Source organism: Sphingosinicella sp., from assembly GCF_013911755.1.
GTDB lineage: Bacteria > Pseudomonadota > Alphaproteobacteria > Sphingomonadales > Sphingomonadaceae > Sphingosinicella.
Genome location: NZ_JACESP010000013.1, coordinates 1 through 57,671, shown reverse-complemented (window position 1 = coordinate 57,671; position 57,671 = coordinate 1). Strand labels below are relative to the sequence as shown.

Genomic DNA, 57,671 nt, shown 5'->3' with positions numbered 1-57,671 from the left:
CATCACGGGTGAATTCTACCGCCAGTTCGCGGTCACGATCGCCAGCGCGACGATCATCTCTCTCGTGCTGTCGCTCACCCTGTCGCCTGCGCTCGCGACACTGCTGCTGCGGCCGAAGGCTGAGATGGCGCCTGCAACCGGCTGGCGCCGCCGCCTGTGGCTGGCAGGGGCGTGGTTCAACCGCAACTTCGACCGTCTGAGCGAGCGCTACGGCAATCTCACCCGCCGACTCGCCGCAGCACCGAAGCGTGTCTTCGCAGCCTATGGCGCGCTCGTGCTTGCCGCAGGTGCGCTGTTCTGGGCGACTCCGGCCGGGTTCATTCCCGCGCAGGATCAGGGTTATGCGCTCGCGGCGATCCAGCTCCCTCCAGGCAGTTCGATCGAACAGACCGACCGCGTGCTCAAGAAAGCCGTTGCGAAATTGCTTGAAGTGCCCGGCACCGAAGCGGCGGTGATGTTCTCCGGCTTCGACGGCGCCTCGCAGACGCAGGCGTCGAACGCCGCCGCCGCTTACGTCACCTTCAAGCCCTTCGCCGAACGCGCGAAGACCGGCCGCACCGAGGCCGCCATCGAGAACGACATGCGCGCCGCGCTTGCCGATCTCAACGAGGCGTTCGTGTTCGTCGTGCCGCCGCCCGTCATTCAGGGCATCGGCAACGGCGGCGGCTGGCGCATGATGGTTCAGGATCGTCGCGGCGCGGGCTATCAGCCGCTCGAACAGGCAGCGGGCGGCGTGATCGGCGCGGCGCATCAGGCGAAGGAACTCGCCAATGTGCGCACATTGTTCAACACCGCGACGCCGCGCATCTACGCGGACATCGACCGCGCCAAGGCCGACATGCTCGGCGTGCCCGCAACGCGCGTGTTCGAGGCGATGCAGGTCTATCTCGGCTCGGCCTACGTGAACGACTTCAACCTGCTCGGCCGCACGTTCCGCGTCACCGCGCAGGCGGATGCACGCTTCCGCGACGACGCCTCCGACATCGCGCAATTGAAGACGCGCTCGAACGGCGGCGGCATGGTGCCGATCGGCGCCGTCGCCACCTTCGAAGACCGCACCGGGCCCTACCGCGTCACGCGCTACAATCTGTTCCCGGCGGTCGAGATCGACGGCGACACAGCGCCCGGTGCCTCCACCGGCCAGGCGCTTGCGCGGATGGAAACGATCGCGGAGGATCTGCCGCAGGGTTTCGCGGCGGAATGGACCGACCTTGCCTTCCAGCAGAAGGCGGCGGGCAATATCGCGGCGCTGATCTTCGGCCTGTCGGTGGTGTTCGTGTTCCTCGTGCTCGCCGCGCAGTTCGAAAGCCTGATGCTGCCGCTTGCGATCATTCTCATCGTGCCGATGACCTTGCTCGCGGCGATGCTGGGCGTGAACCTGCACGGGCTCGACAACAACATCCTGACGCAGATCGGGCTTATCGTGCTGATCGGGCTTGCCGCGAAGAACGCGATCCTGATCGTGGAATTCGCCAAGCAGGCCGAAGATCGGGGGCTCGCACCCCGCGATGCGGCGGTCGAGGCGGCACGCGCCCGGCTGCGACCGATCCTGATGACGAGCTTCGCCTTCATCCTCGGCGTGCTGCCCCTGATGATGGGATCTGGCCCGGGCTGGGAACTGCGTCAGGCGCTCGGCACCGCCGTGTTCTACGGCATGATCGGCGTCACCGCGTTCGGCCTCGTCTTCACACCCGTGTTCTATGTGGCGAGCCGCAGCCTCGGCGAACGGATGCGCCGCCGCCCGTCCACTGCATTGCAACTCGCCGAATAAGAAAGGCGCAAGCTCATGTTCCGCAATCTGATGATCGCCGCTTCCGCTTTGGCGCTTGCCGCCTGCGCGACCGGCCCCGACTATGCGGCCCCCGAGACGCCGTCATCCGCCGGAGCGTTCGTCGCGGCGACGTCCGCGGTCGATACGCTCGCGCCGGTGAAGGCCGATTGGTGGCGGCTCTACGATGACCCCGTGCTCGACCAGTTGGTCGCCGATGCCATCACCGCGAATACGGACGTGCGCGTTGCCGTCGCGCGGCTGGAGAAAGCGCGCGCAGCGCTCCGCGAGGTCCGCACCGATCGGCTGCCGGACGTGGGCGCCGGCGCCCGCGCCACCTACGGCCGCCTGCCCGAAAGCCAGCGCGGTTCCGGCGCGCCGCGAGAGGATTGGTCCATCGATGCCGGGCTGGATGTCGCCTACGAGGTCGATCTGTTCGGCCGTGTCTCGCGCGGGGTCGAGGCCGCGCGCGGCGATCTCGGCGCCGCCGAGGCCGATCTCGAAGCGGTTCGCATCTCGGTCGTTGCGGAAACGACGCGCGCTTATGCAACTGCTGCCTCTGCGGGCGAGCAGATCGCCGTGGCAGAGCGCATCGTGGAGTTGCTCGATCGCTCGCTCCGCGTCACGGACAGGCGCCGCGCGGCGGGGCTCACCACCAGCCTCGACGTCGCGCGCATTGCCACGCTTCGCAATCAGCGGCAGGCCGAAATCCCCGTGCTCACCTCCGAGCGCAATGCGGCGCTGTTCCGCCTCGCCACGCTCACCGGCCGCGCGCCAGCCGACTTGCCGCCGATCGCGGCCCAGCGGGTCTCCACGCTCCGGCTCGATACGCCGATCCCGGTCGGTGACGGCGCGCAGCTTCTCGCGCGGCGGCCCGATATCCGCGCCGCCGAACGCCGTCTCGCCGCCGCAACCGCGCGCATCGGCGTCTCCACCGCCGACCTCTATCCGCGCATCAGCCTCGGCGCTTCGATCGGCTCGACCGGGCCGAACATCGGCGACGTGTTCGGTGGCGGACCGCTGCGCTGGCTGCTCGGCCCGCTCATCAGCTGGTCGTTCACTGATCACGAACGCGCCCGCGCGCGCGTCGCCGGAGCGGAGGCCGATACGCGCGCTGCGCTCGCGGGCTTCGACGGCACCGTGCTGCGTTCGCTCGAGGAAACCGAAACCGCGGTCTCCGCCTATGCGAGCGCGCTTGATCGGCGCACGGCGCTGAAGGCAGCGCGCGACGCGGCAGGGCAGGCCGCCCGCATCGTCCGCGCGCAGCAGCGGGAAGGGCAGGTGGATAGCCTCGCGCTCATCGATGCGGAGCGCACGTTCGCTGAAACCGAGGCGCAGCTCGCCGCGATCGACGCCGGCATCGCGGACGCTCAGATCAACCTGTTCAAGGCGCTCGGCGGCGGCTGGAGCGCGGGCGGCGCCGCGTACGCGGCTGCCTCGCGGTAAACGCGTTCAGCCTCCGCTCATCAATGGGCGCAAAGGATGCCCAAGCGATGGCGGACGAGATCATGAAGCACGGCGGCATGGGCGTGAGCGCAAAGGATGTTCTGGGCGCGGCGCTCCTTGCCCTCGTGTGCGTATCACCGGCGCACGCCGAGGCGCCGAACCGCATCACCAACATCACCGTCTACGGCGATGAACCCTGCCCTAAGGGCGATGGCGACGAGATCGTCGTTTGCGCGCGTGAGCCCGAGGGCGAGCAATACCGCATCCCCAAGCGCCTCCGCGAAACGAAGAAGAACGACCCGCCCTCGCAGTCGTGGACGGCGCGCGTGCGCACGCTCGACGAGGCGAGCCGTCCCATGATGCCGAACAGCTGCTCGGCGGTCGGTTCCGGCGGGCAGACCGGCTGCACCATGGAAATGCTGCGCCAATGGTTCGCGGAGCGGCAGGCCGCCAAGGCAAGGGCAGCCGACGTTCCCTAAACCGCGAGGCTCGCACGGCGCTTCGCGGCATGTCATACGGCGCGAGCATGTAGAGGAGAGTCGCCGTGGACGCAGAAACATTCGGCCTGTTCCGTGCGGCCATTCGCCGTTTCGTCGACGAGCGCCTGATCCCGGCTGAAGACGCGGTCGAGGAGGCGGATGCCGTTCCCGATGCGATCGTGGACGAGATGCGCGAGATGGGCTTGTTCGGCATTTCCGTGCCGGAGGAATACGGCGGCCTCGGCTGCACCATGTCCGAAGAGGCCGCGCTCATCCGCGAGCTGACACGCGCGTCCGTTGTGTTCCGCTCGGTGATCGGCACCACGCTCGGCATCGGCAGCCAGGGCATCGTCATCGACGGCACCGAGGCGCAGAAGCGCGAATGGCTACCGAAGTTCGCAAGCGGCGCGGCCATCGCCAGCTTCTGTCTCACCGAGCCTGAAGCGGGCTCCGATGCCGCCTCGCTGCGTACCATCGCGGTGCGCGATGGCGACACCTACCGCATCACCGGCACCAAGCGCTTCATCACCAATGCGACGCGCGCGAACGTCTTCACGCTGATGGCGCGCACCGAAGCCGACGTGAAAGGCGCGGCGGGCATCTCCGCCTTCGTTCTGCCCGCCGATACACCCGGCATCACGCTCGGCAAGCCCGACAAGAAGATGGGCCAGAAAGGCTCGGTCACGACCGACGTGATCCTCGACGATGTCGTTGTTCCGGCCGCGAACATCATCGGCGGCGTGCCGGGGCGCGGCTTCAAGACCGCGATGAAGGTGCTGGACCGCGGCCGCATCCACATTGCCGCCGTCGCACTCGGCATGTGCGACCGGCTGATCGAGATGAGCCTCGCCTACGCAATCGAGCGCAAGCAGTTCGGCGAACGCATCGCCGACTTCCAGCTCGTGCAGGCGATGCTCGCGGACATGAAGGTGGACCTCTTGACGACCGAGGCGCTGCTGCAATCGGTCGCCGCCAAGTTCGATGCGGGCGAAGCGGTCAGCCTCGAATGCTCGGCCTTGAAGCTCCACGCTTCCGAAGCCGTCGGCCGCATCGCCGACCGCGCCGTGCAGATCCACGGCGGCGCGGGCTACATGGCCGAATACAAGGTCGAGCGCTTCTATCGCGATGTCCGCCTGCTCCGCATCTACGAGGGCACCTCGCAGATCCAGCAGACGATCATCGCAAAGCAGATGATCCGGCAGGCGGCGAACTGATCGCGAATTCCGGTTCCGTGCCTGCGCCGCGCTGTGTATAGCGCTTCGCGGTGTTCGGGCAGGAGTTAAGGTCATGGTGAAACCGGCGGCCGAAGTGATGCGGGAGGCGATTGTCGCGGCGGTGATCGACGGCGTTTCCGCGCTGCGCACGGCGTCGGGCGGCGTGCCCAACAATCTGCTTCGCGATCTCAGCGCCATTCACCCGAACACGACATTCGACGATCTCCCGCAGGCATTGCAGGCATCGATCCTCGCGAGTGTGCGCGTTGCGTTCACGCGGCTGCAGAAGGAAGGCTATACCGTCTTCAATCCGGATCTTGCGCCGCCGCCGCGCCGTCCGCCGCCAGCCGCGCCGTCCGGTCCGCGCGGTGCGCCGCGACCAAGCCAGCCGCGTCCCGGTCAGCCGCGCCGCCCGAGGCCCCCCGGCAAGCCTTCGCGCTAGGACCGCAAGACCATCGCGAGCCATTCGGCGACGAGCGCGGGTTTCGCCTCGCCCTCGATCTCGACCTCCACGTCGATCGTGAGCAGGAATTTGCCCTCGCCGCGATCCTGGAAGTCGCGCAGGCGCATATGTCCCCGGATGCGCTTTCCCACCGGAACGGGCGTGATCAGCCGCATGTGGTTGAAGCCGTAGTTCAGCGCATACCAGGCGCCGCCTTCACTCTCGCCGAACGCATCGATGAAGCCGATGTCGTGCGACATGGTGATCAGCATCGAGGTCGTCCAGAAACCCGCCGCCACGGTGCCGCCGAACGGCGTGTTCGCCCGCGCCCATGCGGGGTCGAGATGCATCGGGTCGTCGTCGAGCGTGGACGCGGAAAACTGCGTGATCAGCGCCTGCTCCACGTCGAACCAGCGCGAGGTGCCGAGCGGTTGTCCGATTTTTGATTTCATGTCTATTCCCATTACGGCAGGTTCCAGCCGACAAGATTGAGCGAGGCGAGGAAGGCAAGAATGCCCGCCGCGGCGATGGCGATGAGGCTGAAATGCACACGCCGGAAAAGGGCGCGCCGTCCTTCGCCCCACCAGCCGCGCAGCCATGCTGCGACTGCGGCGGCGATCGTCAGCACGGCGACGAGCGCGCCGACATTGCCCGCGATCGCAAGGCCGATAAAGCGCTCCGGCTGTGCTTGGAGCACGTGGTACATGATGCCGTCGTCCGCCGCGTAGAAACCGAGCAGCACCAGCGGCAGGGCGATGACCGTGCCCAGCTGCAACAGCGGTAGCCAGCGGGCGAGGCGCTCGGCGCGCGTGCTCCCCGGCCAGAACAGGCAGAGGATGCCGGTGAAGAGGGTGAGCAGCAGCACCGGCAGCATCATGCCGAGCGTGCGCGGGTTCCAGCTGTCGCTGCACCGCTCCCACGCGTCCACCGACAGCAGCGGCGCCATGCCGGTCGCCTTGCCGTTGCGTGCCGTGAACGCGAACAGCGCTGACGTGTTCGGATCGCCGAGCGCCTGCGGTGCGGCATCCGGGTTGAAGAACACGCCGGGCGCCACCTGCCGATAGCCCGGCACGCCGCGAATGGTGAGCGTGCCGTCCGCGCCTGCCGCCGCCGTGATCACCGCATAGCCCGCGCCCAGAAAGTCGAACGCAGCCTCGACGGTGCTGTAAGACCGGCGCTGCCGGCAATAGGTGCCGGCGAAATCGCTTGCGGGCCGCGTTACCGGCGCTTCTGTCGGGCGGTAGGCGCCGAGGAAGCGCGTCAGCGCGGCCTCGCGGACGAAGGCGGAATTCAGCACCGGCTCGACCGGGTTCGCCGCAAGCCGCGTCTTGCCGACAAGCGCGCGAAGCTGTTCGGTGAGGTCAATCACCGGCGCTTCGCCCACGATCGAGGCGAACACGCCGATGCCGCGCTCGGGCACCAGCACCATCACGGTCTGGAAACCCGGCCAACCGCCGCCATGCTCCACGACATGCGCGCCGTTCCACGTGCCTTCGATGAACACCATGCCGAAGCCGGTCGTCGCCGGATGGTTGGCGACGTGGCGCGTCTGCATCCGCCGGAAGCCCTCCGCCGACAGGATCGAGGGTTTGCCGTTCGCGCCCTCGATCTGCGCGATCATGAAGCGCGCCATGTCGAGCCCCGTGGTGCTGACGCCGCCTGCGGGCGCGATGAACGGGTTCATCGGCACGAAGCCGATCGCCTGCCGCGCGCCGTCCGGGAACGTCGCATAGGGGCGTGCATGTGCGGGCGAGGGCGAGAGCGCGAGGTTGAGATACGAGCGCTCCATGCCGAGCGGCGCGAAGATATGCGCCTTGAAATAGCGGTCGATCGGCTGGCCGGAGACGTCCTCGACGATGAGGCCGAGCACGGCGGTGCCGAAGTTCGAATAGACCGACCATGTGCCCGGTTCGCGTACCAGCTTCGGCATCGCGCGCGCGATCACGTCGGCGCTCACGGGATGGGCGATGGCACGGTCCGTGCCCAGCCCGAACGCCTTGTCCTCGAAACCGCCGCGATGCGTCAGCAGGTGCCGGATGGTGATCGGGCGGCCCTTCCAGTCGGGAAGCTGCACGCGCTTCAGGTAACGGTTGGCGGGGTCGTCGAGCGAGCGGATCAGGCCCTTTTCGTGAAGCTGGGCAATCGCGGTCGCGGTGATCACCTTGGTGGTGGAGCCGATGCGGACCTCGGTCGCCGCCGGGTCCATCGCGCGGCCGGTCGCCGGATCGGCGAGGCCGTATCCCTTGGCGAACGACACCGCGCCGTCTTCCACGACGACGATCTCCGCGCCTGTGAAGCGGTGCGTCTTCAGCGCGGGCTCGAACAGCGCGTCGGCCCAGGCTTCAACAGGTTGGGCTGGTGCTGCGATGGCGGGTGCGGCCAAAAGCGCGGCAAGGCAGGCAAGCCATTTCAGAATGCGCATCGGCACTGGATCCTCACCACGAAGTTTCGATGAATTGATATTCAATGAGTAAATATTCATGCCGTTCGACTGTCAATCGAAATCGCGGGCGCTGACGACGTGGCGGAGAATTCATTGAATTCATGTTCAAACCTGTCTAACTGCCGATGAAGAGCTGGGAGATCGCGATGGAAGGCCGCAGGAAAACGCCAGTGCGCAAGGCTGCGCTGACCCGCAAGGAGCAGGCGGTCGAAACGCGCGCGCGCCTGAAGGAAGCGACGATCCGCGTCCTGGGCCGCATCGGCTACCGGCAGATGCGGATCGCGGACGTCACGCGCGAAGCGGGCGTCGCGGTCGGGCTGTTCTATCATTATTTCCCCGATCTGAAGGCCGTGACGAGCGAGGTGCTCTCCGATTACATGGCCGAGATGACCGCGAAGGCGCGCAAGGTGACGCCGAGCGACGATCTCTTCGAAACGCTGCGCGAGCAATACAAGATCCTGATCGGCCATTTCGAGGAGCAGCCGGGGCTGATGCGCTGCATGTTGCAAGCCTCCGAAGAGATTCCCGAATTCGGCGAGATCTGGAAGGCCTCGAACCGCCAGTGGACGCACAGCTTCGCACGCCGCCTGTCCGAAGCGCTCGGTCCCGAGAAACTCGATCGCAAGACGAGCCTGCTCATGGCCTATTGTCTCGGCTCGATGTCGGACGGCGTCGTCCACGAATATTACGTACAGCGGAATCCCGATCTCGCGGACTGCGTGGAGTCGCGCGATCAACTCGCCGAGGCGCTGGCGACGCTCACCTACCGCGCCGTCTTCCTCGCCAACCCGCCGCGCGAAAAATTGGGCGCGGCGACTGCTATCGCCGTCGCGCCCGTAGGTCAGTAGGGAGAGGTTAGAAGCGCTTAGCCGCGCTGATACCGAACGTGCGCGGGCGATTGACGTTGATGCGCTGGTCGCCGAGCGTCGTATCGACAAAAAGCTCGGCGCGCTTGTCGAACAGGTTGTTCACGAACAGGCTGATGTCGAGGTCGCCGGTCTCGACGCCGATCTTCGCGTTCGCAAGTTCGTAGCTGTGCTGAAGGTCGGGCGCGGGAACGTCGCTCGGGAAGCCGTTGTAGCTGCCGCCGACATGCTGGATGTTCGCCTGCATGTAGCCCGAAAGCACGTCCGACAGCGGGACGCTGTAGCGGCCGAAGATGTCGTAGCTCCACTTCGGCACCGCTGGAATGCGGTCCCCCTTCAGGCCCGCGCCGCCCGCGCTGTCCGCTGCGAGATAGGCGTCGGTGTAAGCGAGCGTCGCCCCGAGTTCGAGGCCGCCGACGGGGCGGAGCGAAAGCTCCACCTCCGCGCCCTTGCTCTTCGCCTTGTCGCCGTTCGTCACGTACGAGAATCCGTCCGGGCGCGTCACCGTCACCTGAATGTCGGTCCAGTCGATGTAGAATAGCGCGGCATTGAACGTCGCCTTGCCGCCAAGGAAGTCGGACTTCACGCCCACTTCGTAGTTCCACAGCGAATCCGAATCGAACGTCGCGGGCGCCGACACGCCGCCGAGCGGGGGGATCGTCGTGTTCGGGCCGCCGACGCGGAAGCCCTGCGCGGCCTGCGCGTAGACGAGTATGTCGGGTGTCGCCTTGTACGAGATGTTGATTTTCGGGTTGATCTTGCTCTCGCTCGATCCGCCGGAATCCGAAGAGAAGCCGCCGGCGATGATGCCGTCCGAAACCTTGCTGAAGCGCTCCTTCACCTTGAAGGCGCGCAGGCCGCCGGTGATCTTCAGCGCCTCGCTCACGTTGACGCTGAGTTCGCCGAACGCGGCGTACTGCTTCGTCACGTTGTTGATGTCGCTGTCGAGGAGCGGCGTCGTCGTCGGGATGCCGAACAGGCCGCCATGCCACGCGAGCTGGTAGAGCGAATTCTTGCGGCGTGAATAATAGAGGCCCGCGATCCATTCGACCGTGCCGCCGCCCGGCGAGGCGAGGCGGATTTCCTGCACGAAATTCTTGTCCGGCACGACGTTGTTCAGCCACACCGGAACCGGCACGCCGAGGAAGGCGGTGACGTCGCGGTTGTCGTTGATCTTGCGGTCGAGATAGCTGGTCGTCGAGACGAGATCCGCCCAGCCGAAATCTTTGTGAAGCGCGAGGCTGTAAACGGTGAGGTCGTCGCTGCGCAGTTCGGCGACGGCGCGCCGCTGGGAGAGGCCGGCGAGCGTCGGATCGATTTCCTGTGTGCCGCCGAAGTCGGAGCGCTGGAGGAGGATGCTCGCGGTCGCGTCGAACGTCTCGCTCGGCGCCATCTTCAGTGAGACGCGCGCGCCCCAGGTCTCGGCATCGTTCACATTGCTCTTGCCGAGCTGCGTGTTGTCCACGAAGCCGCCTTCGTTGCGATAGTAGAACACCGTGCGCATCGCGACCTTGTCGGTGGCGAGCGGCACGTTGATCATGCCGTTGAGCCCAACGCTCTCGTCGCCGTGACGCGTGGCGGAGAGCGATCCGCTCACCGACGCCTCGATGCGGTCGAGCTTCGGCTTCGCCGTGATCATGCGGATGGTGCCGCCCATCGAGCCCGCGCCGTAGAGCGTGCCCTGCGGCCCGCGCAGAACCTCGATGCGCTCGATGTCGTAAAGGCGGAGGTCAGGCTCGTTGTTCGGGAAGCTGACCGGCGTTTCGTCGATATAGATGCCGACCGGCGACTGGTGGTTCTGGTCGACGCCCGTCGAAACGCCGCGCAGCGTGATCTTGTTGCGCCCCGATCCGCGATCCACGAACGACAGGCCGGGCACGCTGCGCGCGTAGTCGGTGAAGCCGTCGAAGCCGCGCTTCTCGATCTGCTCGGCGGTGAGCGCCGAAATGCTGAGCGGTACGTCCTGCAGCGGCTGCGCGCGCTTCTGCGCCGTCACCACGATCTCGTCCGGCACGACCTCATCGGCCATCGCCGCATACGGCGCCACCAGCGCCAGCGTGCTGCTCGCCAGCCACAAACGGGCAAATCCCTTCATGTGTATCCCCTTTTTATGAAATGTTGAATTTCAACTCATTGAGTTTGTATTCAACGAAAAGGCACGAGTCAACGCCGCTTTGCGCAGGGGAAAAGCGGCGTTGTCCGGTATTCAGGGCATATTCAGGGGAGGGCGGCGCGGGGCCGCCCTTGGGGATGCGCCTTATTCGGCGGCTTTTGCCGCGAACTGGTCGTAGGCTTCCACGGCCTGCGCGGCATACATCAGGCTGGGGCCCGCGCCCATGTAGAGCGCCATGCCCATCGTCTCCATCACTTCGTCGCGGGTCGCGCCCTGTCGGACGGCGGCCTGCGCGTGGAAGGCGACGCAGCCGTCGCAGCGGATCGCGACCGCAATGGCGAGCGCGATAAGCTCCTTGGTCTTGGTATCGAGTGCGCCCGCATCGGTCGCAGCCTTCGCCATCGCCGAAAACGCTTTCATCACCTCCGGGCTGCCAAGCCGCACTTCCTTGATCGCGCCCGAAAGTTCGGTCGCCATTTCCGGCCAGTCCTTGTGCATCCTCGTGTCTCCTGTGCTGTCGAGTTTCAGTTGCCGCCGATGAGCGCGAGCAGGCGGTACGCGGCGACGATCCTGTCCGTGCGCGCGCCGACTGCGGCCGCGCCCGCGCCCAGCGCCTCGCGCTCCGCGTCGAGCAGGTCGAGCTGCGGCTTCATGCCGACGCGGACTTCATGCCGAACGCTCGAAAGCGCCCGTTCGGCGGCCTCTGCCTGATCCTCGGCGGCGCTTTCCACGCGGCGCGCGGTGCGCACCTCCTGAAACGCGGCGATAACGGCCTCCTCGATCTGCATTTCCGCGGCGCGCTTCCTCGCTTCGGCAGCGCGCACTTCGCTCGTCGCTTCGGAAATTTTCGCGGAGACACGCCCGCCGCTGAACAGCTCCCAGCGGGCGCGGACGCCGACCGTGGCGCTGTCCGCGCGGTAATTGGGGAAGAACTGGTCGCGCACGGTGCCCGCCTCGGCGAACGCGCCAACTGTGGGCAGGCGCTGCGCGCGCGCGCCGCGGGCGCCCGCTTCGGCGGCACGAAGCGCCGCCTCGGCCTGTGCCAGCATCGGGCTGCGCGCCTTGGCGGCGTCCATCGCCTCGTCGAGTGTCGCGGGGAGCGGCGGATTGCCGGGCAGCGGCTCCAGCCCCGCGGCGTCGAGCCCGGTGAGATTGCGGAAGCGCGCCGCCGCCGAAACCGTCATGCCTTCGGCGCGGGCAAGTCCTGCGCGCGCTTCGGCGAGCCGCGCTGTCGCCTGCGAAACATCGGTGCTCGGGCTCTCGCCTGCCTTGAAGCGCAGTTTCGCCTGTCGCTCGATCTCGGTCGTCTCGTCGACGAGGCGGGCGTGCAGCGCCGCCAGCCGCTCGGCGGCAAGCACGTCGCCATAGGCGCGCGCAACGTTGGCGACGATGCGGCTGCGCGTGTCGGTGCGTCCCGCTTCGCTTGCCGCAAGCCCCGCCTTCGCGCCCGCGATCCCGGCGCTGACGCGCCCCCCGGTAAAGAGCGGCTGCTCGATCGTCGCCTGCGCGGCGCGGGGGCGCACGTTTTCGGCGCCGAGCCCGAAGAAGTCCTTCGGATCGAGCCGGCCGAAACCATAGGTGCCGCTGATCGCCGCCGTGGGCAGGCGTCCGGCCTCGGCCTGGTCGAGCCGCGCCTTTGCCGCGCCGGCCTCGGCATCTGCGGCGGCAATGTCGGGCGCGTGGCGAAGCGCGGCCGTGATCGCCTCATCGAGCGTCACGGCCGCGGCGGGCAGGGGAAGGGCCGCCAGCGCAAGCGCCAGCAAACCCTGCGCGGGCTTCATTTGAACGCGGTGCCCGGCTGGACGCCCAGCGCCTTGAAGACCATCGCTGCCGGGCAGAAGCCGGTGAACGCCGCCTGGATCATGTTGAGCCCGGCGAACGCCGAGAGCCCGATCCACCACGGATGCACGGTCAGCGACAGCGCGATCCCAAGCAACACGACAAAGCCTGCGAACACGAGCACGGCACGATCGAGAGTCATCACGTCACTCCTTCTATCAGCGCGGCAGCCGCAGTTTGCGGATGCCCATCACATGCAGCGCGAGCTTTTCGTAAAACGGCTCGCTCTCACCCTTCCTGACCTTGCGCAGGAAGTATTTCTCGAAGCCGATCTTCGCGAGATGCACCCATTTGCCGCTCGCTGACCAGTTGACGTTGCGCGGGGGAATCTGCGGCTGCGCGACGAACGCCACGCCGCCGTCGCCGAAATCGGCAAGGCACACGGCATTCCACGTTGCCTCGGCGGTCGGTTCCTCTCCGCTCAGGATCGCGGCGAGGTTTTCGGCGATCGCCGTCACCATCGATTCGATCATGAACCCGGTCTTGGGCACGCCCACCGGAACCGGCGTCGGCCCGGTCGGCGGAATAGCGACGCAGACGCCGAGTGCGAAAATCTCGGGGAAGGCGGGGTTGCGCTGATGCTTGTCGACGAGGATGAAACCGCGCGGGTTCGTCAGCCCCTCGATGCCGCTGACGGCGGGAACGCCGCGAAAGGCCGGCAGCATCATCGAATAGCCGAAGGGCAGGGCGTGCGTCTTCAGCACGGCGCCCCCGTCGGCGATCTCCTCAACATGCATCATGCCGGGTTCGACCTTGGCAACGCGCGCGCTGGTGATCCATTTGATGTGACGCTCGCGAAGCGTGCTTTCCAGCAGCGACTTGGTGTCGCCGACGCCATCAAGGCCGAGGTGGCCGATATAGGGCTCTGCGGTCACGAAGGTCATCGGCACGCGGTCGCGGATCTTGCGGCGGCGCAGCTCGGTGTCGAGGATCAGTGCGAACTCATAGGCGGGGCCGTAGCAGGAGGCGCCCTGCACCGCGCCGACGACGATGGGTCCTGGATTTTCGACGAAGCGGTCGAAGGCATCCGCAGCGGCGGAGGCGTGCGCCGTCTGGCAGATCGAAACCGTGTGGCCGGCGTGCGGTCCGAAGCCCTCGATCTCGTCGAAGGCAAGGTCGGGGCCGGTTGCAATTACAAGATAATCGTAAGTGATGCTCTCGCCGTCGTTGAGCTCGACCCGCTTTTCGGCGGCGTGGACGCGCTTTGCGCCAACGGCGGTGAACCCGATCTTCTTGCGTGCGAAGATGGGCGGCAGATGCACCCGGATAGCCTCAGGCTCGCGCCACCGCACGGCGACCCAGGGGTTTGAAGGAATGAAGGAATAGTGCTCGCTATCGGAGATCGTCATGACCTCCGCGCGGCCTTTCACGGCTGCCTGTATCTCATAGGCGGCGATGGTGCCGCCGAGCCCTGCGCCGAGGACCACGATTCGCGGTCTGCTCATGCCATCCTCCTCACCGTGTGAAACCAGTCATTCATTAGCTTGACTGAATATAAGAATTACACGATATATGCAATACGCAAATTGAAAGGTGGAAGGCGATGTTTGGATTCGGCGGAAAGGCGCACAAGGAAATCACGCCGGCGGCGCTCCATGCGATGCTTGAGAGCGGCTCCGCGCTTGTCGTGGACGTTCGGGAGCCGAACGAGTTCGCGGCCGGGCACATCGCGGGCGCCGTCAATCTTCCGCTTTCCCGATTCGCCGTCGCCGACCTTCCAGACGCCGGCGGGCGCGCCGTCGTTCTGCAATGCGCGGGCGGCAAACGGTCGGGCATGGCGCTCGATCGCTGCGCGGCGGCGAAGGCTGCGATCGATACACATCTTGCTGGAGGTCTCGCTGCGTGGGCGGCGGCGGGCTATCCGGTGGTCCGCTGAACGCCGGGAACAGGGAACCTTTTGATGAAGATTTACACCCTGCTTGCTGCCGCCGCGCTCGCGCTGTCCGCATGCGGCGAAAGTCCCGAACCCGCCGAAAAGACTGCCGCACTTCCCGCGGGCGAAACATTGACGCTCGCCTACAGCGAAATCGCGGACATGAAGGCCGTAGGCGCGGAGATCGCGACGCGCGATCAGGCGGAGGCATTGGCGCGTATTCCCGGCACGCTTGTCAGCCTGTCGGTGCGCGCGGGTGACACGGTCAGGAAGGGCCAGCGCATCGGCATGATCGTCGACTCGCGGCTCGGCCATGAAACCGCGGCCTACGGCGCGCAGGCCGCCGCAGCCGAGGCGGAAGCCGCCCGCGCCCGCGCGGAGCTCGCCCGCGTGCAGGATCTTTATGACAACAAGGTCTATGCGAAGGCGCGCCTCGATCAGGCCGTCGCCGCCTCGCGCGCGGCGGACGCGCAGGCTGCCGCCGCGCGGTCGCAGCAGGGGGCAAGCGCCGCCGCAGCCGGGCAGGGCGCCGTGCTCGCGCCCGCCGATGGGCGAGTCCTGCGCGCCGACATTCCCGCAGGCTCGGCGGTCGTGCCCGGCCTGTCGATCGCGACCGTTACCGCCGGTCCGCCCGTCGTCCGCCTGTCGCTTCCCGAATCGCTCGCCGGAAGCGTTCGCATCGGCGCGCGGGTTCTGATCGACGGCGATGACCGGGAGGCGCGCGTCGTGCAGGTCTATCCGGGCGTCTCCGGCGGGCGCGTGCGCGTCGACGCCGCCGCGCCCGGCCTCTCCGCCGCCTTCGTCGGCCAGCGTGTCACGGCGTCCATCGAGGTCGGGCGGCGACAGGCTTTGGTGGTGCCGCGCCGTTTCGTCTCGACGCGCTACGGCATCGATCAGGTCGATGTCGTCACCGCCGACAAACGCCTCAGCGCCGTGCCGGTGCAAACCGCGCCGACATCGGAAGCTGGGTCGGTCGAAATCCTCAGCGGCGTCGCCCCCGGCGACACGCTGTTCGTTCCGGGCAAGCCCTCATGAATCTCGGCATCTCCGGCCGCCTCACGCGCGCGACGATCGCCTCGCCGCTGACGCCGCTGTTCCTGATGGCGGCGATCGCCGTCGGCCTCATCGCGCTGTTCTCGATCCCGCGCGAGGAGGAGCCGCAGATCAGCGTGCCGATGGTCGACATTCAGGTGATGGCGCCCGGCCTCTCCGCCGCCGATGCCGTCGAACTCGTCGGCATCCCGCTCGAGACGATCGTGAAGAGCGTCGACGGCGTCGAGCATGTCTACACGCAGGCCGAAGACGACGGCGTGATGGTAACGGCGCGTTTCCTCGTCGGTTCGGACCCGGAAGACGCCGCCATCCGCATCGAGGAAAAGCTGCGCGCGAACTGGGACAGGAAGCCCGTCGGCATCCCCGATCCCAAGGTCACCGTGCGCGGCATCAACGATGTGCCGATCGTCGTCCTCACCTTATCGCCGAAGCCCGGCGCGGCAGGCCAGTGGACCGACGGCGCGCTCTACGAGGTCGCCGCGAAACTGCGCACCGAGGTCGCCAAGGTCGGCGATGTCGGCCTCACCTTCCTCGTCGGCGGGCGGCCGGAGCAGATCCGCATCGCGCCCGACCCCGCGAAGCTCGCGCGCTACGGCGTGCCGCTCGGCAGCGTGATCGAGGCCGCCGGGCAAGCGAACCGCAGCTTCCCGCTCGGCAGCATCCGTGAGGACGGCAAGGCGGTCGCCGTCACGGCGGGGCAGACGCTGTCCTCGGCGCAGGAGGTGGGCCTGCTCACCGTGCGCTCGGCAAGCGGCGCGCCCGTCTATCTGCGCGATGTCGCTACGGTCACGCAGGGACCGCGCGAGGATCAGGCGCGCGCATGGCGCTGGGCGAAGCGCGAGGGCGACTGGTCGAGCGCGCCCGCCGTCAGCCTCGCCATCGCCAAGCGCGCGGGGGCAAATGCCGTCGTCGTGTCGGACGCCATCGTGGACCGCGTGCAGCGCCTGGAAGGCACACTCATCCCCGATGGCATCGATGTCGCCGTCACGCGCAACTACGGCGAGACGGCGAATGAGAAGGCGAACGAGCTGCTGTTTCACCTCGGCCTCGCCACGCTTTCCATCGTCGCGCTGATCGGTTTCGCGATCGGCTGGCGCGAGGCGGGCGTCACCGCCGTCGTGATCCCCACGACGATCCTCCTCACCATGTTCGCCTCGAACCTGATGGGCTACACGATCAACCGCGTCAGCCTGTTCGCGCTCATCTTCTCGATCGGCATCCTCGTCGATGACGCGATCGTCATGATCGAAAACATCGCGCGGCACTGGGCGATGAAAGACGGCCGCAGCCGCACCGAGGCGGCGATCGAGGCGGTCGCGGAGGTCGGCAACCCCACGGTCGTCGCAACGCTTACCGTCGTCGCCGCGCTGCTCCCGATGCTGTTCGTGTCCGGGCTGATGGGGCCTTACATGGCGCCGATTCCCGTGAACGCATCCGCGGCGATGGTTTTCTCCTTCTTCGTCGCGGTGGTCATCGCGCCGTGGCTGATGATCCGCTTCGCCCGCAAGGCGCTCGATACCGGACATGGCCACGAGGACGGCGGCAGGCTCGGCGCGCTTTATGCGCGTGTCGCGCACCGCGTCATCGACAGCCGTACCTCGGCGCGCAATTTCCTCATCGGCGTTGCGCTCGCCACGCTGCTCGCCTGCTCGATGTTCTACTTCAAGGCGGTGACGGTGAAGCTGCTGCCCTTCGACAACAAGTCGGAGGTGCAGGTCGTCGTCGACATGCCGGAGGGAACCAGCCTCGAAGCGACCTCGCGCACGCTCGAAGATGTCGCCGCCGTGGTGCGCGGCATTCCCGAGGCGACCGCGATGGAGGCCTATGTCGGCACCTCCGCGCCGTTCAATTTCAACGGTCTCGTTCGCCATTATTTCCTGCGCGCGCGGCCTGAAATGGGCGACGTGATGGTAACGCTGCTGCCCAAGGGCGACCGCGACCGCTCAAGCCACGAAATCGCGCTCGATCTGCGCAAACGCCTCGCCGCGCTGAAGCTACCCGCCGGCGGATCGCTCAAGGTCGTCGAAACCCCGCCGGGGCCGCCCGTGCTCGCCACGCTGCTTGCGGAGATTTACGGCCCGGACGCCGAAACCCGCCAGAAGACCGCGGCCGAGGTCGAAAAGATCTTCCGCGCCGTGCCCTACATCGTCGATGTCGACAACAGCTTCGGCGAGCCGCGCCCGCGTCTCCGCCTCCTGCCGGAGCGCGACCGCGTCGATTATTACGGCCTCTCGCAGCGGCAGATCTCCGATACGCTCGGCGCGCTGATGAGCGATACCGTGGTCGGCTACGCGCCGCGCGGCGGCGGCCGCACGCCGCTTCCGATCAGCGTCGCGCTTGAGCAGGCGGACCGCAGCTGGACGGAAACGCTTTCGAGCACGCCCGTCGCGGTCACGCCCGCGGGCGATCTCGTCGAGCTCGGCGCGATCGTCGATGCGCGGCAGGAAGCCGGCAGCCGCGCGATCTTTCGCCGCGACGGACGCTATGCCGACATGGTCACCGCGGAACTCGCCGGGGATTATGAAGCGCCGATCTACGGCATGCTCGCCGTAAACCGCGCCATCGAGGATCATGACTGGGCGGCCCAGGGCCTCGCAATGCCCGTCGTCCGCCTCAATGGCCAGCCCGAGGACGAGTCCGTGCCGACTTTGCTGTGGGACGGCGAATGGGAAATCACCTGGGTGACGTTCCGCGACATGGGTGCGGCGTTCATGGTCGCGCTGCTCGGCATCTACATTCTCGTCGTCGCGCAGTTCCGCAGCTTCCGCCTACCGCTCGTGATCCTCACCCCGGTGCCGCTCACGCTCGTCGGCATCGTGCTCGGGCACATGCTCTTCGGTGCGCCGTTCACTGCGACCTCGATGATCGGCTTCATCGCGCTTGCGGGCATCATCGTGCGCAATTCGATCCTGCTCGTCGATTTCATCCGCCACAGCGCGGCACCTGAAAGGCCTCTGCGTGACGTGCTGATCGAAGCGGGCGCGATCCGGTTCAAGCCGATCGTGCTCACGGCGGCGGCGGCCATGATCGGCGCGGCGGTGATCCTTACCGATCCGATTTTCCAGGGACTTGCCATCTCGCTGCTGTTCGGGCTTGCGTCCTCGACCCTGCTCACCGTGCTCGTCATTCCGGCGATCTACGTGGTGCTGCGGGATGACGGGAGACCCGCGACGACATGATGATGGCCGACACACCCGCAGCGATGCTCGCGGCCTGCGCCGAAGACGCCGCCGCCGTGCTCAAGCTGCTCGCCCATCCGCAGCGGCTGATCGTGCTCTGCCGCCTGTCTGCGGGGGAGGCGTCGGTGAACACGCTCGTCGATCTTACCGGCCAGTCGCAATCGAGCGTGTCGCAGCATCTTGCGAAACTCCGCGAGGGCGGCATGGTCGCAACGCGCCGCGAGGGTACGACGATCTTCTACCGCCTCGCAGACGATGGTGTTCATGCGCTCATCGATATGCTCTGTGACCGCTTCGGCGGCCCGGCGAAGATGGCGAAGGCATGAATCGCGCCGCGCTCTGTTTCGCACTGCTTGTCCCGGCCTGCGCGAGTTTGCCGGAGCCCGCGATGGAGGACCGGACGGAGGACGCGCGCCAACTCGTCGATCGCTTCCAGACCGACCTGCTCACCGCATTGAACGCGGCGCTCGCTGATGGCGGCCCGGTTGCCGCGGTGGAGGTGTGCGCTGAAATTGCACCGGCGATCGCCGCCAGCCTTTCGGATGAAAGCGGCGCGATGGTTCGCAGGACCGCGCTTCGCAACCGCAATCCCGATGCCGTGCCGGATGCCACGGAACGCCGCGTGATGGCGACGTTCATGCCGCCGCTCGACGCGGACGGGAAACCGCGCGAGTGGTCCGGGGCGACAGCGTCGTCGTTCCGCTACATGCGCGCGATCCCGATGAAGCCGATGTGCACGACCTGTCATGGCACGGCCGTCGCGCCTGACATCGCTGCAGCGATCCGCAAGCGCTACCCAAATGATACGGCGACGGGCTTCGCGCCGGGAGACCTTCGCGGCGCCTTCTCGGTGCGCTGGGAGAGGGCTCGCTAAAGCCCTCGCTTACAGGATTTTCGCAAAGGTCGCGGCGGAACCCCGGGCGCGGCGCGGCATCCCGCCGCCCGTCTCGGGCAGGGCGGAAAGACGCGTGAGGAATGCCGTTGCCGGCGCCGCCGCTTCGGGCGCGATGCTGTAGTAGACGAGCTTGGCGGCGCGGCGCGTATTCACCAGCGCGGCCTTGCGCAGGATGGCGAGCTGCTGCGACAGGCCGGGCTGACCGATGCCGGTGAGCGCTTCGAGTTCGCCGACGGAAGTTTCGCCCTTCACCAGCAGCGCGTCGAGCAGGCGCAGCCGCGTCTCATGTCCCAGCGTCCGCATGAGGTCGGCAACGGCGGCGAGATCGGTTTCCGTCAATGCCTCAGCCACGCCCAGCTCCTGGGTCGGGCGCGCTGCGGCAGAACCACAGCGGATCGTCGGCGCGTGCCATCAGCGCTGCCTGGTCCTGATCGGGTGGCAACAGCACGTCGGCGCCCGGCTGCCAGCCCTCCGGCGTCACGATGTGATCGCTGTCAACACGCTGCAGGGCTGCCACGACGCGCAGCATTTCATCCACGGACCGGCCGATCGTCGCAGGGTAAGTGATGATCGCGCGAATGATGCCGTCTGGGTCGATGAAGAACGTCGAGCGCATCGCCGCGGCATCGACCGACCGATCGGAGATCATGCCGTAGGCGCGGCCGATGACGAGCGAAGGATCTTCGACAATCGGAAAATCGATGGTGATGCCGAAGCCGTCGCGAATGGCGCGGATCCAGCCGAAATGCGCGTAAAGGCTGTCCACCGAAATCGCCATCAGCGCGCAGTCGAGCGCCGCGAAACGGTCGGACGCGCGGGCGAGCGCCACGAACTCGCTCGTGCAGACGGGCGTGAAATCGGCCGGATGCGAGAACAGGACCAGCCAGCGTCCGCGAAAGTCGGAAAGGCGGATCACGCCTTTCGTCGTCCGCGCTTCGAAATTGGGGGCAGCATCGCCGATCTGGAGCGGGCCTGCCGGCACGTTCTGTTCGCCCGTCATTGACGCTTCGCGACCTTTCCCTACATAATTACAGGAAAGGTGTAATAAGCATGACCGACGGAGTAAAGCAGGCGGCCGATCCCTTGATGATCGTCTGTCCCGCCTGCGGGGCTGCCAACCGTGTTCCAGCCGCACGTCTCGGGCAGTTGCCGCGTTGTGGCCGTTGCAGGTCTCCGCTTTTCGCCGGCAAGCCGCTTGATCTCGATGCTGCGGCCTTCGACCGCCGGATGAAGGCTGAAAGCCTGCCGCTGCTCGTGGATTTCTGGGCGTCGTGGTGCGGTCCCTGTCGCGCGATGGCGCCCGCATTCGCGGCGGCGGCGCAGGATCTCGAGCCCTACGTCCGGCTCGGCAAGGTCGATACCGAGGCGGAGCAGCAGATCGCCGGGCGCTACGCAATTCGGTCGATCCCGACAATGATCCTGTTCGCGAACGGCCGTGAGGTTGCGCGCACGTCGGGCGCGATGGATCGCAATACGATCGTGGGGTGGACGCGGCAGCAACTGGCGCGCACCTGAAATCGGGTGCCCCCGCGCGCCGGCTGCGCTAAGGGGGTTCATGGATTTCGACGATCTTCTGTTCCGCTATTTCGGCAGTGCCGAGATCGACGCGCTGATGCCGTCTGCACTCGAAGCCGGGCTTGACCGTATGCGCGTCGACTTCGGCCTCGAAACGAACGCCGGGCGGCGCTTCGCGCTCTGGGCGCTGATGCACATGCTGGGCGATGCGCCCGATGTCGATTCGTTCGAGGATGCGGAAGAGCGCGAGGCCGCGCGCCGTTTCATGGATCTCGCCGACAGCGCCGGCAGCGGGGACTGATCTGCTACCCGAACCGGTGAGGGATCACCCATCGCGCCGGATTGTTGCGACCCGCTAAGGCGTTATCCTCCCCGCATGGGGAATGAGCGGAGAGTGGTCGCCGTCAGCACGGCAAGACCAGCGTGGCAGGACGTAAGGGGGCAGCGGACCTTCACCGCGATCGTGCGCAGCCCCGCGCCCGGCGCGCTCTGGTTCGGCGCGGCGGGGCCGGACGGCAACGAGACCGCGGTCCACACGGAAGCCGTCCTCGCTTCGCCCGCGGAGCACTACGTCATGTGGGCGGAACGCTTCGGCGTCGATCGCGCCGCGTGGGACTGGTGCCGCTTCGGCGAGAACATCGTCGTGTCCGGTTTCGATGAAAACACGCTGCGCATCGGCGATATCGTGCGTATCGGCGGCGCGGTGTTCCGCGTCACCTCGCCGCGCATCCCGTGCTTCAAGTTCGCGTGGCGCATGGACCAGCCCGACAGCGTGCTCGGGCCGATGATCGAAAGCGGCCATGTCGGCTTCTATCTCGCGGTTGAAACGCCAGGGCGAGTTGAGGCTGGGGATACCGCCACCGCCGAATGTCCCGATCCGTCGGCGATCACCGTCGGCGATCTCTCCCGCCTGCTCGTCGCGCGCGAAGCCGATCCGCAGGCGCTGCGCGAGCCCCTTGCCAATCCCTGGCTCGGCGGGCAGGCGCGCGGAATGCTCGCGAAGCGCATCGCGGGACTGGAGGACATGGCGCGCCTCAAGACCGGCCGCTGGAGCGGCTGGCGCCCGTTCCGCGTCATGAAACGGCGCGACGAGGCGCAGGACATCGCATCTTTCGCGCTCACCCCGCTCGACGGCATTCCGCTGGCGCCGCCGCTCGCCGGACAGTTCCTCACCGTCCGTCTCGGCGACAGCGATGGTGCCCCGGTCCGCAGCTGGACGCTTTCCGATCACGCCGATACGCCGGAGCATTACCGCCTCACCGTGAAGCGCCTCGCGGACGGGGCGGGCTCGGCGCTCCTCCACGACATCGGCGCGCGCGGCGGCACGGTCTGGGCGCGGCCCCCGGCGGGGCGTTTCACGCTCAAGCGCGACGGCTTCATGCGTGTCGTGCTGATCAGCGCGGGGATCGGCGTCACGCCCATGCTTGCGATGCTGAAGGCGCACCGGGAAAGGCGAGACAGCCCCCCGCCGCTCGTCTGGATTCACCAGACACGGAGTGGCGAAACGCACGCGTTCGCGTCGGCGGGCAAGGATGCCGCGCTGTGCCACGTCTTCTACTCCGCGCCGCGCGAAGATGATGCGGGCCACGAACCAGGGCGGCTCACGCCGGAGCGGCTGCGCGAAATCCTCGCGCCTGCCTATAAGACCGCCCCCTTCGGCCGGGAAATCGAGCTCGAAGGCATTTTCAGCGACATCTACATCTGCGGCCCCGCACCGTTCGAAGCGATGGCGCGCGATACGCTCGCCGCGATGGGTGTCCCGCCCGGGCAGGTTCGCTCGGAATCGTTTATGCCCGGTGCGGCAGACGCCGCTCCCGCCATCGCCACGGCGCGGGTGGACTTCGGCGGCACCGTCGCGGAATGGACGCAGGCCGCGAACCCGAGCCTGCTCGAACTCGCCGAAGCCGCCGGTCTCGCGCCCGCGTTCGGCTGCCGCTCGGGAAGCTGCGGCGCGTGCGAAAGCACGCTCGTGTCGGGCAGCGTCGAGCATTCGCCGACTCCCGCCATGCCGCTCGCGGCGGACCGCATCCTGCTCTGCTGCGCGCGTCCTGCCTCCGACGTGGCGATTGCTTTTGACTAAACCGCCACCCCGATTTCGTCGTCGCCACCCGCTGCGACCTTTGCAGCGCGGCGCAAGATACAGGAACCTGCACCCATGACGCTGATCATCGAGAACGTGACCGTCTTCGACGGAGAGGCCGTGCTCGGCGAGGGCATGTCGATCGTCGTTGAAGGCAACACGATCCGCGAAGTCTCCGACACGCCCGTGACGGGATCGGAGGCGCAGCGCCTCGATGGCGGCGGGCGCTTCGCGATGCCCGGCCTCATCGACGCACATTTCCATTGCTATGGCGCAGAGGCGAATCCGGCGGTCATCGATCGTATGCCCCCCGGCCTCCGCGCGCTTCACGCCCGCCGGATCATGGAAGATGCCTTGCAGCGCGGCTTCACGACCGTGCGCGATGCAGCGGGCGGCGATCATGTGCTGGCGGCGGGGCTCGCGAAGGGTCTCATCAACGGCCCGCGGCTCTTTTACCCCGGCCTCGCGATCAGCCAGACGGGCGGGCACGGTGACATGCGCGATCCCGATCATTTCGAAGGCTGCGCCTGCGCCTATTGCGGGTCTTTGTCGGTCGTCGTCGATGGGCCGGACGAGATGCGCAAGATGGTGCGCGAGCAGCTCCGGCGCGGCGCGCATCAGATTAAACTGTTCGTTTCAGGCGGCGTTCTTTCGCCGAGCGACCCCATCTGGATGAACCAGTTCTGCGACGAGGAAATCCGCGTCGCTGTCGAAGAGGCCGCCACGCGCCGCACATACGTGATGGCGCACGCACACACGAATGCGGCCGCGATCCGCTGCGTGCAGAACGGCGTGCGCTCGATCGAACACGCAACGATGCTGGAAGCGGACGGTGTCGCCGCCATCGTCGAACATGATGCCTTCGCGGTGCCGACGCTGGCGATCATCGATGCGATCCGCGCGGTGGGTCCGTCGATGGGATTGCCCGCTGCGGCCCTCGCCAAGGTGGCCGAGGTCGGAGACCTCGCGTCCACCTCGCTCGATCGCCTCCGCCAGGCGGGCGCGAAGATCGGTTTTGGTACGGATCTGCTCGGTTCGGTCATGGACCGTCAATCGCGCGAGTTCGCGCTGCGCCGCGAGATCATGAGTGCTCATGAAATCCTGCGTTCGGCGACCTCGGTGAACGCGGCCCTGGTCGGGATGGAGGGGAAACTGGGCACGATCGCGGGTGGCGCGCTCGCCGATCTGCTGCTGGTGGATGGCAACCCGCTCGAAGATATTTCCGTTCTCGAACAGCACGACCGGCTCGCCCTGATCGTTGCCGACGGGCGCATCCGGCGGAACGCCCTTGTCTGATCCCCAGCCGCCCGCGCCGCTGCGCCAAAGCGCGGTCTTCAGCCTCGTCGCGGGAAACATCGCGGGTTTTTCGGGAACGACGGCGATCCCGCTCTGGCTTGCGGCATCGGAGGCAAGGGGCGAACTTGCTGGCCTGGTGGCGTCCGGCGAAATGGCGGCGATCGGCCTTGGCACGCTTGGCGCTGCGGCGGTGGCGGGCAGGATCGGCGCACGGCCGCTGGGTATCGGCGCGGCGGCTGTTGCGGTTGGTGCCAACCTTCTCGCGATGCTTGCCCCTGATGCGACTTTCATCGCGGGACGACTGCTGTCGGGGCTTGCGCTCGGCACGGTGCTGGCGACCGCGACGGCGCTCGCGGCGCAGCGTGTCGATGCGCAGAAGACGCTCGCCACGATGCAGATCGGTCTCGCCTGCTTTGCCGCGCTTTTCTACCTCGCGCTGCCGCCGCTCGTGGAAGCCGCGGGCGCGGCGGCCGTGTTCGGAGGGCTCGCAGCAACGGCGCTCTGTGCGCTTCTCGCCATGGCGGCGAGGCTTCATGGCAAGGTCGAACAGAGCAGCGCCGGCTTTCGTCCGATCCCGCGCGCGGTGCTTGTGCTCATCGGCCTTGCGGTGATGTTCGTGGGGCAGAGCATGGCATGGAACTCGATCTTCCCGCTCGGCGCTGCGAAGGGCTTCGATATGCAGCTCGTGGGCAAGATCATGGCCGCGTGCGCGGTCGTCATGATGATCGGGCCGCTGCTCTCCCGGCTGCTGGGGGAGCGCGCGGGTCTGCGCGTGCCGGTGCTGGGTTTCAGCCTGCTGCTCGCGGCGGACGTGGTGCTGATCGCGCAGGCGCAGGGCTTGTGGCTGTTCGCGGTGGCGACTGCGGCGCTGGTCTTGCTCCCTGGTTTCGGTTTACCCTATGTGATTGCGCGCACCGGAAATCTCGGGGATGCGCGACACGCTGGCGCGGCGCCGGCGTTCCTGATGCTTGGAAGCGCGCTCGGCCCGGCGCTTGCCGTGCCGCTCGTCGCGGATGCCGACTGGAACGCCTTCGGGCTGGTCGCGGGTGGCGCCTGCCTGATCGGCGCGCTGCTGATGGGAGCCGGGAAGGGCCGAACGTAAAGGACCGGGTTTGAACGAAGCGGCCGAACCTCGCGAAACGGAGCGGTCCGGCGCGCGCGAACGGGCAAGCCGCCGCCGCTTGCGTCCGCCGGTGCAGCGCGCGCCGCTCGCCACGCGCGAACTCGTGCTGCGCTCGCTCGATGTTGCCCGCGCCGGCAAGCTCACGATCGTCGTCGGCCCGCGTGGTTACGGCAAGAGCACCGCACTCGGGCAGTGGTGGCAGCGGCTCACGGGACAGGGCATCGCGGCGGCGTGGTACACCGCATCCGATCTCGATCGCGAACCCGATGTGTTTCTCGAGATGATCGCCCGTTCGCTCTCCGCTGCTGGCGTTGAAATGGGCGACGCCCTGCGCCCCAAGACCGGCGACAGCCCGGCGGCGACAATGCTCGACGCGATCCTGCTGCAGCTCGACCGCGAGGAGCGCCCGATCGTGCTCATCATCGACGATTTCGACCGCGTCGATCACCCCGCGATCGCGCGGCTGGTCGAGGAGATGGCAGACGCGCTGCCGGATTGGGTTCATCTCGTGCTGGCGACACGGCGCAAGCCGTCGCTCGCCGTCTCGGTGCTGCGCACGCAGGGGATCGTCCGCATCATCGATCCGGCCGAGCTTCGCCTCAGCGACGCAGAGCTTGGTGCGGCGCTCGGCCTCCCGGCCGATGCGCCCGAACTCGCGGCGATCGCCGAGCAGACCGAAGGCTGGCCCGTCGCCGTCCAGCTTTATCGCCTTTGGCGCGACCGGATGGGTGTCTCCGCGCGGATGCCGCGCTTCAGCGGGCAGGTCGATGAGGTTGCAGATTATCTCGCCGAGCAGGTGTTCGCGATGCTGCCCGAACATTGCCAGCAGCTCCTCACCGAACTGTCGCCGTTCGACTATGTCGAAGCGAGCCTCGCCGACCATGTGCGCGACCGGCGAGACAGTGCCGCGCTCCTCGAAGAGGTCGAGGCCGAGCTCCCGACGCTCGTTCAGCGCACGGAATCGGAGGGTGAGCCCGCCTGGCGGCTGCATCCGCTGCTGTCGGACTACGCGCAGGCTCGTCTCGGTCGCAGCCCCGATCATGCCGCGCGGCTGCACAGGCGCGCGGCGGACTGGCTCTGGCAGCAGCAGCGCTACGCCGCGTCGGTGCGTCACTACGATGTCGCTGGCGACCGCGCGACGATGGTGGAGACGCTCGGCGGCATTCCGTTCATCTCGATCTTCCTCGCCTACGGTGCGGGCGAGCTTCGCGCGATCCTTCGCGAAACGCCGCAGGAGGTTTTGGAAGCCCAGCCGCGTCTGCAGCTGATGGCGGCGCTCGCGCATTTCAAGGCGGGGCACTTCGGGGAGGCGAGCAACTGGCTGCGCCGCATCGGCGAGAGCACGGGCGGCTTTCTGAACGACCCCACGGGACACGGCAGGCAGCTCGAACTCGAGGGCCATGCGCTCGACCTCCTGTTCGGATGTTACGTCAGCGGCATCACGCCGACGCGCGAGGCGGAGGTCGAGAAGGTCCGCGCGCTCGCGCCCGACATGCCCCTGTTCTGGGCGTGGTGCGAAAACACGATGGTCGTCATGCACCAGATGCGGGGCGATCTGCACGCGGCGCGCCAGTCGGTGATCCGCACGCGCGAAACCTATCAGGCGCTCGGGATGCTGCCTTTCGCCGAACAGCATCTGATGACGCACGACGTGCTCGTCGCGCTCGCCCACGGGTCGCTGAAGACCGCCTCGGAACTTGCCGCCGCCACGCTCCGGCGTCGGGGCACGAGCGGTATCGAGCCGACGGTGACGGCAACCGCGCGCATGGCGATCGCAGCGGCGGATTATCTTCGTCACTACCGCGAAAGCGCCGCGGATCTTGTCCGCGTCGCCTTCGATCAGTTCGGGGCGGGGGAGGCGTGGTACGACCAGTATGCCGTCTCGTGGCCGATCATCGTCGATGTCGCGTGGCGCCGGAGCGGGCTTCCGGCGGCGCTTCGCATGATTGCCGAATTGAAGACGCGCCTTGCCAATCAGGGCCTCCTCTGCGTTGGCGGTCTGCTGAACGCGCTTGAAGTCATCTACCGGCTGCGCAGCGGCGGCATTGACGGTGCCGAAGCGATTGCGCGGACGCTTTCGATGGATGCGGACCATGTTCCGTGGCGGACGCGCGACCTCGCGATGCATGCAAGGATCCTCGTTGATCTCGCGCGCGGACGCGTCGCGGCCGCGGCGGACGGTGCCCGCGCGATGATCGAAGAGGGGCGGACAGGGGAACGTCTCGTCACCACGGTGAAGGGATATGTGTTGTTGTCGCTCGTGCGCGACAGGCTGGGTGACGAGGCCGGTGCCGACGATGCCATGGCGATGGCGGTTCATCATGCCTTTGCGGAGGAAATCGTCTCTCCCTTTGTCGAGGAAGGAAGCGCCGTCCGGACGATCATGGAGCGTATCGCGAAGCGCGAGGCATCCCCGCTCGAACAGCAGCACGCGGAAACGATCCTGCGGGCGCTGAAAGCCAAGCCGCAGTATCTTTCGCCCGATGCGCTCAGCGACCGCGAATCGGAAATCGTGGCGCACCTTGCTGACGGTGCATCGAACAAGCTGATCGCGCGGCGTCTCGGGCTCACCGAGAATACGATCAAGTTCCATCTCAAGAAGATCTACGCCAAGCTCGGCGTTTCCAGCCGCAAGGCCGCCGTCGCGCGCGCGCAGGAGAAATAGGCCGCGCTGCCACCCGACAGCGCCTCTCACTACCCGACTCGGCTGTCGCGCCTCTGGCGTTCCCGCGCGAATATGATCGCGCAGGGAAAACAGCAAAAAAGGGGTAAGGAAAATGACGAGCCGTAACCTGAGAACGGCCTTTCTGGCCTCAGCGGCGCTGGCGATATTGCCGGGTGCCGCGCTGGCGCAGGATGCCGAAACCGACGAGATCATCATCACCGCGCAGCAGCGTGCCGAACCGCTCCGCAACGTCCCCATTCAGGTGACGGCGTTCACGGCGCAGGCGGTCGAGGATGCCGGCATCAAGTCGACGTCCGATATCATCGCGCAGGTGCCGAACATCACCTACGATCGCGGCGACACCTACCGCAGCAACTTCATCACGATGCGCGGTCTCACCCAGATCAACAACGCCGATCCGCCCATCGCCTTCGTGCTCGACGGCGTGCCGCAGACCAACCAGAAGCAGCTCGGCGTCACGCTGTTCGATATCGAACGCATCGAGGTTCTGAAAGGCCCGCAGGGCGCGCTTTATGGCCGTAACGCCGTGGGCGGCGCGATTAACGTGGTGACGAAAGCGCCGGGCAACGAACTCGAAGGTTTCGTCAATCTCGGCTATGCGAACGGTGACACGATCGACGCTTCCGCCGGTATCTCAGGCGCACTGGTCGAGGATAAGGTCCTGGTCCGCGTTTCGGGCAGCTACACGTCGTCCGACGGCCTCATCAAGAACGATTTCCGCGGCGACCGCGTCGATTACATCGATCACGACTATTCGCTGCGCGGCCGCATGATTTTGAAGCCGACCGATCTGCTGACCTTCGACCTTCGCGCCGAATACAGCGATTTCCGGGGCGGCTCCAACAGCTACGCGGCCGTGTTCTCCGGCATCCCGCGTGACTTCGTGAATCCGCAGTTCAATTTCCCGGCTTATGCGGAAGGCGACAGCGTCGATCTCACCGGCAAGTTCGATTACGATTTCGGATTCGCGACCCTCACAGGCATCAGCGCCTGGTCGAAGTTCCAGCAGAACAACCGCGCCGATCTTGATTTCCGCAATCCCGTGGATTCACCGGGCGGCATCTTCGGTCTCGGCTTCCAGGCGGGGCAGGGGCAGAATGCAAAGCTCGAAACCTTCAGCCAGGAACTGCGCCTCGTTTCCGCGAGCGATCAGGCGTTCCGCTGGCTCGTTGGCTTGTATTATCTGAACACCGATCGTGCGCTCGTCACACGCGGCTTCATCGACATCGACGGCAGCGATCAGTTTGATAACACCGCGCTGCTCATCGCCAACAACAATGAAACAAACGACAACAACGCCTACGCCGCGTTCGCGCAGGTCGATTACGACCTGACGCCGACGCTCACGCTCACCGGCGGTATCCGCTACGACGAAGACAAGCGCGAGCAGACGAACGTCGTGACCGGCGCCGTCCGCAAGACCTCTTTCGATCGCGTCCAGCCCAAGGTGACGCTGACGTGGAAACCGGAAGATGGGCGTCTCGTTTACGCCACCTACAGCACCGGCTTCCGTTCGGGCGGCTTCAACGCGCCGAATGTCACCGTGCCCGTGTTCGACGCCGAAACGCTCGACAACTTCGAGGTCGGTTTCAAGACGCAGTGGTTCGATCGCAAGCTCACGCTGAACGGCGCCGCCTATCTCACCAACGTGAAGAACTACCAGTATTTCTACGTTGACGCCGCGACCGCATCGCAGATCATCGACACGATCGACAAGGTGCAGATCAAGGGCTTCGAGATCGAGGCGATGGCGAAAGTCGCACCCGGGCTCGATGCGAGCTTCGGGGTCGGCACCACCGACAGCGAGATCAAGCGCAGCCTGTTCCCGTCCGATGTCGGCAATCATTCGCCGCGCACGGTGCCGCTCTCGATCAACAGTTCGATCCAGTACCGCGGCGAGCTCAGCGAGACCGTGGCGGGGTTCGTCCGCATCGAACACCAGCACATCGGCAAGAAATACTGGGATGCCGACAATGCCTCCGTGCAGAATCCGTATGACCTTCTCAACGCACGCATGGGCGTCGAGTTCGGAAATTACGGCCTCTACGCCTTCGCGCGGAATATCTTCAACGAGAAGTATTATTCCGAATTCTTCCAGCCGAAATATTCGGGTCTCGATGTCGCGATCGGCTATCGCGGCACGCCGCGTACCTACGGTGTGGAAGCGAAAGTGAAGTTCTGACAGTCTTGGCGGGCGCTCTCCGGGCGCCCGCCATCACGCATTCTATTTCGAAAGGTTGACATGAGCGGCAGCGGATTCAGGCTGGGCATCGACGTCGGCGGCACCAACACCGACGCGGTGCTGATGCGCGGGCGCGAGGTGCTGGCGACGGCGAAGAGCTTCACGACGGCGGACGTGCGCAGCGGTGTCGTCAATGCCGTGCGCATGATCCTCGACAAGGCGCCCGAGCACCGCGCTTCGATCGAGGCCGTGATGATCGGCACGACGCAGTTCGTGAACGCCTTCGTGCAGCGCAAGGGGCTCGCGCCCGTCGCGATCTTCCGCGTCTCGCTGCCGAAGGCAGACGGCGTGCCGCCGCTCGCGGGCTGGCCCGACGATCTCGTCGAAGTCGCCGGCTCGCACATCTACATGGTCGGCGGCGGCGCGCTCTACACGGGCAAGGACTATGCCCCGCTCGATGAAGACGCGCTCCGCGCCGCTGCCGAGGATGCCCGCGCGAAGGGCCTGAAGGCTGTCGCGATCTCCGCCAATTTCGCGCCGATCCGCCCGGATATCGAAGAAAAGGCCGCCGCCGTCGTGCAGGCGGTGATGCCGGACGCGCGCATCACGATCTCCTCGAAGGTCGGCGGCCTCGGCCTCATCGATCGCGAGAATGCGGCGGTCATCAACGCGACGCTTGCCGAGCTTTCCGAACGCGTGATCGGTTCGCTGCAGACGGCTATCGCCGATCTTGAAATCAACGCGCCCATCTACATCAGCCAGAACGACGGCACGCTCATCACTACCGAAACCGCATCGGCATTCCCGATCCTCACCTGCTCGGCCGGCCCCACCAACAGCATTCGCGGCGCGGCGTTCCTCACCGGGCTCGACGAAGCGGTCGTCGCCGACATCGGCGGCACCACGACCGACATCGGCTTCCTGCTGCGGGGCTTCCCGCGCGAGACGACAGCGGCGAACTACATCGGCGGCGTCCGCACCAATTTCCGAATGCCGGACGTGCTCTCCATTGGCATCGGCGGCGGTAGTCTCGTTCGCAAGGGCGAGGGCGGCTGGACGGTCGGCCCGGACTCCGTGGGCTTCCGCCTCGCCGAGGAAGGCCTCATCTTCGGCGGCGAAACGCTCACCGCGAGCGACATCGCCGTCCGCGCGGGCCAAGCCGAAATCGGCGATCCGGCAAAGGTCGCGCACGTTCCCGATGAAACCGTAGAGGCCGCGCTCGACAATCTGCATCAGCAGATCGAAGACGCGATCGACCAGATCAAGACGAGCAACCATCCGCTCCCTCTCGTTCTCGTCGGCGGCGGCAGCATCCTCATCTCGCGCGCGCTCAAGGGCACGTCGGAAGTGTTGAAGCCCGCACATGCCGAGGTCGCGAACGCGGTCGGCGCCGCCATCGCACTCGTCAGCGGGCGTGTCGACAAGCTCTATGATGTCGGCGCAATGGGCCGCGAGGCCGCGCTCGAACAGGCACGCAAGGAAGCGACCGATGCCGCCGTTGCGGCGGGTGCGCGCGAACGCGAAGTCGAAATCGTCGAGATCGTCGAACTCCCGATGACGCACATGAAATCCGGCTCCGTCCAGATCAGGGTCCGCGCCGTCGGCCCGCTTGCGGCGCTCGCCTGAGCCCACGCTTTTTCGAAAGGCCTATCATGTTCATTGTCGATAGCGTTCAGGACATTCAGGATATGGCGCGCGGCGCCGTGCTCCTCGGCACCGGCGGCGGCGGCGACCCTTACGTGGGCGAACTCTTCGTCCGCGCGCAGATCAAGAACGGCCGCTACCCGAAGGTCCTCTCGTGCGACGAGATTCCCGATGACGCCTTCGTGCTCTCCATCGCGGGCATCGGCGCGCCTTCGGTCATCGTCGAGCATCTCGTCAGCGAAAAGACGCTGCACCGAATCCTCGCACGCGCCGAGGCGTTTTACGGCCGCCGTGTCGATGCGCTCATCAGCGCCGAAATCGGCGGCGCGAATTCGATGTTCCCGCTCGCGCTCGGCGCGATCAGCGGAATTCCCGTGCTCGATGCGGACGGCGTCGGCCGCGCCGTGCCGCACATCGAGATGACGACGTTCAGCATCTACGGCTGCAAGGCGACGCCGGGCATCGTGATGGACGATTCCGGCAACGTCGTCACCATCGAAGCCGTCGACGATCGCATGGCGGAAGACCTCTGCCGCGTCGTCACCGGCGCTATGGGCGCCATGTCGTTCGGCGCGCTCTATCCGATGACGGGCAAGCAGGCGAAATCCTTCGCCGTCCAGCGCACGATCACGCAGACGCTGGAAATCGGCCGCGCCATCCGCACCGCACGCGAGGACTCGCGCGACATCTTCGAAAGCCTGATCGATTATCTGAACAGCTGGGACAATCGCACCGCGCGCATCCTGTTCGACGGCAAGATCACCGACGTGACGCACGACACGCGCGACGGCTGGCACTTCGGCCGCGTGACGATGACCGGTCTTCAGGAATCATCGGACGAATGCGTCGTCGAGATTCAGAACGAATTCCTCGTCTGCCGTCTCAACGGCAAGACGATTACGATCGTCCCCGATCTCATCAGCATCCTCGACCGCGAATCCGGCGAGCCGCTGACGGGCGAAATGCTCACCTACGGCCAGCGTGTGAAGGTGTTCGGTTACAGCGCTGACCCCATGCTGCGCCGCCCGGAAAGCCTCGAAGTCCTCGGCCCGCGCATGTTCGGCATCGACGAGGAATTCCAGCCGATCGAAAGCCTGTTCGCCTCCGCATAGGCTGGCGCAAAGCACAAAAAAAAGGGGCGGCAACCCAGCGGTTGCCGCCCCATATTTTTTGGCTGACTGCGCCGCTTAGAAGTTGGCGCGGAAGTTCAGGCCCACCGTGCGCGGCGCGACGCTGTTCACGAGCGTGCGGTTCTGCGCGATTGCGTTCGAGGTCGAGCGCGTGATCGCCGTGTCGTCGAACAGGTTGTTCACGAACGCATACACGCCCCAGGCATTGTCTTCCGCCTCGACGCCGATGCGCAGGTTCGCGATTTCATAGTCGTCGATGTAGCGCGTGAAGACGTAGGACGGACGGAAGTCCGACCACGAACCGCCGACATGGTTGGCATCCATGCGCAGGAAGCCGTTCAGCCCCTCCGCGAGGCCCCACACGTACTGCGCCGAAAGACCCGCCGTGAACTTCGGCACGAACGGGATGCGGTCGCCGTCGAAACCGGCGGCCGGGGCGATCGACGTACCGGCGTTCGGCTGGTCTTCGGTCAGCTTGGCGTCGAGATAGGCGAGGTTGCCCGAGATCGAGAGGCCCTCGACCGGACGCAGCGAACCTTCAAGTTCGAAGCCGCGGATACGCGCCGAGCCCGCGTTGCCGATATAGGCGAACGCGCCGTTCGGCGTGCGCGTGCTGATCTGCATGTCCGACCAGTCGATCTGGAACACGTCCATGTTGAGCGTCAGCTTGCGATCGAGCAGCGTCGTCTTCAGACCCGCCTCGTAGTTCCACAGGCTGTCCGACTGGTACGGCGTCAGTTCCTGCGCAAGGCCGATCACCTGGTTCGCGCCGCCGGGGCGGAAGCCCTGCGAAGCTTCGGCGTAGAACAGCACGTCGTCGGTGATCTTGTACGAAGCGTTGAACTTGAACGCCGTGCCGTCCTCGTCCGAGGATACGAACGAGAGCGGGCGCACCACCGCGCCGACGAGGATGGAGCCCTTCGTCGTCTCGCCGTTGATGTCCTTGTCGTAGCGGAAGTAACGGACGCCCGCGGTCAGGTTCAGGCGGTCGGTCACATCATACGAGACTTCGCCGAATGCCGCGACCTGGCGAAGGCTGTCGTTGATGTAGCGCGACGTCGCGATCTCGAGCGGATAGATGATCGCGCCCGTCACCGGATCGGCGTTCACCTGCGGGTTTTCCACGTGGATGTCGCGGTCCGAGAAGAAGCCGCCGATGGTCCAGTTGAGCGGCCCCGTGCCGTCAGAGCTGAGGCGGATTTCGCCCGTCCACGCTTCCATGTTCTGCTGCGGGAACAGCGCCGACGTCGACTGGCTGTCGACGAGCGCATAATAGTCCGTAAGCTGGGTGCCGGCGCACGGGATCGCCGGGCTGCCGTTGAGGCGGGCACCGCAGCCCGCCGCCGTGCGCGTCGAGCGGATGAAGCGCGAAACGTCGCTCACCGTCGAAATGTCGCGCTCCATGTAGGAGCCCGCCGCCGTCAGCACCACGCCGCCGAAATCATACGCGGCCGTGAGGCTGAAGAGGTCCACGTCGTCGCGTATCGGCTGGCGCGTCAGCGCGTCCGAATTGTACTTGCCCGCTTCGAGCGTCCACGACGGCGTGTCCGTCCGCGCCCGGTTCATGTAGTACGCCGCATCGATCGTCAGATCGTCGGTCGGGGTCGCTCTCAGCAGCAGGCGTCCGCCGTAGTATTTCTGCTCGTTGATGTCCTTGATGCGGAGCGTCGTGTTGTCGATGTAGCCGTCCGCCTTGCGGTAGAAGCCCGTGGCGCGCATCGCCAGCTTGTCGGTTGCGATCGGCACGTTCACCATGCCGCTTGCTTCGAAGTTGGCGCCGCCGTGCTTGGTTGCCGAAAGGCTGGTGTCGATCGCGGCGTCGAATTCGTTCGTCGGCTTCTTGTAGATCACGCGCAGCGTGCCGCCCATCGAGCCCGAACCGTAGAGCGTGCCCTGCGGGCCGCGCAGCACTTCGACGCGCTCGACGTCGAACAGGCGCAGTTCAGGGGTGGAGCCGCCGGCGTCGTTGCCCGCGCCGATCACGCCCGTCACCGGGGTTTCGTCGTAATAGGTGCCGACCGTCGGTTCGCCCGCGGCCTGAATGCCGCGGATGACGACACGGCGCTGCGAGGGGCCGCCGTCGACGAACGTGAGGCTGGGTACGCTCGAATTGAGATCGGCGATGCTCTGGACGCCCGAGTTCGAGATGGCATCGCCGGTGATCGCGGAGATCGAAATCGGCGTATCCTGCAGGTTCGTGTCGCGCTTCAGCGCGGTGATGATGATTTCGTCACCCACGGCTTCCTGCGCGGCGGCGGTTCCGCTCACTCCGGTCAGCGCCGTTGCGGCGAGGAAAAAGGACATTCCGATCGTCTTGCTCACTCTACATCTCCCTTTACGCGTGCCGGCATTCGGACTGCCGGACATCGAATTGTGTGAAGGCAGGGCCTGCGACTGGACCCCTAAGACCTTGTTTTTAATCGTTTCCCCCCAACCGAATTTGCGTCCGGTCTATTTTGAGAGAGGGCACGAACAAGGCTTGTGCTCTCCGACCGTGCCGTTCTGAGTCGGGCTCACGCACTTGGCAAGATGATTGTTGCGCATTGGGAAAAAATGATGAAATCCTGATGCTATCAAGCATCAGGTCTCCGCAAGGGGATGCCAAACGGCTTCGGCGATTGACGCGGAAGGCCGGCGTTGCGTGTTGTCGGTGTGGCGTAGAAGGGGTGGAAATGGTGAAAATGGCTTTCGGCGTTGCGATTGCAGCGCTCCTCGGCACGGCGGCGGCTGCACAGCCGATGGACCCCGATTTCGCAAAATCCGTAAAAGCCTGGACGACGAAACCGGAATTCAGCAGTCCGCTTGTCGATCACCTGCCCGTGTCCGAAACGGTTCCGTCTCCGAAACAAGTTCTGGGAAGCCACATCGGCGCGCCGAAGGTGCTGCACTATTACGATCAGATCGTCGGCTATTATCGCGCGCTGGCCGAAAAATCGCCGCGCATCAGGATCGTCGAGATCGGCAAGTCCGAGGAAGGCCGCGAGAATATCGTTGTGATGATCTCGTCGGAGGAGAATCTGGCGAAGCTCGATACCTACAAGCAGAACCTCGCGCTGCTCGCCGACCCGCGCCGTCTGCCGGCTGCGGATGCGCCGGCGGTGATTGCCGGAACGAAGCCGATCTACCACCTGTCCGCCGGACTCCACAGCGCCGAAACCGGGCCGCCCGAGATGCTGATGGAGCTTGCCTATCGCCTGCTCACCGACGAAGGCGAGATGATCCGCGGTATCCGCGACAATCTTGTCGTTGCGCTCAGCCCCGTGCTGGAGGCGGACGGCCGCGACCGCTATGTCGACTGGTACTACCGCAACCTCATCGACGAGACCGACGACCGCAACAAGCCCGGCGGTCCGCCCTACTGGGGCAAATATATTTATCACGACAACAACCGCGACATTAACTTCTCGGATGTCAGCGCCCGCCATTTGATGAAATATTACATGGAATGGCACCCGCCGGTGATGCACGAGCTGCATGAATCGGTGCCGTTCCTCTATACCTACAGCGGTCAGGCGCCGCAGAACCCCGATCTCGATCCGATCCTGTTCGGCGAATTGCCGTGGTTCGCGAACTACGAGATGGCGCAGCTCACCAAATACGGGATGCCGGGCGTTTGGACGCACGGTTTCGTCGATGCCTGGACGCCGGGCTACCTCGCCTTCATGTCGTCGAACCACAACGGTATGCTGCGCATGTACGAAACCTTCGGCAATGGCGGCGCGACGACGATGCTGCGGCATGTCGCGCCCGAGGTGCAGACCTCCGTGCGCGGCGGCGATTGGACGAAGCGCGATTGGTATCGCCCCAGCCCTCCCTACAAGGAGGTCGTCTGGTCGATGCGCAACAACACCAACTACATGCAGACGGGCGTGCTGACTGCGCTCGACCTCGCCGTCAAGCACCCGAAAGTCATCCTCGAAAACTTCTACAAGAAGAGCGCGAATGCCGTCGAAAACGGAAAGACGAAGGCGCCTTACGCGTACATCATCCCGGGCGGCCACAAGGACGAGACGCGCGTTGCCTTCGTGACCAATCTCCTGCGGCTGCAGGGCATCGAGGTCGGACGCGCTGCGAAGCCGGTCAAGCTCAAGGACGTCAGCTATCCCGCCGGCTCGCTGGTCGTGAAGCTCGATCAGCCCTACGGGCGCCTGGCGAAGATCCTGCTTCGCAAGCAGGACAATTACCCCGACGAGAAGCTCGGCACCTACGACGATGCCGCCTGGACGATGGGCATGATGGCGCATGTCGATGTGGTCGAGGTGGACGACAAGGCCGCGCTCGATATTCCGACGACGCAAGTCGATCGCCTGACGCCGCGCGGCAGCATTTCGGGTCCCGGTGCGCGCACCTACGCGGTTCTCGATCACGGCTCGGTCGGTCTCGCGACGCTCCGCTACCGCCTGAAGGACGCGAAGGTCAGTGTTGCCGAGGCCGATTTCAAGGCGGGCGGCAAGGCCATCCCGGCCGGCTCGCTGCTCGTCGACGGCAGCGCCTACGACGTTCTGAAGCCCGCGGTGGAAGCGCTCGGTCTCCACGCCGTCGCCGTCAGCGGCAAGCCCGCTGCGCACGAGAGCGTGCTGCCGCGCACGGCGATGTTCAGCACGTGGGGGTCGAGCGAGAAGGTTGGCTGGGTGCGCTATGCATTCGACCAGCACGAGATCGCCTACGACCTCATCTTCAAGGAGCAGGTCCGCGCCGGCAACCTCCGCGACAGGTACGACGTCATCATCCTGCCGACGCAGGGCCGTTCGACGAAGGACATCGTGTTCGACATTCCCGTGAAGGGGAAGCCGCTGCCGTACACGAAGACGGATCGTTACCGCTTCCTCGGCGACTACGGGTCGTCGGAGGACGTGCGCGGCGGCATGGGCCTTGAAGGCATGGTCGAGCTTCGGAAGTTCGTGGAGGCGGGCGGCACGCTCATCACCACGGGCGATGCGAGCGCCGTGCCGGTGGAGTTCGGCCTTGTGGGCGACATCGTCTCGACGCGCACCACGGGCGATTTCTACGCGCCGGGCCCGATCGTGAAGGCGAAGGTGCTGCAGCCGAAGAACCCCGTCTTCTACGGCTACGACGAGGCGGAACTGCCCGTGCGCTGGGCGTCGAACGCGATGTTCGGCGTGCCGGAGCGGCTGAAGGGCCGCGTCATGATGGAATTCCCCGGCGGCAAGGAGGGCGTGCTGAGCGGCTTCATGCGCGGCGCCGATCAGGTGAAGGACCGCGCCGCCATCCTCAACGTCCCGCAGGGCCAGGGCCGCATCCTCATGTTCGCCACGAACCCTGTGTGGCGCTGGCAGAACCTCGGCGAGTTCCGGATGCTCTACAACGCGCTCATCAACTGGAAGCAGCTCGGCCTCACCGACATCGATCCCCCCGTCCCGGCGCCCATCGCCGCCGCCGAATAACCCTGAAGGAGTTTCCCCCCATGAAGTCTCTACTTCTCGCCGCCGCGTTTTCCGCCGTCGCGTTTTCCGCCACCGCGCAGGAGGTGAAGCGTCCCGAGTTCCCCTTCACCACGGAGAAGGCCTACGACGCCGGCAAGGTCGCGCCCTACAAGGGCAAGCACGCCGCTGCCTATAAATACATCGACGCCAACAAGGCCGCGCACATCGAGAACGTGCAGCGCTGGGTGCGCCAGCGTTCGATCAGCGCGCAGAACGACGGCGTGAACGACATGGCGAACATGCTGATCGCCGATCTCAAGGCGCTCGGCTTCAAGGAGGCCGAGCTTGCCCCCACCAAGCGCCACCCCGGCGTCTGGGGCTATTACGACGCGGGCGCGAAGACCACGATCGCGGTTTACATGATGTACGACGTGCAGCCGATCGAGCCGGTGGGCTGGAACGTCGATGCCTTCGCGGGAACGATCGTGGAGGACCACGCGCTCGGCCGCGTCCTCATGGCGCGCGGCGCGACCAACCAGAAGGGCCCGCAGCGCATCTTCCTCAACGCGCTCGAAGCCATCATCAAGGCCGAGGGCAAGCTGCCCGTGAACATCATGCTGCTCGCGGAAGGCGAGGAGGAGCTTGGCTCGCCGCACTACCCGGACCTCATCGCCAAATATGCGGACCGTTTGAAGCAGGCGAACGGCGGCGTCCTCTTCCCGATGATGGGGCAGACGCTCGCGGGCGGCGTTCAGATGTCGCTCGGCGTCAAGGGCAACATCTATTTCGAGCTTGAGGCGCAGGGCGGCCCGCAGGGCGGCCCGAAGGATGCGGAGATCCATAGTTCGCTGAAGGCCATCGTCGATGCGCCGGGCCTCCGCCTCGCGCAGGCGATCGCGAGCCTCACCTCGCCCGACGGCAACGTCATCACCGTGCCCGGCTTCTACGATTCGATCCGCCAGCCGAACCAGGAAGAGCAGGAGCTCATCAACGGCGTCCTCCCCGCCTGGGAAGCGAACGAGGCGGCGATGCAGAAGTCGCTCGGCGTCGAGAAGTGGATCGGCGGCATGACCGGCCGCGAGGCGATCACGCAGTACCTCTTCAACACCACGCTCAACATGGACGGTATCTGGGGCGGCTATTCGGGGGAGGGCACCAAGACCATCCTGCCGCACAAGTTCACCGCCAAGTTCGATTCGCGCCTCGTGCCGAACCAGACGCCCGACGAGTCGGAACGCCTGATCCGCGCGCATCTTGATGCGAAGGGCTTCACCGACATCAAGCTCACGCGCCTGTCGGGCTATCCGCCCGCGCAGTCTTCGGTGAAGGAGCCGCTCGTGCAGGCGGTGATCGGCACGTACCGCAAGTACGGCATCACGCCGAGCGTCATGCCCCGCCTCGCGGGCAGCGCGCCCTATTACGTGTTCACCGATATCCTGAAGATGCCGATCGTTTCGGCGGGCATCGGCTACGGCGCGGGCGCGCACGCGCCCAACGAGTTCATCGTCATCGATCCGAAGCCGGGCACGAAGGTCGCGGGCATCACGGAGGCGGAGAAGTTCTACGTCGACGTCGTCCACGCCGTCGCGAAGCGCTGAGGGGCAGGGGGCATCATGACCGGATCCAGCGAGATCAGCCGCCGCGCGTTCGCAGCCGGCGCGGCGGGCCTCGGCCTCACCGCGCTCGCCGCCCCCGCCATCGCCGCAACCACCGACGCGATCCCGGCGTCGGTGGCCGCGCTTTACCGGAAGGCGATCGTCATCGATGCGCTCGCCTCGCCCGATACGTGGAACGTGCCGTATCCGCCCCCCGGCGAGCTCACGCCCGAAAAGCTCGCGAACGTCCGCGCTTCGGGCATCACCGCGGTCAACCTCACCGTGGGCAAGCCCGGCGGTTTCGAGGGCACGGTGAAGGAAATCGCGAAGTGGCTGCGCCATATCGAGGCGCACCCCGATCATTTCCTGCTCGTGAAGCGCCATGCGGACCTCGCCGCCGCGAAGGCGCAGGGCAAGCTCGGCATCATCTTCGGCTTTCAGGGCATGGGGATGATCGGCGAGGATTTGAGCCTCATCGAAACGTTCGGCGGCCTGTGGGTGAAGATCATGCAGCTCACCTACAATGATCGCAACGCACTCGGCGCCGGCAGCTCTCTGCCCGATGGCGAAGGCCTCACCCCGCTTGGGCGGGAGGCGGTGGCACGCATGAACAGCCTCGGCATCCTCGTCGATACCGGCCACGCCACGCCGCAAACGGTGCTGGACGCCGCCGCGGCCTCATCGAAGCCGATCACCTGCTCGCACACCGGCGCGCGCGCCGTCTATGATAGCCAGCGCAACCAGCCCGACGCCGCGCTCCGCGCCGTGTCGAACACCGGCGGCGTCGTCGGCATTTACCTGATGCCCTTCCTCGGCCGCGATCCCGTCTCGCCCTCGCGCGCGCTCTTCATGAAGCACCTCACCCACGCGATCCGCCTGTGCGGAGAGGATCACGTCGGCATCGGCAGCGACCAGAGCATCACCCCCGTCGACATCTCCCCCGCCTATATGGAGATCGTCCGCAAGACGGCAGAGGCGCGGCAGAAGGCGGGCATCGGCGCACCGGGAGAGGCCGATGGCCCGGTTGCGGTCCCCGATCTCAACAGCGCCCGCCGCATGGAAATCATCGCCGCCGAAATGGACCGCGCGAAGTACCCGGCGCGCGTCATCGAAAAGGTGATCGGCGGGAATTTCGACCGGCTGTTCCGCGAGGTTTGGGCGGGGTGAGGGGGCGCGAAAGCACGCGCGCCGCCACACTGTTGCGAATCTTCCCTGCGTCTTACCGGTGAAAGCCGGTACCCATGCGGAGTGAAGTATAGGAAAGAAACTGCTTCACCGAAGTCATTGAGTTTGTGGAAAACAAGTTGCTTTCCGCGGACTGTTATCGTGGATATATTGATTGTGGCAGCGGACCCCGTCGGGGCCCCGCGACCGAAGATTGTTGTTGCTATCTCCAGTTGAGATCGGTGCCCGGATCGTCGTTAAGGCGGGCGGCACTGCCCTCGGCACCATGGCGAAAGCTGGCCACCCGAATGGGATGGATCGGCTCCGTGATGGAAAAGGAGTTGAGCAAATGCCTTGTGTCATCCAAAGCTCCGGTAGGGCATCGGACATTCTTCGGGAGGCGGGAACCGGGCGGCGGCACCGTATGGCGAGCAATGCGACCGCCGCGCCGCGCACAATTGAGCGCGCCAGGAACGCCGTTCACGGTTTGTTCCGAGCCGTACTTGCTTGGGCGTGCTTTGTTGGTATAGCCTATGGCGCAGTCTCCGGTGTGATGTCGGTGACGGCCAGTGTTGAGATCGGTGCACGGATCGTCGTTAAGGCGGGCGGCACTGCCCTCGTCACCATGGCGAAAGCTGGCCACCCGAATGGGATGGATCGGCTCCTAATATACCGCCGGCCACGATGACTTGGGGGGGGCGGCGGAAACTAGTGAATGGACTTGAGGCCTGTACTTCAATCGCTGCACTTAAGGCGGTATGGAAGACTGAGCGCGCTCGCCTGATAAATTCGTGTTTTGGTCCCGACAGGATATCGGGAGTGGTCTTTGAGCGGGCGCTTGACCGACAGCTTCGCGAACTGCGCTTTAGAGTGACTTCAGGGTTTAAACCACACGGCCTGCTAGCATTCGCCAAGCCGAAAGAGAACGGTAGCGGCAATCGCATTATCTGCGTTCCCACCATAGCAGACAGGCTTCTTCAGTTCAGCATTCTCAACCAACTTCGCCCCCGACTATTGGCTATGGGAATGGACAATCCAGTAGCCTTCGGATTGGCGCCGGGTTCTGAGAGGAGTGTGTTGGGGGCCCGTAAGTTCGCCTGCAAAGCGCGAAACGAATACCCTTGGGTTTATAAAGCGGACATCCACAAGTTCTTCGACAATCTGGAAAGAACGAAGTTGAGTGATGCTGTCTCGAATACCGTGCGACAGCCGTCTCTCGTTCCAATCTTGCATTCGTTCCTCGCCACCGAAATCGAAGATGGAACGGAGAGAGGTTGGCGTTCGATCGTTTCCGAGGCGGGTATCCGGAGGGGGCTCGGGGTCAGACAGGGGATGCCGCTTTCTCCCTTCTATGCTGGAGTGTATTTGAGGAACCTAGATCGCCAATTGGCAAGGCGAGGTGTTCCCGTTGCCCGTTATGTAGATGACATAGTGGCGTTCTTCTCATCCGAGGCCGAAGCGCACGCTTTTCATACTTTCTTGAAATCCGCCTTAGGGCATCTTGGATTATCCATCGGCGAACCCGGCAGCTCGGACTCAAAGACGGTTATCTATAATCCTGACACACCTGCCACATTCTTAGGTATGGAACTGAGTAGACGAGGGCATGGCCCGTATCAGCTACGAGTTGCACCCTCCAATATTGCCACGATTTCTAGTAGGATCGGAAGTTGGAATAGCATCGCAGCCCTGCTTGAGAAGAGGGTTACTCTGACGACGATGGGTGGCTATTTTAAGTCGGTTATTGAAGGGTATTTAAATGCCTATTCGGCCGCGCAAAATCGCGATGATCTCCGCAAAGCAATTGAACGGGCGTCAGTTGCAGCGCAAGCAAGCATCCTACGTGATCTCTTAGGTGTTGACCGGTTGCAGAGGCTATCTTCGATGGATTTGCAATTTCTAGGAGTGGATGCGGAAGTTCTTCTTGCAGATAAATCGAGAAATACGACGCGGCGTCCCTCTTAGGACGATAGGAGCGGTGGGGAGTGTCAGTTGCGGGGCTCGCAACCGTGGATTATTCACGGCGCTTCGTGCCCACCGTGTTGTTGTCGCGGTCGAAAACCTCCTCCTCGGCTACCACTCCACCCCCACTTACCCCAGTGTAAATTAGATTTGCGTTCAGCTCACTTTTGCGTATCCTCACTCCGCATTTTGCGCGCGAAGGGAGAGTCGCGCGGCCGGATGCTGTGTGCGTGCGGGTGCGCTGTGGGAGGGGTGCCCGCCGCACACGATCGGCCCGAATGCGGGCTTTGGTGGGAGGGTTGTCCATGAACGCGCCGGTTCATCCGCAGGAGTTCCGCACCGACGACGGCTCGACGCCGGCGGAGCGTTTCGCGCGGCTTCGCGATACGGGCTATGCCGATCTTGCGCATCTGCCGGGGGAAATGCCGGGCTCGCGGCTCGGCGGGGTTCTGCGCACGCTGCGCTTTCTGAAAGACCCGCTCACCCTGGTGCGCGATCAGGTGGATCGCTACGGGCGCGTTTACCGCACGCCCAACATCGGCGGCGGCTGGCAGGTCACGCTGATCGGGCCGGAGGCGAACGAGCTTGTCTTCATGGATCGGGACAAGACCTTCTCGTCGGAGCAGGGCTGGAATCCCATCCTCGATCGTGTGTTCCCGCGCGGCGTGATGCTCATGGATTTCGAGGAGCACCGCGTTCACCGCAAAACGCTGTCGGTCGCCTTCAAGCCCGCGCCGATGCAGAATTATCTGGGCGCGCTGCAGGAAGGCATCGCCGCGCGCGTCGCCAAGTGGCCGCAGGATGTGAAATTCTATCCCGCGATCAAGCAGCTCACGCTCGATCTCGCCGCCACATCGTTCCTCGGCATCCCCTGGGGGCCGGAGGCGGATCGCATCAACACCAGCTTCGTCGATATGGTCGCCGCGTCCATCGGCATCGTGCGGAAGCCCTTGCCCTTCACCGCGATGGCGCGCGGCGTGAAGGGCCGCGCCTTCATGTGCGCCTTCTTCGGGCGGGAAATCCCGAAGCGCCGCGGCGCGGCGGGGGACGATATCTTCACGCAGATCTGCAATGCGGAGCATGAGGACGAGGCGACCGGGCAGACGCGCCTGCTCACCGATCAGGAAATCATCGATCACATGAATTTCCTGATGATGGCCGCGCACGACACGCTCACCTCCTCGCTCACCTCCACTGTCTATTATCTGGGCGCTTCGCCGCAGTGGCAGGAGGAGCTGCGCGCCGAGGTGCGCGGCGTGCGCGCCGATTTCGGGGACCGGATTCCGTATGCAGAGCTGGACCGCTTCGAAAAGACCGAGTGGGCCTTCAAGGAGGCGATGCGGCTGAACGCGCCCGTGCCCGCGCTGCCGCGCCGCGCGCTCAAGGATTTCACGTTCGGGAACTATGCGATTCCGGCGGGCACGCACATCGGCGTCAACCCGATGATGACGCACCGTCTCCCCGATCTCTGGCCGGAGCCGGACCGGTTCGATCCCGCGCGCTTCTCGCCTGAAAATTCAAAGGGCCGGCACAAATACGCCTGGGTGCCCTTCGGCGGCGGCGGCCATATGTGTCTTGGCCTCCACTTCGCCTACATGCAGGCGAAGGCCTTCCTGTTCGAGCTGCTGGACAAGCGCCGCATCGTGCTGCTGGAGGGGTACAAGCCCGATTTCGCCATGTTCCCCATGCCCCGGCCCCGCGACGGCCTTCCGCTCAGGCTTGAGAGGCTCTGACCGGCAGCGCCGTGGTGCTCTTGATCTCCGAAAGTGCCATTGAAGAGGTGATTTCCTGCACGCCGGGCAGGCGGGAGAGCCTCTCGAAGAACAGCTTTTCGTAAGCCTCGATGTCCGTCGTCACGATCCGCAGCAGGAAGTCCGTCGTGCCCATCAGCACGTAGCATTCCTGGATTTCCTCGATCTCTCGCACCGTCGCTTCGAACTCCGCCATGTGCGCGCGGCCGTGCGCCGAAAGTTTCACGTTGGCGAAGACCTGCGCACCGAGCCCCACCTTGCGCCTGTCGAGCAGCGCCACGCGCTTCCTGATGATGCCCGCTTCCTCCATCGCCGCGATGCGCCGCCAGCACGGCGATTGCGAGAGGCCGACGCGCTCGGCGATCTCCGCGGTGGAAAGGCTGCAATCCTCCTGCAGAACGCGAAGAATTTTTCTGTCGAAATCGTCAAGGCGCATAAATTTCGCTTTGTAAAATGGAATTTGACGATTTTTATGCACAGAATCGATTAAAGCTCAATCGCTTTGCATCCCTTTTTCTGTGCGCGCGTGCGAAAAGCGCGGCGCAAACTTGAAAAAGGAATGTCATGTCCACCGCTCTTGCTGCCGCCGCGCCCGCCGCTTCCGGGCCGCATCTCGCCTTTGTGAGCAGGAGCGCGCATTTCGAGATTATTGCGAACGTGGACCCGCACATCAGCCTCAGAGTGCTCAACTATTTCGCGCAGCGCGATCTCGTGCCCTCGATGTTCCGTTCGCGGCGCATCCGCGAAAAGCTGGAGATGCGCGTCGTCGTTCCCGGCCTCACCGAGCATGACGCCGCCGTCATCGCGGAAAAGATGCGCGGCCAGTTCGCCGTTGCGGCGGTGACGCTGGAAATGGTCGTCGGCGGCTAGCTTGCTGCGCTGATCAAGGCGCGGATCGCCCAGCGGCGCACGCGCGCCGCTTCGGCGTCGTCCAGCCGCAGCACGTCGCGGAACACGATCATCGCTTCCGGCCCCACGACGAGCGAAAGCGCCGCGATTAGCGCGTCGTAGTCGGCCGCCTTGAACGATGCGCGCGCGGGCGCCAGCGCTTCCTTCAGCATCGGCGTGCGCCGGTCCTGACGGACGGGGAGGTCGCCGCGCGCCCCGCGTTCCAGCGCGCTCGCGATCATCAGCCGCATCGGCACTTCGTTTTCCGCGATCAGCCTATGCAGCGCCGCGTCGACCTTTTCCACGCGCCGCACCGGGTCGCCGTCGGCGCCCGCCAGCACGTCGCCGATCTTCGGAAAGTCGATCTCCAGCGCCGCCTCCACCAGCAGCGCGTCGGCGTTCGGGAAGTACCGATAGGCCGTCGCGCGCGAGACGAGCGCGGCGTCCGCGATCTCTTCAAGGCTCGGCTTCTGGCCCGTTTTCAGCAGTTCGGCGGCGGCGGCCAGGATGTCCTGCCGCGTTCGCCGTCGCTGTTTCCAGCGTCCCGTCTGCTCCGCCCGCGCCACTTTAGTGTTGCGGCAGTTGCTGGAGGATGGCGGCGAGGTCGACCCACACGTTTTCGCGCGCGATGTCGCCGCTTTCCGCGAACTCGATCACGTGGAGCAGCCGGAACTTCAGCGGTCGGCCGTCGCCCGAAACGCCGAACGGCTGGCCCGGCGCGAATCCTTCCCAAAGCGAATCGTCGACAAGGAAGTTTTCCCCGTAAAGGCGTCGCAGCGTGGTGATGCGGCCGTCCGAAAGGTCCTGGAACAGCGCCTCATAGAAGCCGCGCGTCGCGTCGCGTCCGTGCGTCGGGCCTGTGGGCCAGCCCACGATGTCGTGTTCCACGTCGTGCGAAAGCGTCGCGAGCACGCCCTCCACGTCATCGCGCACCTCGAACCCGAAATGCGCATCCATCCGCCGGTCCATCTCCTCCCGGCTCAAAAGTCCGCTCGTCATCGTCATCATCTCATCGTCAGGTTGATTCGACAAAAACCTCATAATGAGATTTTCGTCTCACAACAAGATGAAACGACCCCTCCGCCGACTACTTCATCAATTTCAGTTCACAAAATCCCCAATGTCCTCGCCGTAAACCCGGTAAGACATCATCGTCACGGTCTCCTTGAGACCAGGCACCCGGTGCAGCTTTTCCTGCACGAAATCCTCGATTTCCGGCAGATCGCCAAAGCCCACCTTGATGAGCAGGTCATACTCGCCCGTCACCGAATAGACCTCGGCGACCTCCTCCATCTCCGCGATCCGGTTGCCGACACTGGCGGCGTGGCCAAGGTCGCATTTGGCGAGGACGAACAGGCGGTACATCAGGCTTCCTTCCGGCTGGCAGCGGCGAGCAGGCTCTGCCGCATCCCATAAGCAAGATAGACCGCCGCGCCAATCAGGTTCCAGACAAGGAAGCGAAGCTGCGTCTTTTCGGGCAGGCTGACGAACAGATAGAGGCAGCCGCCGATTGCGGCCATCGCCACCGGCACGTGAAAGGGAACGCGGAACTTCCGCTCCGCATCCGGCGCGCGGCGGCGCAGCACGATGAGGCTGACACCGATGGCAATGAACGCGGCGAGCGTTCCCGTGTTGGCCAGCTCGGCGATCTCGCCAAGAGGCAGCAGCCCGGCGATGATGCTGACGACGAGGGCAGTGACCATGGTCATCAGGATCGGCGTGCCGGTGCGGGCGTTAACGTGCGACAGCCGTTCGGGGAGCAGGCCGTCGCGCGCAATGGCGAAGAAGATGCGGCTCTGACCATACATGAACGCGAGCAGCACGGTCGGCATCGCAACGATCGCGCCTGCGCCGATCAGCTGCGCGGCACCCGGCCAGTCGAGCGAGCGGAGGACGTGCGCGAGCGGCTCGCCGCTCGCAGCAAACTCCTCGACCGGCATGGCGCCGATCGCCGCTGCTGCGACTGCCATATAGACGACCGTGCAGATCAGCATGGAGCCGATGATGCCAATCGTGAGATCGCGCGATGGGTCCTTCGCCTCCTCGGCGGCGGTCGAGACCGCGTCGAACCCGTAGAAGGCAAAGAAGATCAACGCCGCGCCCGCCATCACGCCGACCGTGTTGCCCCCCACTTCCTTCGAGCCCCACCCGTACGGGGCGAAGGGCTGGAGGTTGGCTGGGTCAAAGGCGGGCAGGGCAAGAAAGATGAAGAGCGCCAGCGCCGACATCTTGAGCAGCACGAGCAGTGTGTTGACGAAGGCGCTTTCCCGCGTTCCGAGCGCGAGCAGACCAGCGACCAACATGGTGATGAGAACCGCCGGCACATTGATGATGCCGCCTGCGTGCGGTCCAGCTGCAAATTCATGCGGGATGGTAAGGCCCCAACTGTTGAGGAAGCCGACGGCATAGCCGGACCAGCCCACCGCAACTGCCGCGCAGACCACGGTGTATTCGAGCACGAGGCTCCAGCCGACCATCCACGCCACAGGTTCGTTCAGGGCAACGTAGGAATAGCTGTAGGCGCTCCCAGCGGCGGGCATCATAGTTGCAAGTTCCGCATAGGCGAGGGCGGCACAGGCGCACACGAGCCCGGCGATCGCGAACGAGGCGATCACCGCGGGGCCTGCCTTGCCCGCGCCAATGCCGATCAGCGTGTAGATACCCGTGCCGACGATTGCGCCGACACCAAGCGCAACGAGATGAGGCCAGGTAAGCGTGCGCCTGAGCGCGCGGTTCCCGGAATAGCTCCGCCAGTCGCCAAGGCCCTTGCGGCGCCCGAAAATGCTCCCTGCCACGCCCGATGTCCCCTAGCCGTGCCGATGCGCACACATTGGCACGCGGCGGGAAGAGGGGGAAGCCCGCCCACACTCGCCGCGCTTCGAAAAAGAAAGCGGGAAGGGGACGGGCTTGGGTAAGGCTACGAAGAGGCCTTGGTGCGGCGGCGGCGCAAGGCCACGAGCCCGGCGAGGCCGAGGCCGAACAGCCCCATCACGGCGGGTTCGCTCACGACATTGAGTGCGTAAATGGCGAGGTTGCCGGTCTCTTCGTCCGCGACGGCGAGGAACGACTTCCCGTCGCGTGTGAAGAAGCTGAGGCCTTCAGGTCGTCCGAGCAGGTCTGAAATGATCGCTCCCAGATATTTCGGCGCGACGCCGAGGCCGAAGTCAGTGATGTCGAACGCAAGCACCGAGCCCAGGCTGCTGCCGTTCGAGCGCTCGAGGCCTACGAACAGCACCATGCGGCCATCGACGATTCCGATCTCAATGCCTTCCGGCTCGGGCCCTTTGTTGTCGCTGCGGCCGTCGTCGACGGCATCCGGGAAACGCGCGGCCATGATCTGTTCGAGAACGTCGCCGCTGTCGAACACGCGGTTGCCGTTCTCGTCGAGGATCGAGAAACTCCGGCCGCCAAAGGCGAAAAGTTCGCCGTCCGCCGGACCTTCGGCGCCGAGCGTGCTTGTCACGTTGAGACGGTTGAAAATACCGTAGTCGCCAAACGAGCTCGCGCGCTTTTCCTCGGCAAAGCCATCCCATTCGCGGGCATCGCCCTCATCGGCGGTGACGAAATAGGTCTTGCCGTTGGAGGTGAAGCTCTTGATCGCGTCCGACATGTACATGCCGTAAACGCCGGCGCGGCTCTGCAGATTACCCTTGATGCCGTCCTTGTCGGACGGGTCCATGCGGTTGGCGCCGGGCGCGTAGCTCTTGAAGCCGAGCGGAATGATGTCAGTGACGACCGGCTCCGGACCATCGAGATCGACGACCGCAATGGCGTTGTTTTCCTGAAGCGTCACGAACGCACTTTTGCCATCCGGCGAGAAAGCCGTGTATTCGGGCTCAAGATCCTGCGCTACAGAAGCGCCAGGCCCGAAAATGCGTACGCCCTTCGCCTGAAGGTCGGATTTCACGGCGTTGAATGCGCTGAAGCCCGCGGTTTTTACGGTGCCGGCGGCAAGGTCGATATAGCTGATCGAGCCTTCGGGATCGACGCTGTCGGGCTTTCCGTAGCTCGAAGGTTCGCCCTCGTTGGCCACGAGGAGCCGCGAACCGTCCGCCGAGAAGCTCAGCTGATCGGGAAGCGCACCAACCGTGAAGGACTGCGGCGCGGCGCCCAGGTTGGCGAGATCGTAGACGAGAACACGGCCCGGATCGGTCTTGTTCGCGGCCTCAATGGCGACGGCGACCTTGCCGCCGCCCACCGCGACGCTGTTCGCCGCGCCGCCCGCGAAATAGCTGTGCGTATCGAGCGTGCCGATCTCGGTGCTGGTTTTCGCATCGACGATCTTCACGAAGGCCGTGTCGCCGTCGACGCCGACGACGAACACGCGGCTGCCGCTCGCGTCATAGGCCGGGATTTCCGAGGCATCGCCGAGCGTAACGCTGGTCGTGCTGCGCACCTTGAGGGCGGCGGCGTTGGCGGGCAGGACAGCGGTTGCAGCGAGCAGACCTGCGAGAACGGAAAGCGTGCGCATAGAACGGAGACCCCTTGTTAACCATTTTCCGGGGTCGCCTATGAGGCGTATTTTTCGGATGAGTCGAGCCGCTCACACAAAGTTCACGCAGCTGTCACAGTACGGAAATGAACGCCGCCCGATGTGTCGGACAGGCTTACAAAACGCGGGATATTTTGATCCCGCTCACTGCAGGCGAATGAGTCCGCCATCAGAGGGTACACCTGCGATTCGCCGCTGGCGCCAGAATTTTTCGGCGATTCGGATATAGGCGTCGGCAATGCGGCTGTGCATTGCACGCTTTTCCGGCGACACGGCGGCGCGGGCGAGGCGCCAGTGTTCGTCGGCGCGGCGCAGGTGATATTCGAAATCGCTCGGGATCAACGCCGTTCCCCATTGGTGCCGTCTTTCAGCGGGGCTTTTTCCGCCCCCTCAACGTTGCTGTCTTTGATCTTCGTCAAACCCGGAGGCGGAGGCGTTCCACCTCTATCGCGCTTTTTTGACGCTGCTTTGACCCGCTTCTCACGCGGCGGTCACGCGCGTGGGCGATAAGGGGCCATCGCGAGGCGGACACGTTCCCCCAGCCCTTCCTCCCCGGTGTCCCCTCGCGAACCCCGCAGCACAGGAGTTTTCCCAGAATGTTTTACGTCAGAAGCACGGCGATCGCGCTTGCGGTGGCGACAACGGTCGGTCTCCTCAGCGCGTCCTCGCGCGCCGAGCCGGTTTCGGTCGCAGTCAGCCTCGCCGATCTCGATCTTACCACGCTCGCGGGAGAGCGCGCCCTGCGCGAGCGCGTGTCGGGCGCGGTTCTCACGGCTTGCGGCACACGGCCGAGCGCCGACATCACGATGGAAATGGTTCGCCGCGCGTGCATCCGGAACACGTCGGTGACGGCCGAGGCGCACGTCGACGCGGTGATTTCAGGCTCGCGCAGTCTTGCGCGCGCGGACCCCATGCTTACCGGCACCGCCCATTAGTGTGCCGAGCGGAGGAAGGGGCGGCCCGGAGACCCCTGGGGCCGCCCCTTCTTTTTAGAAGCCGATGCGGGCTGACACGCCGTAGAAGCGCGGCAGTGCCGGATAGGCCGCGATCGTGCCCGGCTGTTCCGGCACGGCGAACGTGGCGATGTGGTAGTATTTGTCGAACAGGTTCTCGACGAAGACCTCAAGCCGCCACTTGTCGTCTGCGGATCCAACCCCGATGCGCGCGTTGACGACGGCGAAGCCTTCGTTGTCGGCGATGCCGCGGCTCTGCGAACTTGTCACCTGCTCGCTCTGGAAGCGGAAGTCGGCGTGGACGAGCGCGTTCAGCGTATCGCTGAGCGGCGGCATCCAGGTTGCCGCGCCTGTGACTGTGTGGCGCGGGATCTGCGACATTTGCTTGCCGGCCTCGAACTGGAGCGGGGTGCCGACGAGATTGCTGCCGTCCTTGATCCGCGCGTCGACGAGGCTGTACCCGAGCTGGAAGGTGAGATCACGCGCCGGACGGATGGTGCTTTCCGCCTCCACGCCCTTCGACACCGTCTTGTCGACGTTCATCGTGACGAAGCTGTTCCCCGAAAACACCAACTGCTGGTAGTTCGAGAAATCCTGATAGAAGGCGGCGACGTTCAGCGTGAACGCGCGGCCCCACTGCGACTTGAAGCCGACTTCCCACGAATCGACCTTTTCGCTGTCGAACTCCAGATCCTCGATCTGCCCGCCGTCGCCGCCGAGGATGACGGAGTCGAAGCCGCCGCGATCGAGGTTGTAGCCGCCCGATTTGTAGCCGCGATCGTAGCCGCCGTAGAGCATGAAGTCGGGCGTCACCGTATAGGCGAGCTTCGCCGTACCGGTGAACTCGTTCTCGCTGCGGCTGCCGCTGTAGAGCCCGTTGAACTCGGGGTTCGTCGTCGGGTTGCAGGTCAGCAGAATGGCGTCCGGGGCCATTGCTGCGAGCGCACCCGTCAGGATCGCCGTCGAGGGATCGAGATAGAAGTCGCACGTCGGCGAAACCGCGTTGAGGTTCGCGTTGATCGTCTTCTTCTCGTGGTTCCAGCGCAGGCCGAGCGTCGCTTTCAGATTGTCGGTGATCTCGAAGACGTTGTGCGTGAACAGGGCAAGCGCTTCCGTTTTCACGCGGTAGTGATCATTGATCTGTCCGTCGCCTTCGCTGCCGCCCGGGAGCGGGGAGTTCAACAGCGCGAAAAGGGCAGGGTCACCGGCGGCGGCTGCCGCAAGCGCCGGGTTCAGGGCCATCAGCACCTGTCCAAATTCCGGAACGGCGGGACCGAACGTATCGAACAGCTCAAAGCCGCTCGGCGCGAACAGCGCATCGCTGTAGAAATTCGCTTGCGTGCCGAAGCGTACGCGGTCGGTCAGCGTCAGCTTCTCATTGAGGTAGAAGCCGCCCACCAGCCAGTCGAGACGATCGCCGAGCGCCGAACCCTGCAGGCGGATTTCCTGCGTAAAGTCGCGCAGCCCCGGCGCGTAGCCCTCGCGATAGGCGCGGTCGAAACCGGAGAAGTCGATGTCCTGGTTGCGGCGCACGTCCCAATTGCGCCACGCCGTGATCGAGGTCAGCGTAACCGCTTCGAAGTCATAGGTGACTTCGGCGGAAACACCCCATTCCTCGACCGCTTCGCCATAGCTGCGGCCCGGCGTCGCCGCCATGCGGCGCTCGGAAGGTTTGCCCGTGTAGATACCGGTGAGGCCGGCGAGCGAAGCACCGAGCTGAATGGCCGGGGCCGTCGGGCCCTCGACGACGTTCACGGCGCCGCAGCACTGCTCGTCGGTCTTCGAATAGTCGGCAATGAAGCGGATCTTCAGGTCTTCCTTCTCGACCAGCGCTTGCCCCCGCAGCGTGTACCGATCGAGATTGTTGATGCTGCGACCCGAATTCACGTCGTGGATGTAGCCGTCACGCTCGCGGTAAACGCCGTCGAGGCGCAGCGCCAACGTGTCCGTGACGCCGCCGGTGACGCCGCCCTTCAGCGAGATCGCATCGTAATTGCCGTAGCTCACCTCGGCATAGCCGCCGAGATCAAACGACGGGCTTTCGGTGATGATGCTGAGCGCCCCCGCCGATGTGTTGCGGCCGAACAGCGTACCCTGCGGGCCGCGCATCACTTCCACGCGCTCGATCGGCGGAAGCTCCGCAAGCGCAAGTCCGGCACGCGCACGGTAGACGCCGTCGATGAACACGCCGACAGCAGGCTCGAAGCCGGGATTGTCACCTGCGGTGCCGATGCCGCGAATGGAAAGCGACGTTCCGGTCGCGGCGGACTGGCCGGTGAAGACCTCAAGGCTTGAGCTCAGCTGCTCGAAGCCGCGGATGTCGGTGACACCGGCGTTGTTGATGAGATCGCCGCTGATCGCGGTGACGGCGATCGGCACGTCCTGCACGGTCTCCGCGCGGCGCGTGGCCGTGATGACGATTTCGTTGGCGCTGAGATCGTCCTCGACAGCAGCGGTCTGGACGTCCTGGGCGAAAGCGGGGGCGGCGAGGGCGCAGCACGCGGCACCCAGCAAGAGCGAACGCTTCACAAATGATCTCCTGAACGAAGGGGTGGATGTCCCAACATTGTTTCGTTTGGTTAATCACACCGAATGGTTAAGGCTTTCTCTCCTCGCGGGTGTAAGCGCCGACGCAACCGGGCCGCCGATGAGGCCGAACCCGGCTATTCGAGCGACAGTTCCATGCGAACGGCGCTATTCTTCGCCTTCACGGCCTGCCGTGTCGAAAGCAACACACGTGCCTGATCATTAGCGCTGATGCGCCCCGGGGGGCGGCACGGCGAGCATCAGGCCTCTGCCCAAACGAAAAGAGCGGCCTGAAACAGGCCGCCCTTTCAGAACGATAGCGTATCCGCGATCAGGCGGCGGCGACTTCGGTCGCTGCAGCCGATCCCGTCTCGGGATCGCGCAGCACATAGCCGCGGCCCCACACGGTTTCGATGTAGTTCTCGCCGCCGCACGCTGCCGAGAGCTTCTTGCGCAGCTTGCAGATGAACACGTCGATGATCTTGAGTTCCGGCTCGTCCATGCCGCCGTAAAGGTGGTTCAGGAACATTTCCTTGGTGAGCGTCGTACCCTTGCGGAGCGAAAGTAGCTCCAGCATCGCATATTCCTTGCCGGTCAGGTGCACGCGGGCACCATCGACATCGACCGTCTTCGTATCGAGGTTCACGCCGAGCTTGCCGGTCTTGATCACCGATTGCGAATGGCCCTTGGAGCGGCGGACGACGGCATGGATACGCGCCACCAGCTCTTCCTTGTGGAAGGGCTTTGTCACGTAATCGTCGGCGCCGAAGCCGAGCCCGCGGACCTTCGATTCCATTTCGTTCTGGCCGGAAAGGATGAGAATCGGCGTACCGACCTTCGCAAGCCGCAGCTTCTTCAGCACGTCATAGCCGTGCATGTCGGGCAGGTTCAGGTCGAGAAGAATGATATCGTAGTCGTAGAGCTTGCCGAGATCGAGGCCTTCTTCGCCAAGATCCGTGGTATAGACGTTGAAGCCTTCGCTCGAAAGCATCAGGTCGATGCTCTTCGCCGTGGTCGCGTCATCTTCGATCAGCAGAACCCGCATTGAGTAGCCCTCTTCATGTCCCCCAACGGCAAACAGCCAATCCCGGCCGGCCGCGTACAAACCGTTAACCATGCCCGTTATGGGTTACAAAGGTTAACGCCGCGTAAAAGTTAACGCGACCGCGGTTTGAATTGTTCCTGTGGCGCTTGAGTCACGGTTTGTTTCGTTTTGAATCAGTTGTGGAATCTCCGTGGCAAGGCGACATTAACTACGCACGGGCATATTGGCCCCATGCGCTGCCAACGCCCCTCGATTCCTGAAGACGTAGTCATGCTTCGTGCGGAACTGCGGGGGCCCGCGCTGTGAAGACGCCGTATGACGATGACCGCAGGCTGAGGCGCAACGAACTGGACGATATTCGCCAGGCGCTCGTCGGTGCCGAAGCCCAGCTTTCGATTTTTGCCGGGGCGATCGTCGATGCCGACGCGACGCTGCGCCGGGAGCGGGAGGCACGGGCGGCAGGACCCCCATTCGATATCAGCCCGGATGCGGCCGTGCGCCGATCCGAGATGCTCCGGCTCGCGCGGGAGCTTGCGCGGCTCGAAGACGAAATCGAGCGCCTGCGTGCCGCGTTGCTTGTGAAGTTCGAGGCGCTGCGTCCGATCGATACTGCGAGCGAGGACTATTGCACCGCGAAGCGCGCGGAGGCCGCCCGGAAGGCGACGGCTTTGTCCGATGATGCTGCGACTGGGTAGCGTTGGCGTCTAGCGCAGTCGACCGGGGAGCCGCACCGCGACAACGACCGGCTTTTTTGCAACGGTTGCGGTTTGCGCTGCCGTACAAACCCGACGCGGCGGTGTGACGCGACCTGCTTCGTGAGGCCGAGGCGGCGCGATCTTGCACTCTGCGGCGGCGGCAAACACCGAAGTGGCGCCGCCGAGCGTGGCAAAGCTCATGATGCCGGCAATGATGAAGAACCTGACGAAACGCATGATGGGTTTTCCTTTGCTGTGGGAGAGCAAGCATGGAGCGGCGGCGCGGTCGTGGAGGGACGGTCCCGCGCCGCCGCGGTTCGGGCGATCATCGGTTGGCGGCGCCGGTGCGAGGGTGGGTCCGGCGCCGGTTTCCGATCACGCCGCGAGTGCGTGGGCGCACATGGCGCCGACATGACGGTGATCGGTGCCGCAACAGCCTCCGAGCACTGTGAGTGCAGGGAGTGCCCGCAGCAGCGCGGCATTCTGCGCTCCGAGTTCGTCGGGGTTGCCATCATCGAGTTCGGGCGCTTCGTTCAACTCGGCGTGACTCATCCGCGATGCGTTGGTGCGCAGTCCGCGCACGCGCTGCGTCCAGTCGCCGCGTGTTTTCAGCACAGCTGCGAAGTGATCGGGATGGGCGCAGTTGATCATGTAATAGGCGGGAAACCCTCCCGTCGCATCATCGACGGCGTTGATCGCTTCGGCCAGTGATTGACCGGTGGGCAGGCAGCCGTCCGTCTCCAGCGTGAACGACAGCGCGACGGGAAGTCCGGCAGCTTCTGCTGCGCGCGCTATGCCGATGGCCTCGGGTGTATTGGTCATGGTGATCGCCGTCACCATGTCGGCGCACGCTTCGGCGAAGATGTTGGCCTGGAAGGCATGATAATCGCGGGCTGCGTCAGTGCTCATGATTGCATCTGCCACGTAGCCGTCGCCGCGCGGGCCGATGCAGCCGCTGACGACGACGGGCATCTGGTCAGTCGCATACGCAGACTTGAGTTCGTGCATCAACGCGATCGACTCGCGGTTGCTCTCCGCGAGCGCTGCCTCGGAGTAGCCGAGAAGCACACCCCAGTCGGGGCTTGCCCGCCACGTCGGGCTTTCGAGGATGAAGCCGGTGCCGTTCGCCTGCGCAATCTCGAGATAGCGGAGGTAGTAAGCGTGAAGCGCCCTGCGGCCCTCCTGCGTGCGCATGAGGTCGAATGCAGCAAAATGCGGCAGGTCGATGCCGTCGTGGAAGATCAATGTGGTTTCGAGGCCGCCGTCGGTGAGGAAAAGGCGATCAGCAAGCTGCGGCAACGTCTTGAAAGTGTTATACATGACAATGGTCTCCGGGCGCCGTTCGTCGGCGTGTCGCGGTTAAACATCGTCCAAAGTCCGAGCCCTCTCCAGAAGGGAAGTGGTACACAAATACTAATCTTCGGGTATTTCTTTTTAGATCAGCAGCTTGTTTTACCGGGGCCTTTTTTACCGCGCGAAGCGCGCTACCGCGAAAAGTGGCAAACTGTACCATTGGTATGGTAAACGCAGGTTCTGAAATCGGGCATAGGGAGCGAATGAATGCGCCGATGACTTTGACGTCCCGCAAGGGCATGACGCGCGGGGAGGCGACGCGCGACCGCATTTTGGAGATTGCGGAAGCCTCCGTGCTGGCCAAAGGGTTCTCCAACACGTCGATCGACGAGATCATCGCCGCGGCTGAAATTACCAAGAGCGGATTTTTCTATCATTTTCGCGACAAGACCGATCTTGCCAAAGCGTTGCTGGAGCGGTTCATTCACGACGACAACGCCAAGCTCGACGCGATCTTCGCGCGCGCCCGAGACCTCTCTGACGATCCGCTACATGGTTTCCTCATTGGGCTGAAGCTCTTCGCCGAGATGATGGCGGAACTGGAAACCACGCATCCGGGCTGCATGGTTGCTGCGGTTGCCTATCACGACAAACAGT

50 protein-coding genes (1 of these 50 running past the window's edge) are annotated in these 57,671 nt (G+C 65.2%); 29 read left to right on the top strand and 21 right to left on the bottom strand.

Going from position 1 to position 57,671, the window contains the following annotated elements:
• The 5 genes from H2052_RS10570 to H2052_RS10550 form a co-directional block, all read left to right on the top strand.
• Positions 1-1,771 carry the 3' portion of a multidrug efflux RND transporter permease subunit gene (locus H2052_RS10570; protein WP_293781361.1) on the top strand. 1,388 nt of this gene lie to the left of the window's left edge, so 1,771 of the gene's 3,159 nt are visible here — the last part of the coding sequence; its start codon lies off the left edge, out of view; it ends in the stop codon at positions 1,769-1,771.
• Positions 1,772-1,786: 15 nt separating this feature from the next.
• Positions 1,787-3,214, top strand: coding sequence for a TolC family protein (locus H2052_RS10565; protein ID WP_293781358.1), 1,428 nt, complete (start codon positions 1,787-1,789; stop codon positions 3,212-3,214).
• Between the two features lie 47 nt (positions 3,215-3,261).
• Positions 3,262-3,693: a hypothetical protein gene (locus tag H2052_RS10560; RefSeq protein ID WP_293781355.1), complete on the top strand. Its 432-nt coding sequence runs from the start codon at positions 3,262-3,264 to the stop codon at positions 3,691-3,693.
• 65 nt (positions 3,694-3,758) lie between these two features.
• Entirely contained in the window at positions 3,759-4,907 is a 1,149-nt protein-coding gene (locus H2052_RS10555) for an acyl-CoA dehydrogenase family protein (RefSeq protein WP_293781352.1), read from the top strand.
• Between the two features lie 73 nt (positions 4,908-4,980).
• On the top strand, positions 4,981-5,349 hold the full coding sequence (locus H2052_RS10550; protein WP_293781349.1) for a hypothetical protein: 369 nt from the start codon (positions 4,981-4,983) through the stop codon (positions 5,347-5,349).
• Here H2052_RS10550 and H2052_RS10545 read toward each other — a convergent pair.
• The gene (locus H2052_RS10545; protein WP_293781346.1) at positions 5,346-5,801 is read right to left on the bottom strand and encodes a MaoC family dehydratase; all 456 of its coding nucleotides are present in this window, start codon (positions 5,799-5,801) and stop codon (positions 5,346-5,348) included. The two genes, H2052_RS10550 and H2052_RS10545, sit on opposite strands and share 4 nt — an antisense overlap.
• Before the next feature lie 11 nt (positions 5,802-5,812).
• Entirely contained in the window at positions 5,813-7,771 is a 1,959-nt protein-coding gene (locus H2052_RS10540; protein WP_293781343.1) for a serine hydrolase domain-containing protein, read from the bottom strand.
• A gap of 191 nt (positions 7,772-7,962) precedes the next feature.
• On the opposite strand from H2052_RS10540, the gene H2052_RS10535 reads away from it, so the two are divergent.
• Positions 7,963-8,640 carry a TetR/AcrR family transcriptional regulator gene (locus tag H2052_RS10535; protein ID WP_293781340.1) on the top strand — a complete coding sequence of 226 codons (678 nt, stop codon included), beginning with the start codon at positions 7,963-7,965 and terminating at the stop codon, positions 8,638-8,640.
• A gap of 7 nt (positions 8,641-8,647) precedes the next feature.
• On the opposite strand, the gene H2052_RS10530 is transcribed toward H2052_RS10535, so the two are convergent.
• The 5 genes from H2052_RS10530 to H2052_RS10510 form a co-directional block, all read right to left on the bottom strand.
• Positions 8,648-10,753 (bottom strand): TonB-dependent receptor, encoded by a 2,106-nt coding sequence (locus H2052_RS10530; protein ID WP_293781337.1) that lies wholly within the window; start codon positions 10,751-10,753, stop codon positions 8,648-8,650.
• Between the two features lie 162 nt (positions 10,754-10,915).
• Positions 10,916-11,269: a carboxymuconolactone decarboxylase family protein gene (locus H2052_RS10525; protein ID WP_293781334.1), complete on the bottom strand. Its 354-nt coding sequence runs from the start codon at positions 11,267-11,269 to the stop codon at positions 10,916-10,918.
• Between the two features lie 26 nt (positions 11,270-11,295).
• Entirely contained in the window at positions 11,296-12,552 is a 1,257-nt protein-coding gene (locus H2052_RS10520; protein WP_293781332.1) for a TolC family protein, read from the bottom strand.
• A complete protein-coding gene (locus tag H2052_RS10515) occupies positions 12,549-12,752 on the bottom strand; it encodes a DUF2892 domain-containing protein (protein WP_293781329.1) in 204 nt (67 codons plus the stop codon). Before H2052_RS10515 ends, H2052_RS10520 begins: the two co-directional genes overlap by 4 nt.
• A 16-nt stretch (positions 12,753-12,768) precedes the next feature.
• Positions 12,769-14,055, bottom strand: a complete 1,287-nt coding sequence (locus tag H2052_RS10510; protein ID WP_293781326.1) for an FAD-dependent oxidoreductase — start codon at positions 14,053-14,055, stop codon at positions 12,769-12,771.
• 98 nt (positions 14,056-14,153) lie between these two features.
• Between H2052_RS10510 and H2052_RS10505 the strand changes: the two genes are divergently transcribed.
• Genes H2052_RS10505 through H2052_RS10485 form a run of 5 tightly spaced genes read left to right on the top strand, consistent with a single transcriptional unit; the run spans position 14,154 to position 19,589 of the window.
• The gene (locus tag H2052_RS10505; protein ID WP_293781323.1) at positions 14,154-14,486 is read left to right on the top strand and encodes a rhodanese-like domain-containing protein; all 333 of its coding nucleotides are present in this window, start codon (positions 14,154-14,156) and stop codon (positions 14,484-14,486) included.
• Positions 14,487-14,510: 24 nt separating this feature from the next.
• Positions 14,511-15,518 carry an efflux RND transporter periplasmic adaptor subunit gene (locus H2052_RS10500; protein ID WP_293781320.1) on the top strand — a complete coding sequence of 336 codons (1,008 nt, stop codon included), beginning with the start codon at positions 14,511-14,513 and terminating at the stop codon, positions 15,516-15,518.
• The gene (locus H2052_RS10495; RefSeq protein ID WP_293781317.1) at positions 15,515-18,715 is read left to right on the top strand and encodes an efflux RND transporter permease subunit; all 3,201 of its coding nucleotides are present in this window, start codon (positions 15,515-15,517) and stop codon (positions 18,713-18,715) included. Before H2052_RS10500 ends, H2052_RS10495 begins: the two co-directional genes overlap by 4 nt.
• Entirely contained in the window at positions 18,712-19,041 is a 330-nt protein-coding gene (locus H2052_RS10490) for a metalloregulator ArsR/SmtB family transcription factor (RefSeq protein WP_293781314.1), read from the top strand. The genes H2052_RS10495 and H2052_RS10490 overlap by 4 nt, the downstream gene beginning before the upstream one ends.
• Positions 19,038-19,589 (top strand): DUF3365 domain-containing protein, encoded by a 552-nt coding sequence (locus H2052_RS10485; RefSeq protein ID WP_293781312.1) that lies wholly within the window; start codon positions 19,038-19,040, stop codon positions 19,587-19,589. Before H2052_RS10490 ends, H2052_RS10485 begins: the two co-directional genes overlap by 4 nt.
• A 9-nt stretch (positions 19,590-19,598) precedes the next feature.
• On the opposite strand, the gene H2052_RS10480 is transcribed toward H2052_RS10485, so the two are convergent.
• The gene (locus H2052_RS10480) at positions 19,599-19,961 is read right to left on the bottom strand and encodes a metalloregulator ArsR/SmtB family transcription factor (protein WP_366484452.1); all 363 of its coding nucleotides are present in this window, start codon (positions 19,959-19,961) and stop codon (positions 19,599-19,601) included.
• Entirely contained in the window at positions 19,954-20,610 is a 657-nt protein-coding gene (locus tag H2052_RS10475) for a peroxiredoxin (protein WP_293781310.1), read from the bottom strand. The genes H2052_RS10480 and H2052_RS10475 overlap by 8 nt, the downstream gene beginning before the upstream one ends.
• Before the next feature lie 50 nt (positions 20,611-20,660).
• Here H2052_RS10475 and trxC point away from each other — a divergent pair, with 50 nt between their 5' ends.
• The 9 genes from trxC to H2052_RS10430 all read left to right on the top strand — a co-directional run bounded on the left by trxC (position 20,661) and on the right by H2052_RS10430 (position 33,248).
• A complete protein-coding gene (gene trxC, locus H2052_RS10470) occupies positions 20,661-21,125 on the top strand; it encodes a thioredoxin TrxC (RefSeq protein ID WP_293781308.1) in 465 nt (154 codons plus the stop codon).
• 40 nt (positions 21,126-21,165) lie between these two features.
• On the top strand, positions 21,166-21,426 hold the full coding sequence (locus H2052_RS10465; protein ID WP_293781304.1) for a hypothetical protein: 261 nt from the start codon (positions 21,166-21,168) through the stop codon (positions 21,424-21,426).
• Positions 21,427-21,519: 93 nt separating this feature from the next.
• Positions 21,520-23,205 (top strand): MOSC domain-containing protein, encoded by a 1,686-nt coding sequence (locus H2052_RS10460; RefSeq protein ID WP_293781301.1) that lies wholly within the window; start codon positions 21,520-21,522, stop codon positions 23,203-23,205.
• A gap of 75 nt (positions 23,206-23,280) precedes the next feature.
• On the top strand, positions 23,281-24,501 hold the full coding sequence (locus tag H2052_RS10455) for an amidohydrolase family protein (protein WP_293781298.1): 1,221 nt from the start codon (positions 23,281-23,283) through the stop codon (positions 24,499-24,501).
• A complete protein-coding gene (locus H2052_RS10450) occupies positions 24,494-25,603 on the top strand; it encodes an MFS transporter (RefSeq protein WP_293781295.1) in 1,110 nt (369 codons plus the stop codon). Before H2052_RS10455 ends, H2052_RS10450 begins: the two co-directional genes overlap by 8 nt.
• Before the next feature lie 10 nt (positions 25,604-25,613).
• On the top strand, positions 25,614-28,289 hold the full coding sequence (locus H2052_RS10445) for a LuxR C-terminal-related transcriptional regulator (protein WP_293781292.1): 2,676 nt from the start codon (positions 25,614-25,616) through the stop codon (positions 28,287-28,289).
• Positions 28,290-28,401: 112 nt separating this feature from the next.
• Positions 28,402-30,492 (top strand): TonB-dependent receptor, encoded by a 2,091-nt coding sequence (locus H2052_RS10440; protein WP_293781288.1) that lies wholly within the window; start codon positions 28,402-28,404, stop codon positions 30,490-30,492.
• A gap of 60 nt (positions 30,493-30,552) precedes the next feature.
• Complete coding sequence (locus H2052_RS10435; protein WP_293781285.1) at positions 30,553-32,118, top strand: hydantoinase/oxoprolinase family protein; 1,566 nt, start codon at positions 30,553-30,555, stop codon at positions 32,116-32,118.
• Between the two features lie 26 nt (positions 32,119-32,144).
• Positions 32,145-33,248, top strand: a complete 1,104-nt coding sequence (locus H2052_RS10430; protein ID WP_293781282.1) for a DUF917 domain-containing protein — start codon at positions 32,145-32,147, stop codon at positions 33,246-33,248.
• Positions 33,249-33,323: 75 nt separating this feature from the next.
• On the opposite strand, the gene H2052_RS10425 is transcribed toward H2052_RS10430, so the two are convergent.
• Positions 33,324-35,588, bottom strand: coding sequence for a TonB-dependent receptor (locus tag H2052_RS10425; RefSeq protein ID WP_293781279.1), 2,265 nt, complete (start codon positions 35,586-35,588; stop codon positions 33,324-33,326).
• Between the two features lie 359 nt (positions 35,589-35,947).
• Between H2052_RS10425 and H2052_RS10420 the strand changes: the two genes are divergently transcribed.
• The 5 genes from H2052_RS10420 to H2052_RS10400 all read left to right on the top strand — a co-directional run bounded on the left by H2052_RS10420 (position 35,948) and on the right by H2052_RS10400 (position 45,104).
• Positions 35,948-38,671 carry a M14 family zinc carboxypeptidase gene (locus H2052_RS10420; protein WP_293781458.1) on the top strand — a complete coding sequence of 908 codons (2,724 nt, stop codon included), beginning with the start codon at positions 35,948-35,950 and terminating at the stop codon, positions 38,669-38,671.
• A 20-nt stretch (positions 38,672-38,691) separates the two neighbouring features.
• A complete protein-coding gene (locus tag H2052_RS10415) occupies positions 38,692-40,248 on the top strand; it encodes a M20/M25/M40 family metallo-hydrolase (RefSeq protein ID WP_293781276.1) in 1,557 nt (518 codons plus the stop codon).
• 15 nt (positions 40,249-40,263) lie between these two features.
• The gene (locus H2052_RS10410) at positions 40,264-41,412 is read left to right on the top strand and encodes a membrane dipeptidase (protein WP_293781273.1); all 1,149 of its coding nucleotides are present in this window, start codon (positions 40,264-40,266) and stop codon (positions 41,410-41,412) included.
• 816 nt (positions 41,413-42,228) lie between these two features.
• Positions 42,229-43,374, top strand: coding sequence for a reverse transcriptase domain-containing protein (locus tag H2052_RS10405; protein ID WP_293781270.1), 1,146 nt, complete (start codon positions 42,229-42,231; stop codon positions 43,372-43,374).
• 302 nt (positions 43,375-43,676) lie between these two features.
• On the top strand, positions 43,677-45,104 hold the full coding sequence (locus tag H2052_RS10400; RefSeq protein ID WP_293781267.1) for a cytochrome P450: 1,428 nt from the start codon (positions 43,677-43,679) through the stop codon (positions 45,102-45,104).
• Here H2052_RS10400 and H2052_RS10395 read toward each other — a convergent pair.
• Positions 45,085-45,558: an Lrp/AsnC family transcriptional regulator gene (locus H2052_RS10395; RefSeq protein ID WP_293781264.1), complete on the bottom strand. Its 474-nt coding sequence runs from the start codon at positions 45,556-45,558 to the stop codon at positions 45,085-45,087. The genes H2052_RS10400 and H2052_RS10395 overlap by 20 nt on opposite strands.
• A gap of 128 nt (positions 45,559-45,686) precedes the next feature.
• On the opposite strand from H2052_RS10395, the gene H2052_RS10390 reads away from it, so the two are divergent.
• Positions 45,687-45,992: a hypothetical protein gene (locus H2052_RS10390; RefSeq protein WP_293781261.1), complete on the top strand. Its 306-nt coding sequence runs from the start codon at positions 45,687-45,689 to the stop codon at positions 45,990-45,992.
• On the opposite strand, the gene H2052_RS10385 is transcribed toward H2052_RS10390, so the two are convergent.
• From H2052_RS10385 to H2052_RS10360, 6 genes are all read right to left on the bottom strand, one after another.
• Positions 45,989-46,576 carry a TetR/AcrR family transcriptional regulator gene (locus H2052_RS10385; RefSeq protein WP_293781258.1) on the bottom strand — a complete coding sequence of 196 codons (588 nt, stop codon included), beginning with the start codon at positions 46,574-46,576 and terminating at the stop codon, positions 45,989-45,991. The genes H2052_RS10390 and H2052_RS10385 overlap by 4 nt on opposite strands.
• A 1-nt stretch (position 46,577) precedes the next feature.
• Positions 46,578-47,009 (bottom strand): ester cyclase, encoded by a 432-nt coding sequence (locus H2052_RS10380; RefSeq protein ID WP_293781255.1) that lies wholly within the window; start codon positions 47,007-47,009, stop codon positions 46,578-46,580.
• A gap of 102 nt (positions 47,010-47,111) precedes the next feature.
• On the bottom strand, positions 47,112-47,375 hold the full coding sequence (locus H2052_RS10375; protein ID WP_293781252.1) for an Lrp/AsnC ligand binding domain-containing protein: 264 nt from the start codon (positions 47,373-47,375) through the stop codon (positions 47,112-47,114).
• Entirely contained in the window at positions 47,375-48,805 is a 1,431-nt protein-coding gene (locus H2052_RS10370) for an amino acid permease (protein ID WP_293781249.1), read from the bottom strand. Before H2052_RS10370 ends, H2052_RS10375 begins: the two co-directional genes overlap by 1 nt.
• Before the next feature lie 122 nt (positions 48,806-48,927).
• Positions 48,928-50,481, bottom strand: a complete 1,554-nt coding sequence (locus tag H2052_RS10365; protein ID WP_293781246.1) for a choice-of-anchor I family protein — start codon at positions 50,479-50,481, stop codon at positions 48,928-48,930.
• Positions 50,482-50,646: 165 nt separating this feature from the next.
• A complete protein-coding gene (locus tag H2052_RS10360; protein WP_293781243.1) occupies positions 50,647-50,844 on the bottom strand; it encodes a hypothetical protein in 198 nt (65 codons plus the stop codon).
• A gap of 254 nt (positions 50,845-51,098) precedes the next feature.
• On the opposite strand from H2052_RS10360, the gene H2052_RS10355 reads away from it, so the two are divergent.
• Positions 51,099-51,437: a UrcA family protein gene (locus H2052_RS10355; protein WP_293781240.1), complete on the top strand. Its 339-nt coding sequence runs from the start codon at positions 51,099-51,101 to the stop codon at positions 51,435-51,437.
• A 54-nt stretch (positions 51,438-51,491) separates the two neighbouring features.
• On the opposite strand, the gene H2052_RS10350 is transcribed toward H2052_RS10355, so the two are convergent.
• Positions 51,492-53,984 carry a TonB-dependent receptor gene (locus H2052_RS10350; protein ID WP_293781237.1) on the bottom strand — a complete coding sequence of 831 codons (2,493 nt, stop codon included), beginning with the start codon at positions 53,982-53,984 and terminating at the stop codon, positions 51,492-51,494.
• Positions 53,985-54,312: 328 nt separating this feature from the next.
• A complete protein-coding gene (gene ctrA / locus H2052_RS10345; protein WP_293781234.1) occupies positions 54,313-55,026 on the bottom strand; it encodes a response regulator transcription factor CtrA in 714 nt (237 codons plus the stop codon).
• A 302-nt stretch (positions 55,027-55,328) separates the two neighbouring features.
• Between ctrA and H2052_RS10340 the strand changes: the two genes are divergently transcribed.
• The gene (locus H2052_RS10340) at positions 55,329-55,721 is read left to right on the top strand and encodes a hypothetical protein (protein ID WP_293781232.1); all 393 of its coding nucleotides are present in this window, start codon (positions 55,329-55,331) and stop codon (positions 55,719-55,721) included.
• Between the two features lie 9 nt (positions 55,722-55,730).
• On the opposite strand, the gene H2052_RS10335 is transcribed toward H2052_RS10340, so the two are convergent.
• The gene (locus tag H2052_RS10335; RefSeq protein ID WP_293781229.1) at positions 55,731-55,958 is read right to left on the bottom strand and encodes a hypothetical protein; all 228 of its coding nucleotides are present in this window, start codon (positions 55,956-55,958) and stop codon (positions 55,731-55,733) included.
• Between the two features lie 138 nt (positions 55,959-56,096).
• A complete protein-coding gene (locus H2052_RS10330) occupies positions 56,097-57,041 on the bottom strand; it encodes a homocysteine S-methyltransferase family protein (protein ID WP_293781226.1) in 945 nt (314 codons plus the stop codon).
• A 236-nt stretch (positions 57,042-57,277) separates the two neighbouring features.
• Between H2052_RS10330 and H2052_RS10325 the strand changes: the two genes are divergently transcribed.
• Positions 57,278-57,671, top strand: a 394-nt coding sequence (locus H2052_RS10325; RefSeq protein WP_293781223.1) for a TetR/AcrR family transcriptional regulator, incomplete at its 3' end; no start/stop codon positions are given.

Coding starts and splice junctions, on each gene's coding strand:
- H2052_RS10565 (WP_293781358.1), top strand. CDS start 1,787: ATGTTCCGCAATCTGATGATCGCCGCTTCCGCTTTGGCGCTTGCCGCC.
- H2052_RS10560 (WP_293781355.1), top strand. CDS start 3,262: ATGGCGGACGAGATCATGAAGCACGGCGGCATGGGCGTGAGCGCAAAG.
- H2052_RS10550 (WP_293781349.1), top strand. CDS start 4,981: ATGGTGAAACCGGCGGCCGAAGTGATGCGGGAGGCGATTGTCGCGGCG.
- H2052_RS10545 (WP_293781346.1), bottom strand. CDS start 5,801: ATGAAATCAAAAATCGGACAACCGCTCGGCACCTCGCGCTGGTTCGAC.
- H2052_RS10540 (WP_293781343.1), bottom strand. CDS start 7,771: ATGCGCATTCTGAAATGGCTTGCCTGCCTTGCCGCGCTTTTGGCCGCA.
- H2052_RS10530 (WP_293781337.1), bottom strand. CDS start 10,753: ATGAAGGGATTTGCCCGTTTGTGGCTGGCGAGCAGCACGCTGGCGCTG.
- H2052_RS10525 (WP_293781334.1), bottom strand. CDS start 11,269: ATGCACAAGGACTGGCCGGAAATGGCGACCGAACTTTCGGGCGCGATC.
- H2052_RS10520 (WP_293781332.1), bottom strand. CDS start 12,552: ATGAAGCCCGCGCAGGGTTTGCTGGCGCTTGCGCTGGCGGCCCTTCCC.
- H2052_RS10515 (WP_293781329.1), bottom strand. CDS start 12,752: ATGACTCTCGATCGTGCCGTGCTCGTGTTCGCAGGCTTTGTCGTGTTG.
- H2052_RS10510 (WP_293781326.1), bottom strand. CDS start 14,055: ATGAGCAGACCGCGAATCGTGGTCCTCGGCGCAGGGCTCGGCGGCACC.
- H2052_RS10505 (WP_293781323.1), top strand. CDS start 14,154: ATGTTTGGATTCGGCGGAAAGGCGCACAAGGAAATCACGCCGGCGGCG.
- H2052_RS10500 (WP_293781320.1), top strand. CDS start 14,511: ATGAAGATTTACACCCTGCTTGCTGCCGCCGCGCTCGCGCTGTCCGCA.
- H2052_RS10495 (WP_293781317.1), top strand. CDS start 15,515: ATGAATCTCGGCATCTCCGGCCGCCTCACGCGCGCGACGATCGCCTCG.
- H2052_RS10490 (WP_293781314.1), top strand. CDS start 18,712: ATGATGATGGCCGACACACCCGCAGCGATGCTCGCGGCCTGCGCCGAA.
- H2052_RS10485 (WP_293781312.1), top strand. CDS start 19,038: ATGAATCGCGCCGCGCTCTGTTTCGCACTGCTTGTCCCGGCCTGCGCG.
- H2052_RS10475 (WP_293781310.1), bottom strand. CDS start 20,610: ATGACGGGCGAACAGAACGTGCCGGCAGGCCCGCTCCAGATCGGCGAT.
- trxC (WP_293781308.1), top strand. CDS start 20,661: ATGACCGACGGAGTAAAGCAGGCGGCCGATCCCTTGATGATCGTCTGT.
- H2052_RS10465 (WP_293781304.1), top strand. CDS start 21,166: ATGGATTTCGACGATCTTCTGTTCCGCTATTTCGGCAGTGCCGAGATC.
- H2052_RS10455 (WP_293781298.1), top strand. CDS start 23,281: ATGACGCTGATCATCGAGAACGTGACCGTCTTCGACGGAGAGGCCGTG.
- H2052_RS10440 (WP_293781288.1), top strand. CDS start 28,402: ATGACGAGCCGTAACCTGAGAACGGCCTTTCTGGCCTCAGCGGCGCTG.
- H2052_RS10435 (WP_293781285.1), top strand. CDS start 30,553: ATGAGCGGCAGCGGATTCAGGCTGGGCATCGACGTCGGCGGCACCAAC.
- H2052_RS10430 (WP_293781282.1), top strand. CDS start 32,145: ATGTTCATTGTCGATAGCGTTCAGGACATTCAGGATATGGCGCGCGGC.
- H2052_RS10420 (WP_293781458.1), top strand. CDS start 35,948: ATGGCTTTCGGCGTTGCGATTGCAGCGCTCCTCGGCACGGCGGCGGCT.
- H2052_RS10415 (WP_293781276.1), top strand. CDS start 38,692: ATGAAGTCTCTACTTCTCGCCGCCGCGTTTTCCGCCGTCGCGTTTTCC.
- H2052_RS10410 (WP_293781273.1), top strand. CDS start 40,264: ATGACCGGATCCAGCGAGATCAGCCGCCGCGCGTTCGCAGCCGGCGCG.
- H2052_RS10400 (WP_293781267.1), top strand. CDS start 43,677: ATGAACGCGCCGGTTCATCCGCAGGAGTTCCGCACCGACGACGGCTCG.
- H2052_RS10395 (WP_293781264.1), bottom strand. CDS start 45,558: ATGCGCCTTGACGATTTCGACAGAAAAATTCTTCGCGTTCTGCAGGAG.
- H2052_RS10390 (WP_293781261.1), top strand. CDS start 45,687: ATGTCCACCGCTCTTGCTGCCGCCGCGCCCGCCGCTTCCGGGCCGCAT.
- H2052_RS10380 (WP_293781255.1), bottom strand. CDS start 47,009: ATGACGAGCGGACTTTTGAGCCGGGAGGAGATGGACCGGCGGATGGAT.
- H2052_RS10375 (WP_293781252.1), bottom strand. CDS start 47,375: ATGTACCGCCTGTTCGTCCTCGCCAAATGCGACCTTGGCCACGCCGCC.
- H2052_RS10365 (WP_293781246.1), bottom strand. CDS start 50,481: ATGCGCACGCTTTCCGTTCTCGCAGGTCTGCTCGCTGCAACCGCTGTC.
- H2052_RS10355 (WP_293781240.1), top strand. CDS start 51,099: ATGTTTTACGTCAGAAGCACGGCGATCGCGCTTGCGGTGGCGACAACG.
- ctrA (WP_293781234.1), bottom strand. CDS start 55,026: ATGCGGGTTCTGCTGATCGAAGATGACGCGACCACGGCGAAGAGCATC.
- H2052_RS10335 (WP_293781229.1), bottom strand. CDS start 55,958: ATGCGTTTCGTCAGGTTCTTCATCATTGCCGGCATCATGAGCTTTGCC.
- H2052_RS10330 (WP_293781226.1), bottom strand. CDS start 57,041: ATGTATAACACTTTCAAGACGTTGCCGCAGCTTGCTGATCGCCTTTTC.